This is a genomic window from Streptomyces sp. NPDC104814 (assembly GCF_055583185.1).
Genome location: NZ_JBVJOL010000001.1, coordinates 857691 through 912769, shown reverse-complemented (window position 1 = coordinate 912769; position 55079 = coordinate 857691). Strand labels below are relative to the sequence as shown.

The 55079-nt window shown below is 72.8% G+C and carries 56 protein-coding genes, 1 tRNA gene, 1 pseudogene and 1 riboswitch (2 of these 59 cut by a window edge); of the genes and pseudogenes, 19 read left to right on the top strand and 39 right to left on the bottom strand.

The genetic code is table 11. The features are described from left to right. The 3 genes from ACZ64A_RS03855 to ACZ64A_RS03845 form a co-directional block, all read right to left on the bottom strand. Positions 1-33: the 5' end (the start) of a sulfite exporter TauE/SafE family protein gene (locus ACZ64A_RS03855; protein ID WP_469808013.1), read on the bottom strand. Its footprint begins 741 nt before the window's first position; the window shows 33 of its 774 coding nt (coding positions 1-33); its start codon is at positions 31-33; the stop codon falls past the left edge of the window. Positions 34-80: 47 nt separating this feature from the next. After that, complete coding sequence (locus ACZ64A_RS03850) at positions 81-1592, bottom strand: long-chain-fatty-acid--CoA ligase (RefSeq protein ID WP_469808012.1); 1512 nt, start codon at positions 1590-1592, stop codon at positions 81-83. Positions 1593-1710: 118 nt separating this feature from the next. Then, positions 1711-2898, bottom strand: a complete 1188-nt coding sequence (locus ACZ64A_RS03845) for a thiolase family protein (protein WP_469808010.1) — start codon at positions 2896-2898, stop codon at positions 1711-1713. A gap of 135 nt (positions 2899-3033) precedes the next feature. Here ACZ64A_RS03845 and ACZ64A_RS03840 point away from each other — a divergent pair, with 135 nt between their 5' ends. The 4 genes from ACZ64A_RS03840 (at position 3034) to ACZ64A_RS03825 (ending at position 5593) form a co-directional block, all read left to right on the top strand. Continuing rightward, on the top strand, positions 3034-3858 hold the full coding sequence (locus tag ACZ64A_RS03840; RefSeq protein WP_469808009.1) for an alpha/beta hydrolase: 825 nt from the start codon (positions 3034-3036) through the stop codon (positions 3856-3858). 180 nt (positions 3859-4038) lie between these two features. Further along, the gene (locus tag ACZ64A_RS03835; RefSeq protein WP_469808007.1) at positions 4039-4518 is read left to right on the top strand and encodes a Dps family protein; all 480 of its coding nucleotides are present in this window, start codon (positions 4039-4041) and stop codon (positions 4516-4518) included. Positions 4519-4598: 80 nt separating this feature from the next. Next, entirely contained in the window at positions 4599-4931 is a 333-nt protein-coding gene (locus ACZ64A_RS03830) for a DUF3140 domain-containing protein (RefSeq protein ID WP_469808006.1), read from the top strand. Further along, on the top strand, positions 4928-5593 hold the full coding sequence (locus tag ACZ64A_RS03825) for an endonuclease (RefSeq protein WP_469808004.1): 666 nt from the start codon (positions 4928-4930) through the stop codon (positions 5591-5593). Before ACZ64A_RS03830 ends, ACZ64A_RS03825 begins: the two co-directional genes overlap by 4 nt. A 76-nt stretch (positions 5594-5669) precedes the next feature. Here ACZ64A_RS03825 and ACZ64A_RS03820 read toward each other — a convergent pair whose 3' ends face one another. Next, positions 5670-6914: an amidohydrolase gene (locus ACZ64A_RS03820; RefSeq protein ID WP_469808003.1), complete on the bottom strand. Its 1245-nt coding sequence runs from the start codon at positions 6912-6914 to the stop codon at positions 5670-5672. 206 nt (positions 6915-7120) lie between these two features. Here ACZ64A_RS03820 and ACZ64A_RS03815 point away from each other — a divergent pair, with 206 nt between their 5' ends. Beyond that, positions 7121-7741, top strand: a complete 621-nt coding sequence (locus tag ACZ64A_RS03815; protein ID WP_469808001.1) for a class I SAM-dependent methyltransferase — start codon at positions 7121-7123, stop codon at positions 7739-7741. 4 nt (positions 7742-7745) lie between these two features. Here the strand turns inward: ACZ64A_RS03815 and ACZ64A_RS03810 are convergent, their stop codons facing one another. Continuing rightward, the gene (locus ACZ64A_RS03810; protein ID WP_469807999.1) at positions 7746-8609 is read right to left on the bottom strand and encodes a Cof-type HAD-IIB family hydrolase; all 864 of its coding nucleotides are present in this window, start codon (positions 8607-8609) and stop codon (positions 7746-7748) included. 245 nt (positions 8610-8854) lie between these two features. On the opposite strand from ACZ64A_RS03810, the gene ACZ64A_RS03805 reads away from it, so the two are divergent. The 3 genes from ACZ64A_RS03805 to ACZ64A_RS03795 are packed head-to-tail and all read left to right on the top strand — an operon-like array spanning position 8855 to position 11934. Next, positions 8855-10258 carry a glutamine synthetase family protein gene (locus ACZ64A_RS03805; RefSeq protein ID WP_469807998.1) on the top strand — a complete coding sequence of 468 codons (1404 nt, stop codon included), beginning with the start codon at positions 8855-8857 and terminating at the stop codon, positions 10256-10258. A gap of 2 nt (positions 10259-10260) precedes the next feature. Continuing rightward, positions 10261-11382 carry an amidohydrolase family protein gene (locus ACZ64A_RS03800; protein WP_469809045.1) on the top strand — a complete coding sequence of 374 codons (1122 nt, stop codon included), beginning with the start codon at positions 10261-10263 and terminating at the stop codon, positions 11380-11382. 24 nt (positions 11383-11406) lie between these two features. Then, positions 11407-11934, top strand: coding sequence for an NUDIX hydrolase family protein (locus tag ACZ64A_RS03795; protein ID WP_469807997.1), 528 nt, complete (start codon positions 11407-11409; stop codon positions 11932-11934). Between the two features lie 11 nt (positions 11935-11945). On the opposite strand, the gene ACZ64A_RS03790 is transcribed toward ACZ64A_RS03795, so the two are convergent. From ACZ64A_RS03790 to ACZ64A_RS03775, 4 genes are all read right to left on the bottom strand, one after another. Beyond that, positions 11946-12968, bottom strand: coding sequence for an XdhC family protein (locus tag ACZ64A_RS03790; RefSeq protein WP_469807996.1), 1023 nt, complete (start codon positions 12966-12968; stop codon positions 11946-11948). Positions 12969-13049: 81 nt separating this feature from the next. Beyond that, positions 13050-13700, bottom strand: coding sequence for a class E sortase (locus ACZ64A_RS03785; RefSeq protein WP_469807995.1), 651 nt, complete (start codon positions 13698-13700; stop codon positions 13050-13052). A 72-nt stretch (positions 13701-13772) separates the two neighbouring features. Then, complete coding sequence (locus ACZ64A_RS03780; RefSeq protein ID WP_469807993.1) at positions 13773-13949, bottom strand: hypothetical protein; 177 nt, start codon at positions 13947-13949, stop codon at positions 13773-13775. Between the two features lie 301 nt (positions 13950-14250). Further along, positions 14251-14922 (bottom strand): TetR/AcrR family transcriptional regulator, encoded by a 672-nt coding sequence (locus ACZ64A_RS03775; protein WP_469807992.1) that lies wholly within the window; start codon positions 14920-14922, stop codon positions 14251-14253. Between the two features lie 146 nt (positions 14923-15068). Between ACZ64A_RS03775 and ACZ64A_RS03770 the strand changes: the two genes are divergently transcribed. Continuing rightward, on the top strand, positions 15069-16166 hold the full coding sequence (locus ACZ64A_RS03770; protein WP_469807990.1) for a glycosyltransferase family 2 protein: 1098 nt from the start codon (positions 15069-15071) through the stop codon (positions 16164-16166). 100 nt (positions 16167-16266) lie between these two features. On the opposite strand, the gene ACZ64A_RS03765 is transcribed toward ACZ64A_RS03770, so the two are convergent. Continuing rightward, positions 16267-16340, bottom strand: a tRNA-Pro gene (locus tag ACZ64A_RS03765). 244 nt (positions 16341-16584) lie between these two features. On the opposite strand from ACZ64A_RS03765, the gene ACZ64A_RS03760 reads away from it, so the two are divergent. Then, positions 16585-17292, top strand: coding sequence for a transketolase (locus ACZ64A_RS03760; RefSeq protein WP_469807989.1), 708 nt, complete (start codon positions 16585-16587; stop codon positions 17290-17292). A 37-nt stretch (positions 17293-17329) separates the two neighbouring features. Further along, positions 17330-18235 (top strand): transketolase family protein, encoded by a 906-nt coding sequence (locus ACZ64A_RS03755; protein ID WP_469807987.1) that lies wholly within the window; start codon positions 17330-17332, stop codon positions 18233-18235. A 137-nt stretch (positions 18236-18372) separates the two neighbouring features. Here the strand turns inward: ACZ64A_RS03755 and ACZ64A_RS03750 are convergent, their stop codons facing one another. From ACZ64A_RS03750 to ACZ64A_RS03695, 12 genes are all read right to left on the bottom strand, one after another. After that, positions 18373-19644: an MFS transporter gene (locus ACZ64A_RS03750; RefSeq protein WP_469809044.1), complete on the bottom strand. Its 1272-nt coding sequence runs from the start codon at positions 19642-19644 to the stop codon at positions 18373-18375. 209 nt (positions 19645-19853) lie between these two features. Next, positions 19854-20213: an MmcQ/YjbR family DNA-binding protein gene (locus ACZ64A_RS03745; RefSeq protein ID WP_469807986.1), complete on the bottom strand. Its 360-nt coding sequence runs from the start codon at positions 20211-20213 to the stop codon at positions 19854-19856. 30 nt (positions 20214-20243) lie between these two features. Next, on the bottom strand, positions 20244-20771 hold the full coding sequence (locus tag ACZ64A_RS03740; RefSeq protein WP_469807985.1) for a GNAT family N-acetyltransferase: 528 nt from the start codon (positions 20769-20771) through the stop codon (positions 20244-20246). Further along, positions 20768-21349 carry a helix-turn-helix domain-containing protein gene (locus ACZ64A_RS03735; protein ID WP_469807984.1) on the bottom strand — a complete coding sequence of 194 codons (582 nt, stop codon included), beginning with the start codon at positions 21347-21349 and terminating at the stop codon, positions 20768-20770. The genes ACZ64A_RS03740 and ACZ64A_RS03735 overlap by 4 nt, the downstream gene beginning before the upstream one ends. A gap of 76 nt (positions 21350-21425) precedes the next feature. Next, complete coding sequence (locus ACZ64A_RS03730; RefSeq protein ID WP_469807983.1) at positions 21426-22328, bottom strand: LysR family transcriptional regulator; 903 nt, start codon at positions 22326-22328, stop codon at positions 21426-21428. 326 nt (positions 22329-22654) lie between these two features. Continuing rightward, the gene (locus ACZ64A_RS03725; RefSeq protein ID WP_469807982.1) at positions 22655-23848 is read right to left on the bottom strand and encodes a glycine C-acetyltransferase; all 1194 of its coding nucleotides are present in this window, start codon (positions 23846-23848) and stop codon (positions 22655-22657) included. A 45-nt stretch (positions 23849-23893) separates the two neighbouring features. Next, positions 23894-24922 (bottom strand): L-threonine 3-dehydrogenase, encoded by a 1029-nt coding sequence (tdh, locus tag ACZ64A_RS03720; RefSeq protein ID WP_469807981.1) that lies wholly within the window; start codon positions 24920-24922, stop codon positions 23894-23896. Positions 24923-25159: 237 nt separating this feature from the next. Beyond that, positions 25160-25720, bottom strand: a complete 561-nt coding sequence (locus ACZ64A_RS03715; RefSeq protein ID WP_469807980.1) for a GAF domain-containing protein — start codon at positions 25718-25720, stop codon at positions 25160-25162. A 64-nt stretch (positions 25721-25784) separates the two neighbouring features. Then, positions 25785-26534: a GTP-binding protein gene (locus ACZ64A_RS03710; protein ID WP_469807979.1), complete on the bottom strand. Its 750-nt coding sequence runs from the start codon at positions 26532-26534 to the stop codon at positions 25785-25787. After that, positions 26512-26883, bottom strand: a complete 372-nt coding sequence (locus tag ACZ64A_RS03705; protein ID WP_469809043.1) for a DUF742 domain-containing protein — start codon at positions 26881-26883, stop codon at positions 26512-26514. Before ACZ64A_RS03705 ends, ACZ64A_RS03710 begins: the two co-directional genes overlap by 23 nt. Positions 26884-26885: 2 nt before the next feature. Then, on the bottom strand, positions 26886-27320 hold the full coding sequence (locus ACZ64A_RS03700) for a roadblock/LC7 domain-containing protein (RefSeq protein WP_469807978.1): 435 nt from the start codon (positions 27318-27320) through the stop codon (positions 26886-26888). Positions 27321-27370: 50 nt separating this feature from the next. Continuing rightward, positions 27371-29605, bottom strand: coding sequence for a sensor histidine kinase (locus ACZ64A_RS03695; protein WP_469807977.1), 2235 nt, complete (start codon positions 29603-29605; stop codon positions 27371-27373). Positions 29606-30429: 824 nt separating this feature from the next. Here ACZ64A_RS03695 and ACZ64A_RS03690 point away from each other — a divergent pair. Then, positions 30430-31581, top strand: a complete 1152-nt coding sequence (locus ACZ64A_RS03690; protein WP_469807976.1) for a M4 family metallopeptidase — start codon at positions 30430-30432, stop codon at positions 31579-31581. 103 nt (positions 31582-31684) lie between these two features. On the opposite strand, the gene ACZ64A_RS03685 is transcribed toward ACZ64A_RS03690, so the two are convergent. The 3 genes from ACZ64A_RS03685 to ACZ64A_RS03675 form a co-directional block, all read right to left on the bottom strand. Then, positions 31685-32911 (bottom strand): MBL fold metallo-hydrolase, encoded by a 1227-nt coding sequence (locus ACZ64A_RS03685; RefSeq protein WP_469807975.1) that lies wholly within the window; start codon positions 32909-32911, stop codon positions 31685-31687. A 278-nt stretch (positions 32912-33189) separates the two neighbouring features. Beyond that, entirely contained in the window at positions 33190-33615 is a 426-nt protein-coding gene (locus tag ACZ64A_RS03680) for an ATP-binding protein (RefSeq protein WP_469807973.1), read from the bottom strand. 106 nt (positions 33616-33721) lie between these two features. Continuing rightward, on the bottom strand, positions 33722-34570 hold the full coding sequence (locus ACZ64A_RS03675; protein WP_469809042.1) for an RNA polymerase sigma factor SigF: 849 nt from the start codon (positions 34568-34570) through the stop codon (positions 33722-33724). Positions 34571-34858: 288 nt separating this feature from the next. Between ACZ64A_RS03675 and ACZ64A_RS03670 the strand changes: the two genes are divergently transcribed. From ACZ64A_RS03670 to ACZ64A_RS03655, 4 genes and pseudogenes are all read left to right on the top strand, one after another. Beyond that, complete coding sequence (locus tag ACZ64A_RS03670; protein ID WP_469807972.1) at positions 34859-35005, top strand: hypothetical protein; 147 nt, start codon at positions 34859-34861, stop codon at positions 35003-35005. After that, complete coding sequence (locus ACZ64A_RS03665; protein WP_469807971.1) at positions 35002-35613, top strand: PRC-barrel domain-containing protein; 612 nt, start codon at positions 35002-35004, stop codon at positions 35611-35613. The genes ACZ64A_RS03670 and ACZ64A_RS03665 overlap by 4 nt, the downstream gene beginning before the upstream one ends. Continuing rightward, complete coding sequence (locus ACZ64A_RS03660; RefSeq protein WP_469807969.1) at positions 35610-36041, top strand: PRC-barrel domain-containing protein; 432 nt, start codon at positions 35610-35612, stop codon at positions 36039-36041. The genes ACZ64A_RS03665 and ACZ64A_RS03660 overlap by 4 nt, the downstream gene beginning before the upstream one ends. Before the next feature lie 218 nt (positions 36042-36259). Beyond that, positions 36260-36730, top strand: a pseudogene (locus tag ACZ64A_RS03655) (MarR family winged helix-turn-helix transcriptional regulator); the annotation flags it as partial. 159 nt (positions 36731-36889) lie between these two features. Here ACZ64A_RS03655 and ACZ64A_RS03650 read toward each other — a convergent pair. The 4 genes from ACZ64A_RS03650 to ACZ64A_RS03635 all read right to left on the bottom strand — a co-directional run bounded on the left by ACZ64A_RS03650 (position 36890) and on the right by ACZ64A_RS03635 (position 40933). Then, positions 36890-38101 carry a PP2C family protein-serine/threonine phosphatase gene (locus ACZ64A_RS03650; RefSeq protein ID WP_469807968.1) on the bottom strand — a complete coding sequence of 404 codons (1212 nt, stop codon included), beginning with the start codon at positions 38099-38101 and terminating at the stop codon, positions 36890-36892. A 100-nt stretch (positions 38102-38201) separates the two neighbouring features. Then, positions 38202-38696 (bottom strand): ATP-binding protein, encoded by a 495-nt coding sequence (locus ACZ64A_RS03645; protein ID WP_469807967.1) that lies wholly within the window; start codon positions 38694-38696, stop codon positions 38202-38204. A 36-nt stretch (positions 38697-38732) separates the two neighbouring features. Next, positions 38733-39632, bottom strand: a complete 900-nt coding sequence (locus ACZ64A_RS03640; RefSeq protein WP_469807966.1) for an STAS domain-containing protein — start codon at positions 39630-39632, stop codon at positions 38733-38735. 140 nt (positions 39633-39772) lie between these two features. Further along, positions 39773-40933 carry a PP2C family protein-serine/threonine phosphatase gene (locus ACZ64A_RS03635; protein ID WP_469807965.1) on the bottom strand — a complete coding sequence of 387 codons (1161 nt, stop codon included), beginning with the start codon at positions 40931-40933 and terminating at the stop codon, positions 39773-39775. Between the two features lie 204 nt (positions 40934-41137). Here ACZ64A_RS03635 and ACZ64A_RS03630 point away from each other — a divergent pair, with 204 nt between their 5' ends. Beyond that, entirely contained in the window at positions 41138-41620 is a 483-nt protein-coding gene (locus ACZ64A_RS03630) for a MarR family transcriptional regulator (protein ID WP_469807963.1), read from the top strand. 257 nt (positions 41621-41877) lie between these two features. Then, positions 41878-42498: a TetR/AcrR family transcriptional regulator gene (locus tag ACZ64A_RS03625; protein WP_469807962.1), complete on the top strand. Its 621-nt coding sequence runs from the start codon at positions 41878-41880 to the stop codon at positions 42496-42498. 151 nt (positions 42499-42649) lie between these two features. Here the strand turns inward: ACZ64A_RS03625 and ACZ64A_RS03620 are convergent, their stop codons facing one another. Together ACZ64A_RS03620 and ACZ64A_RS03615 are read right to left on the bottom strand one after the other, a co-directional pair. Continuing rightward, a complete protein-coding gene (locus ACZ64A_RS03620) occupies positions 42650-43435 on the bottom strand; it encodes an SGNH/GDSL hydrolase family protein (protein WP_469809041.1) in 786 nt (261 codons plus the stop codon). 248 nt (positions 43436-43683) lie between these two features. After that, a complete protein-coding gene (locus ACZ64A_RS03615) occupies positions 43684-44592 on the bottom strand; it encodes a M23 family metallopeptidase (RefSeq protein WP_469807960.1) in 909 nt (302 codons plus the stop codon). A gap of 5 nt (positions 44593-44597) precedes the next feature. Then, positions 44598-44753: riboswitch (cyclic di-AMP (ydaO/yuaA leader) on the bottom strand. Between the two features lie 467 nt (positions 44754-45220). Here ACZ64A_RS03615 and ACZ64A_RS03610 point away from each other — a divergent pair. Next, the gene (locus tag ACZ64A_RS03610) at positions 45221-46018 is read left to right on the top strand and encodes a tyrosine-protein phosphatase (RefSeq protein WP_469807959.1); all 798 of its coding nucleotides are present in this window, start codon (positions 45221-45223) and stop codon (positions 46016-46018) included. Between the two features lie 46 nt (positions 46019-46064). Here ACZ64A_RS03610 and ACZ64A_RS03605 read toward each other — a convergent pair whose 3' ends face one another. The 8 genes from ACZ64A_RS03605 to shc all read right to left on the bottom strand — a co-directional run. Next, entirely contained in the window at positions 46065-46187 is a 123-nt protein-coding gene (locus ACZ64A_RS03605) for a DUF6126 family protein (protein WP_469807958.1), read from the bottom strand. Further along, positions 46184-46804, bottom strand: coding sequence for a helix-turn-helix domain-containing protein (locus ACZ64A_RS03600; protein WP_469807957.1), 621 nt, complete (start codon positions 46802-46804; stop codon positions 46184-46186). The genes ACZ64A_RS03605 and ACZ64A_RS03600 overlap by 4 nt, the downstream gene beginning before the upstream one ends. 197 nt (positions 46805-47001) lie before the next feature. After that, the gene (locus ACZ64A_RS03595; RefSeq protein ID WP_469807955.1) at positions 47002-48387 is read right to left on the bottom strand and encodes an aspartate aminotransferase family protein; all 1386 of its coding nucleotides are present in this window, start codon (positions 48385-48387) and stop codon (positions 47002-47004) included. Further along, positions 48384-50285 carry a 1-deoxy-D-xylulose-5-phosphate synthase gene (gene dxs / locus ACZ64A_RS03590; protein WP_469807954.1) on the bottom strand — a complete coding sequence of 634 codons (1902 nt, stop codon included), beginning with the start codon at positions 50283-50285 and terminating at the stop codon, positions 48384-48386. Before dxs ends, ACZ64A_RS03595 begins: the two co-directional genes overlap by 4 nt. Before the next feature lie 31 nt (positions 50286-50316). Then, entirely contained in the window at positions 50317-51480 is a 1164-nt protein-coding gene (ispG, locus tag ACZ64A_RS03585) for a flavodoxin-dependent (E)-4-hydroxy-3-methylbut-2-enyl-diphosphate synthase (protein WP_469807952.1), read from the bottom strand. 4 nt (positions 51481-51484) lie between these two features. Then, positions 51485-52507, bottom strand: a complete 1023-nt coding sequence (gene hpnH, locus ACZ64A_RS03580; protein ID WP_361629194.1) for an adenosyl-hopene transferase HpnH — start codon at positions 52505-52507, stop codon at positions 51485-51487. A 5-nt stretch (positions 52508-52512) separates the two neighbouring features. Beyond that, positions 52513-53154, bottom strand: a complete 642-nt coding sequence (locus ACZ64A_RS03575) for a phosphorylase family protein (protein WP_469807951.1) — start codon at positions 53152-53154, stop codon at positions 52513-52515. Then, positions 53154-55079, bottom strand: the 3' portion of a protein-coding gene (shc, locus tag ACZ64A_RS03570; protein WP_469807949.1) for a squalene--hopene cyclase. Its footprint extends 99 nt past the window's final position; only the last 1926 of its 2025 coding nucleotides appear in the window; its start codon lies beyond the right edge, outside the window; the stop codon is at positions 53154-53156. The genes ACZ64A_RS03575 and shc overlap by 1 nt, the downstream gene beginning before the upstream one ends.

The following is a 55079-nucleotide window of genomic DNA, read 5'->3' as shown; positions in this document are numbered from 1 at the left end:
GCCGGATATGTGCCACAGCGTCATCGTGTCCATGCGAACACCGATGCTATGTCGTCGTTCGCCGGCCGCACCGGCGGGCCTCAGCCCCCGGCGTACTGCGTGCGCAGCTCCCGCTTGAGCACCTTCATGCTCGGGCCCAGCGGCAGCGCGTCGGCGAACTCCACCCGCCGCGGGTACTTGTGCCGGCCCAGGTGCTCCTTGGACCACGAGGTGAGCGCGGCGGCGTCCGGGGCGGTGCCGGGCGCCGGGACGACGACCGCACACACCTCCTCGCCGTGCAGGTCGTCCGGCAGGCCGATCACGGCGACCTGGGCGATGCCGGGGTGGCGCATCAGGACCTCCTCGACCTCGCGCGGGTAGACGTTGTAGCCGCCGCGGATGATGACGTCCTTCTTGCGGTCGACGATCCTCAGGAAGCCGTCCTCGTCCTTGGTGCCGAGGTCGCCGGTGCGGAACCAGCCGTCGACCACGGCCTCCGCGGTCGCCTCGGGGCGGCCGAGGTAGCCGGAGAAGACGTTGTGACCGCGGATGACGACCTCGCCCAGCTCACCGGGCGGCAGCAGTTCGATGCGGCCCTCGACCTCGGCGCGGGCGATCTCCACGTCGACGCCCCACAGGGGGTGCCCGATGGTGCCCGCCCGGGTGCCGAACCAGGGCTGGTTGACCGTCGCCGTCGGCGAGGTCTCCGACAGCCCGTACCCCTCGTAGATGCGCGCACCGAACGCCGCCTCGAAGCGCTCCAGCACCGCGACCGGCAGCGAGGCGCCGCCGGAGATGCACACCCGCAGCTCGGGCAGGGCCGGCGCGCCGGCTGCCGCGGCGGCGAGCGAGACGAACATGGTGGGCACGCCGTGGAAGGTGTTCACCTTCTCCGCCACCATCAGCTCGATCGCGCGTGCCGCGTCGAAGCGGGGCAGCAGGACGAGGGTGGCGCCCGCCCGCCAGGTGGAGTTCATGGACACCGTCTGCCCGAAGGCGTGGAAGAGCGGCAGCGCGCCGAGCGCGGTGTCGTCGGGGCGGATGTCGTTGGCGTCGAAGGCGTTGACGGTCGCGTTCATCACCAGGTTGAAGTGGCTGAGCACGGCGCCCTTGGGCACACCGGTGGTGCCGCTGGTGTAGAAGACGACGGCCGGGTCGTCGGCGTCCCGGGTGACGTACGACGTAAGCGGTTCGGCGTTCGCCGCCAGGGTGGCGAACTCCTCGCCGAGGGTGACGACCCGCACGCCGGTGGCCTCGGCGGCGGCGCGCCCGGTGTCCGCCTGCGCGGGGTGGACCAGCAGCAGCGTGGCGCCGCTGTCGCGCAGGACGTGCTCGACCTCGGGTGCGGACAGCAGCAGGTGCACGGGGACGACGACCCCGCCGGACGCGGCGACGGCGTAGTAGGCGAGCGGGAACTCGGCGGTGTTGGGTGCCATCAGGGCGACGCGGTCCCCCGGCGCCACGCCCAGCCCGGTCAGCGCGCCGGCCTGCGCCAGCGCCTGCCGCCACACCTCGGCGAAGGTCAGCCGCCGCTCGCCCTCGATCAGGGCGGTCTTCTCCGGACGGCGCCGGGCGTTCTCGGCGAGGATGACGGCCAGGGAGAGGGTTGCCATGGAGTGTCGCTCCGATTCCTTGCGGCTCTTGTTACCGGATCCCGTGCGGGGAGTCCTCGTGGTCCTGCTGCGCAGGGCTCGGTGCCGCTCGGCCGGCACCGGTCCCGTTGCGCTCGGCTCAGTGCCGTTCGACCAGCACCGCGCTGCCCTGGCCCACGCCCACGCACATCGTGGCGAGGCCGCGCTCGGCGCCCGTGCGGCGCATGCGGTGCAGCAGGGTGGTCAGGATGCGGGCGCCGGAGCAGCCGAGCGGGTGGCCCAGCGCGATGGCGCCACCGCTCGCGTTGACCAGGTCGGGGTCGATGCCGAGCTGGTCGACGCATGCGAGGGCCTGGGCGGCGAACGCCTCGTTGAACTCGGCCTCCTGCACGTCGCCGATGCTCCAGCCGGCCCGGGCGAGCACCTTGCGGGTGGCCGGGACCGGGCCGATGCCCATGACGTCGGGGTGGACGCCCGCGGAGCCTCCGGCGACGTACTGGCCCATGGATTCGAGCCCCAGCTCGTTCAGCGCCTCCTCGCTGGCCAGGATCAGCCCGGCCGCGCCGTCGTTCATCGGGGAGGCGTTGCCCGCGGTGACCGTGCCGCCGGAGCGGAAGACGGGCTTGAGGCGCGCGAGCTTGTCGTAGGAGGTGTCCTCGCGGACGCACTCGTCGGTGTCGACGACCGTGCCGTCCGGACGCTCGACGGGCAGGATCTCGTCGTGGAAGTGGCCCATTTTGCGTGCCTCGGCGGCGCGTTGGTGGCTGCGCAGCGCGAACTCGTCCTGCCGTTCCCGGCTGATGCCGTACCGTGCGGCGACCTCCTCGGCGGTCTCGCCCATGGCGAGCAGGCCGTGCAGGTCCTTCATCGCCGGGTTCACCAGCCGCCAGCCGAGCCGGGTGTCGTGGGTCTCGATGCGGTGCGGCAGGGCCTCGTCGGGGCGGGGCAGAACGAAGGGCGCGCGGCTCATCGACTCCGAGCCGCCCGCGATGACGAGCTCGGCCTCGCCCGCGGCGATCGTGCGGGCGGCGGTGGTGACCGCTTCGAGGCCGGAGGCGCACAGCCGGTTGACCGTGGCGCCGGGGACGCTCTCGGGCAGGCCGGCGAGCAGGGCGGCCATGCGGGCGACGTTGCGGTTGTCCTCACCGGCCTGGTTGGCGGCGCCCCAGTAGACGTCGTCGATCCGCGCGGGGTCGAGCGCCGGCACGTCGGCGATCAGGCCGCGGATCACCGCGGCGGCGAGGTCGTCGGGGCGGACGGAGGACAGCGCGCCGCGCAGCTTGCCGATGGGGGTGCGGCGGGCGGCCGCGAAGTGGACGGGACGCAACGGAAGGACTCCTGACCGACGGCGCTGTGGACCAGCGAGCTCTTAATTAGCACTGCTAGTTTTGGACTATAGACCGCGGGACCGCCCCCTGGGAAGATCCCCCCTTGCCAGCTGCACCCACCCGGCGGAGGACACATGGCCGAGTCCCGCGAGCACGTCCTGACCGGAACCCGCGGCACCATCGTCGCCCGCGAGTGGCCGAACCCGCACGCCCGGTACCTCGCCCTCGTCGTGCACGGCTACGGCGAGCACATCGGCCGCTACGGGGGCCTCGCGGACGTCCTGCTGGAGCACGGCGCGGCGGTGTACGGACCGGATCACACCGGGCACGGACGGTCGGCGGGCGAGCGGGCGGTGATCGAGGACTTCGAGGACGTCGTCACCGACGTGCACACGGTGGCCCGGCTGGCGCGGGCCGCGCACCCCGGACTGCCGGTGGCGCTGATCGGCCACTCCATGGGCGGCCTGATCGCCGCGCGCTACGCCCAGCGGTACGGTGACGACCTGGTCGCGCTGGTGCTGTCCGGGCCGGTGATCGGCGCGTGGGAGACACCCGAGCGGCTGCTCGCGCACGCCGAGCGGCACGGCGAGATCCCGGACGTGCCGGTCAGCCCGGCCGCGCTGTCCCGCGATCCGGCCGTGGGGGCGGCGTACGCGGCGGACCCGCTGGTGTGGCACGGGCCGATGAAGCGGCCGACGCTCGAGGCGTTCGTGCGCACGCTGCAGACCGTGGCGGAGGGCGGTGACGTGGGCCGGCTGCCGGTGCTGTGGCTGCACGGCGACGACGACCGGCTCGTCCCGCTGCCGGGCAGCCGGATCGGCGTCGAACGGCTCGCCGGGAACGGCGGGCCGGCCGAGCGGATCTACGGCGGTGCGCGGCACGAGGTGTTCCACGAGACCGACAAGGACGAGGTGTTCGCCGAGGTCACCGGGTTCGTGGACCGGGTGCTCACGTCCTGAGACGGCCCGGACCGCATCCCGGACGCACCGCCCGGGCCGCGGTTTGCCCTCCCGGGGCACGGGCACCCGCGCGCCCATGGGGTGGCCGCGGCACGCCGCCGACGGGACCGGACTCGCGGGAACGTGTGCGCCGGGCCGCTCCGCGCTCTCGAGAGAACGACGTGAGGAGGAGAAGCGCGCATGACCGTGGTGAAGAGCACGCTGCCCGAGGACGCCCGCCGGATCACCGGCCAGGCCCTGCAGGAGACCCTCGTGGACCTGCTCGGCCTGTCACTGGTGGCCAAGCAGGCGCACTGGAACGTGGTGGGGCCGCGGTTCCGCTCGATCCACCTTCAGCTGGACGAGGTGGTCACGGCCGCCCGCGATTTCGCCGACACCGTGGCGGAGCGTGCCGCGGCACTGGGCGTGACACCGGACGGCCGCCCCGAGACCGTCGCCGCCGCCTACGGGCTGCCCGGCGCGAAGGAGGGCTGGCTGCGCGACACGGAGGTCGTGGGGCTGATGGTGCGGTCCCTGGAGGAGGCCGTCACCCGGCTGCGGACCCGGATCGAGGCCACCGACAAGCCCGACCCGGTCACCCAGGACCTGCTCATCGGCATCACCGCCGAACTGGAGAAGCAGCGGTGGATGTTCGAGGCGGAGAACTTCCCGCGGGACTGACCGGGCGTGCGAACCCCGTACCACCGAACCCCGTACGACCGAACCCCGTACGACGTGCGACGCAACGAAAGGGGCAGCCGATGACCGACGCCCTCGAACTCGACGCGCTGTGGGAGGACTTCCACCGCGCGGTGAACATGACCTCCGCCGAACTGGCCGCCTGGCTGAAGGTGCGCGACGCCGCCGAGGACACCGAGCCCCTGCCGGAGGAGGCGGGGAGCCCGACCGGGCAGCACGTGCTGGCCATCCTGCAGAAGCGGCGCACCGACTTGACCCAGGACGATCTGCGGGTGATGCGGAAGGTCGTCGAGACCGTGGACGAGGAGGCCGACGTCGAGAACGAGCCGGAGGCCGCGGACACCCGCCGCCGGCACCGGCTGATGACGATCGGTCACGACCCGCTGAAACCATGAGCGACGACCGGCGCGCGCAGCGGGAGCTGCTGCGGGAGCTGGTGCGCGCCCAGGGCCGCACCTACGCCGAGCAGGCCGGTATCCGGCTGCGGGACACCCCGCAGCCGCTGTACCGGCTGCTGGTGCTGTCCGTGCTGCTCAGCGCCCGCATCCGGGCCTCGGTGGCGGTCGCGGCCGCGCGCGAGCTGGACGCGGCCGGGTTGCGCGATCCGCGCCGGATGGCCGAGGCGGACTGGCAGCAGCGGGTCGACGCGCTGGGGCGGGGCGGCTACCGGCGCTACGACGAGCGCACGGCGACCATGCTGGGCGACGGGGCCGAACTGGTCGTCTCGCGGTGGCGGGGGGACCTGCGGCGACTGCGCGAGGAGGCGGGCGGCGACAGGGACGAGCTGCGCCGGCTGTTGCAGGAGGTCCCGGGGGTGGGGCCGGCCGGTGCGGACATCTTCCTGCGGGAGGTGCAGCGGGTGTGGGAGGAGGCCGGGCCGCTGGTGGACGGCAAGGCGCTGCACGGCGCCGCGCGGCTCGGGCTGCCGGAGGATCCCGGTGAGCTGGTGCGGCTCGCCGGGGATACGGAGACGGCGGTGCTGGCCGCGGCACTGGTACGGGCCGCGCTGGACAAGGCGGTCGTGGAGGACGTACGGCGGCGGGTTCAGGGAGACTGACCCCCTTCCCCGCCCCTCGCCTGCCTGCGGCGGCCGGTGCCGACCGTGGCCTCCGGCCGCCGCTCGCGGGTGCCGGTCAGGCCGCCAGGCGGGTGAGGGCCGCCGCGACCAGGGTCTGGACGCCCGGCAACAGGACCGCCGGGTCGGGGGCGAACAGGGGGCTGTGGTTGCCGGGGACGTTGGCGAACTTCTCGGCGAGTTCCACGCCCGGGGCCGCCTCCCACACCGGGGCCGGTGTCGAGGTGACGTACCAGTAGTCGTACGGCACGCTCTCGGGTGCCAGCAGGGAGAAGTCCTCGCTGCCCATGGCCGGGCCGAAGTCGAAGACGGTGTGCTCGCCGAACAGGGCGCGGTGCACCGCGGCGATCTCGCCGTCCAGGGCGGCGTCGTTGACGGTGTTCGGGTAGCCCTGGTGCACGCTCACCTCGGGCGGGATCGGGCAGCCGGCCGCCGCGCACTCGCCCTCCACGATCCGCCGGACCGCCGTGAGGACGCGTTCGCGTACGGCGGTGTTCTGGGTGCGCAGGTTCAGGGCGAGCCGGGCCTCGTCGGGAATGATGTTGTGCTTGGTGCCGGCGTGGAAGCGGCCCACGGTCAGCACCGCCGACTCCTTCGCCGCCACCTCACGGGAGACCACACTCTGCAGCCGGGTGACGATGTACGCCGCCGTCACGACCGGATCGACGGTGGACTCGGGGCGTGAGCCGTGGCCGCCGACGCCGTGCACGACGACGTCGATGTCGTCCGCGGCGGACATGGTGAGGCCGGGGGTGTGCGGGTAGAACCCGGCCGGGCCCGGGGCGACGTGCTGGCCGAACAGCACGTCGGGGCGCGGGAAGCGTTCGTGCAGTCCGTCCGCGACCATCGCGCCCGCTCCCCCGCCGCTCTCCTCGGCTGGCTGGCCGATCACGACGAGCGTGCCGGACCAGGTGGCGCGGGCCGCCGCGAGGGCCTCGGCGGCCCCGGCCAGCCAGGTGACGTGCAGATCGTGACCGCAGGCGTGCATCACCCCGTCCGCGGTCGAGGCGTAGGGCAGCCCGGTCGCCTCCCGCACCGGCAGCGCGTCCATGTCGCCGCGCAGCCACACCACCGGCCCGTCGCCGTTGGCCAGCACCCCCACCACACCGGTGCGGGCGACGCCCTCGGTCACCGCGTATCCGGCCGCGCGCAGCCGTGCGGCGAGCCGGTCCGCGGTGCGGTGCTCCTGGAAGGCGAGCTCGGGATGGCGGTGCAGGTCGCGGTAGAAGTCCTCGAGCTCCGCGGCCTTCACCGCGTCGGTCACCTCACGCGTCAGTCGGGCCACCGCGGACGGATCGGTCATGCTGCTGCCTCCTTGTGATCGACTGCGGCGATTCTCGGCCGACGGGCCCGGCCGGCTCCAGTCCCCAGCGCTCTGCGGGCGGTTCCGCAAGTGACCGCGAGGTGAAAATATGAAAATGGCCGATTCAGTTCCGTGCGGGAGCGGGCTCTGCGTCATAGGTTGTGGCAGAGATCACCTGCGCGAACCCGAAAGGACGGCGGTCACCGATGTCCGGAGTCCAGGACGAAGCTCTTGGCTCAGCAACAGCATCCTCCGGTTACACCCAGCGGCTCGCCCGGCTGGAGACGGCCGGCGTCCGACGGCTGCTGCCGACCCAGGCCCCGTACCGCTGGAATCTGCGGCGTCTGCGCCTCGGCCGGGTTCTCGACGTGGGCTGCGGGCTCGGCCGCAACCTGCTGAACTGCGGACCCGACAGCGTCGGAGTCGACCACAACGCCCACTCCGTGGCCGTGTGCCGTGAGCGGGGGCTGACCGCGTACACGCCGGAGGAGCTGGCCGCGACACCCGGGTGCGGTCCCGGCTCGTTCGACAGCCTGCTGTGCGCGCACGTCCTGGAGCACATGGACGAGGAACTCGCCCAGAGCGTGCTGGAGCAGTACCTTCCGCTGGTCAAGCCGGGCGGGTCGGTCGTGCTCATCACGCCGCAGGAGGCCGGGTTCAAGACCGACGCCACGCATGTGCGCTTCGTCGGCTTCAAGGAGCTGGACCGGCACGCGAGGCAGGCGGGCATCTCCGTCGCGCGGACCTACTCCTTCCCCTTCCCCCGGGCCATCGGCCGGGTCTTCCCCTACAACGAGTTCGTGCTGGTCGGCCGGGTGGCCGGCTGAGCGGCTACGGCAGCCGCAGAACGCGGGCGATGGTGCGCAGGACGCCGTCGTCGTTGTTCGAGGGGGCCAGGTGCCGGGCGCGGCGGACGACGTCCGGGTGGGCGCCGGTCATCGCGAAGGACCACTCGGCGGCGTCCAGCATCTCCAGGTCGTTGAGGTAGTCGCCGAACGCCATGGTCTGGGCCGGGGTGATGCCCAGCTCACGCTGCAGCCGGCGGACGGCGGCGCCCTTGTCGGCGGTGCGGTTCATCACGTCCACCCAGTGCTCGCCGGAGACGACGACGCGGTGGGTGCCGGCGAACTGCGCCAGGCCGGGGGCGGCGCCGCGCTCGGCGGAGCCGAAGTCGTACACGGCGACCTTGATGAAGTCGTCGTCGACGGCGGTGACGTCCGGCACGACACGGTGCTCGGCGTAGTACTTGCGCACCTCGGCCAGGAACGCCTCGTCGGTGCGCTCGACGTACGCGGCCCGTTTGCCGCACAGCACGACGCCGGCGTCGACGCCGGCGGCGGCGAGACGGCGGGCCGCGCCGACGATGCGGACGGCGGCCTCCCGCTGGAGCGGGTCCGAGCTCAGTTCGACGCCGTCGCGCACCACGTAGGTGCCGTTCTCGGCGATGAACACCATGCCCTCGGCGACGTCCGCGAACTGCCTGGCGAGCGTGGCGTACTGGCGTCCGCTGGCCGGGCTGAACAGCACGCCCCGCTCGCGCAGCTGCTCCAGCGTGCGCCACAGGCCGGGCGGGACCTGCTTGTCGTCGTCCAGGAGCGTGCCGTCCATGTCGGTGACGATCAGCCGGATGTCGGCGGGGGTGTCACCGGAGCGGGGCTCGGGGGTGCTGACCAGGGGCGCGCTGCTGTAGGGCATGTCCTGCTCTCGATCGGGGGCGTCCTTTCCACCCTACGGGAGGTGCCCTCGCGCCCCTTGTCCCGATTCCCCGGACCCTCGCGCCCTTGTCCCGATTCCCCGGACCCAGTGCCCGGCCCGATCCCACGTCCCGGTTCCCTCGTCCCGACTCCCTCGTCCCGGTTCCCTTGTGCGGATCCGGGGGACAGCGTGATCACCGGGCGGCACAATGAGGCGGCGACGTCCGGTGCGACGAGGAGGATGCGATGACCACGCTTGCCGATCCCGTCCCCGGCGGACGCCCGGGCGACGTCGAACGGGCCACCGCGCTGGCCGGTGAGCTGTCCGGGCGGGGCGTGCACGGGGTGGTGCTGGCGTATGTCGACACCGCCGGTGTCACGCGGATCAAGACCGTTCCGGCCGCGAAGCTCGCCTCGGCGGCGGCGTGGGGCGTCGGGATGTCCCCGGTGTTCGACACCTTCCTGGCCGGTGACGGCATCGCCACCACCGATGTGCTCGGCTCCCCCGACGGCGATCTGCGCCTCTTCCCCGACCTGGACCGGATCACGGTGCTGGCCGGGCAGCCCGGATGGGCATGGGCGCCCGTCGACCGGATCACCCAGGACGGCGCGCCGCATCCCGGGTGCAGCCGGACCTTCCTGCGCCGCATCACCGCGGACGCGGCCCGCACACACGGGCTGTCCTTCCGCGCCGCGATCGAGATCGAGTGGTCGGTGGGCCTGGCGTCGGCGCCGGACGGGGAGTTCGCGCCCGCCGCCACCGGTCCCGCCTACGGCGCCGAGCGGCAGGTGGAACTGGGCGACTACCTCGCCGATCTGCTGGCCGCCTGTCACGCGCAGGGAGTGGACGTCGACCAGCTGCACCCCGAGTACGCCGCCGGGCAGTTCGAGATCTCCGTCGGCGCCCTGGACCCGGTCGCGGCGGCCGACCGCAGCCTGCTGGTGCGGCACACGATCCGCGCGGTGGCCCGGCGGCACGGGCTGCGGGTGTCGTTCGCGCCCGCCGTGCTCGCCGAGGGCGTCGGCAACGGCGGACACGTCCACCTCTCCGCCTGGCGGGCCGGGACGAATCTGCACACGGGCGGCGAGGGCCGGTACGCGATGACGGCCGACGGCGAGTCCTTCGCGGCGGGCCTCCTCGCCCATCTTCCCGGTCTGACGGCGGTGACCGCGCCGAGCCCCGCGAGCTATCTGCGGCTGAAACCGTCCCAGTGGGCGGGGGTGTACACCGCCTGGGGCCTGGAGACCCGCGAGTGCGCCCTGCGGATGGTCGCCGGCATGGCCGGCCGCCGCGCGTCGGACGCGAACGTCGAGGTCAAGCCCGTCGACCTGGCCGCCAACCCCTATCTCGCCCTGGGCTGTCTGCTCGCCGCCGGGCTGGACGGCCTGGCGTCGGGCGCCGTGCTGCCCGACGAGGTCACCGGGGACCCGGCGTCGCTGCCCGCCGAAGAGGCCGCGAAGCGGGACGTGCACCGGCTGCCGGTGTCCCTGACGGAAGCGGTGGACCGGTTCCGCGCGGACCCGGTGCTGCGCGACGCGCTCGGCCCGGTCCTCGCGGACGCGGTCGTCGCCGTACGCGAAGGAGAGGTCGCCGCCGTCGCCGGACTGGACGACGCGCAGGTCGCCGCTGCCTATCGGTGGCGGTACTGACCATGGGCGCCGTCGCCGACGCGCTCGCCGCGCTGCCGCTGGTGGACCACCACTGCCACGGCGTCGTCGCGGCCGACCTGGACCGGGCCGGCTTCGAGGCGCTGCTCACCGAGGGCGACCGCTGGCCGGGGACGTCGTCCTTCGACACACCCGTCGGCCTCGCCGTACGCCGGTACTGCGCTCCCCTGCTCGATCTGGAGCGGCACGCCCCGCCCGAGGAGTATCTGGCGCGCCGGGCCGAGCTGGGCGTGCGGGAGGTGAACCGGCGCTTCCTCGCCGCCGCGCACACGGAGGTGTACTGCGTCGACACCGGTTTCGCGCCACCCGGATCCGTCGGCCCCGCCGAGGCGGCCGGAACGGCGGTGGCGTACGAGGTGGTACGGCTGGAATCGGTCGCCGAGGCGGTGGCCGCGCGCGGGGTCGAGGCGGACGCGTACGCCGGCGCGTTCCGTGCGGCCGCCCAGGAGGCCGTACGGCGGCCGGGCGTGGTGGCGGTGAAGTCGGTCGCGGCCTACCGCACCGGTTTCGCGCTGGACCCGGCCCGCCCCACGGACGCGGAGGTCACCGCGGCGGCCGCGGCCTGGCGGGCGCACGGCGGCCGGCTCGCCGACCCGGTGCTGGTACGGCACCTGCTGTGGACGGCCGTCGACCTGGGGCTGCCGCTCCAGTTGCACGTCGGCTTCGGCGACAACGATCTGCGGCTGCACCGCTCGGATCCGGCGCTGCTGACGGACTGGCTGCATCTGACCGCCGGCACGATCCCCGTCCTGCTGCTGCACTGCTGGCCGTACCAGCGGCAGGCCGCGTATCTGGCCGCGGTGTTCGAGCAGGTCCACCTGGACGTCGGCCTCACCCTGCACCATGTCGGCCCGGCCCGTGCGCGTGCGGTGCTGGCCGAGGCCCTGGAGATCACGCCGTTCCACAAGCTGCTGTACAGCTCCGACGCCTGCGGTGTGGCCGAGTTCTACACGCTCGGGGCGCTGGCCTTCCGGCGGGGGCTGGCCGAGCTGCTGGAGGCGCGGGTGGCCGCCGACGAGATGGGTCTGCCGGACGCGCTGCGTATCGCCGAGTGGGCGGGAGCACACAACGCCCGCCAGGTCTACCGCCTTTCCGGTCCCTCCTGAAAGTATGATCAAACAATGTCTGACATGACCGAAACCACGCCCGGTTGGCTCTCCTCCGACGAGCTGGAGCAGGCGCGGGCGCGCATGCCGATCCTGTACGTGGAGGCCGTCCCCGTCCGGGTCGACGACAGCGGCGAAGTCACCAGCATCGGCCTGCTGCTGCGCATCGGGCCGGACGGAACGGTCAGCCGGACACTGGTCTCCGGCCGGGTCCTGCACCACGAGCGGGTCCGCGACGCCCTGCTGCGGCACCTGGAGAAGGACCTCGGGCCGGTGGCCCTGCCCCGCATCCCGGCCTCTCTGCAGCCCTTCACCGTGGCCGAGTACTTCCCCACGCAGGGCGTCTCGCCGTACCACGACCCGCGCCAGCACGCGGTGTCGCTCGCCTACATCGTGCCGGTGACCGGGGACTGCCGGCCGCGTCAGGACGCCCTGGACCTGGTCTGGTTCGACCCGCACGAGGCGGCCTCACCGGGCGTGCAGAGCGAGATGCCGGGCGGTCATGGCTTCCTGCTCCGCCAGGCCCTTGCGCATCTGGGCCTGCCGCACTGACACCGGGTCCCTCAGGTCTTCTCCGCGAGACTCGCGAGGACCTCGGCGCAGATCGCCAGGGCCGTCTCGGCCGGGGTGCGCGCGCCGAGGTCGAGGCCGATCGGGCCGTGAACGGCGCTCAGCCGCTCCTCGGTCACGCCCGCGTCCAGCAGGGCGGCGGTGCGCCGCTCCTGGGTGTGCCGGGAGCCGAGCGCGCCGACGTACGGGACACCCGAGGTCAGCGCGGTGTGCAGCACGGGCACGTCGACGTCGGGCTCGTGACTGAGGACGACCAGGCAGGCGGCGGCCGGGCGTGCGGCCAGCAGTGCGCGGGCCCGCTCCAGGTCCTCGGTGACGGTGGCGTCCCAGTCCAGCAGCCGGGCCTGCGCCTGGAGCAGCTCGGCCAGTTCGCCCGCGCCGACGATCACCAGGTGCACGACGGCCGGGCAGGTCTCGACCAGGACGACGCCGTCGCCGTCCGGCAGCGCCTCGCGGCCGGCCCGGTGCCGGCGCAACAGTGCGCGGGCCTGCGCGGCGGCGTCGGAACCGACGGGTGAGCCGGCGGCATCGGCGTCCGCAGCGGCGGGTGAGAGGGCCGCGTCGGCGGGCGGGGCGGCGGTGTCGGCTTGCGCGTCGGCGGGAACCACGCGGCTGACGGCCTCGTGGCGGGACGCGTCGAGGTGGGTGAGCAGCGCGGCGTCGGCGCCGTCGGCGAGCAGGTCCCACCAGCGGGCGGGCAGGGCGGACAGCGGCTGGAGCAGGATCTCGGCCTGGCCGCCGCAGGTCAGCCGCGCCTGATGGACCTCGTCGGCGTGGACGGACACCGTGCACACCCGGGCGGTGCGGCCGGCGGCGGTGAGCGCGGCGGCCTCGCCGGCGAGGAGCCGGTCGAAGGCGCCCCGGTACAGGGCGCCGTGGCAGCGGCCGTCCGCGTCGATCAGCAGCGCGTCGGCGGGCCGCTTGGGCCCGAACCCCCGCTCGCTGAGCGGCCGGGCGAGCACTCCGGGCCGCCCCTGCGCGATCCACTGGCGCGCCGTGTCCGCAAGCTCACGCATGACCGGGCCCTCCCTGTCGGCTCGCGGGCCAGGTTACCGGGGCGGCGAACGCGGCGGAGGAAGCGCCGGTGACGGGGGGCGTCAGTGACGGTCCAGTTCTCCCCAGACGATGAGGCGGTGCGTGTAGGCCCGGGTCAGCGGGTCGCGGTCCGCGCAGGTGGTGAGGGTGATGCGGGCCCGGTCGGGCGTGACGCCGGGCCTGTTGGGGACCGGCAGGACGACACCGACGTCGGTCGGCTCCACCGTCCTCGTGCCGGTGACCCGATAGGTGTACGTCCGCCCGTGCCACGCGACGACGAGTGCGTCGCCCCGCGCCAGCGTGTCGAGCCTCCGGAAGGGCTCGCCCCAGCCGGTCCGGTGACCGGCGACCGCGAAGTTGCCCATCTCGCCAGGCATCGCGGAGCCCGGATAGTGTCCCGGTCCCTCCGCGAGATCGTTCTGGGTGACGCCCTCGACGATCACCGGGTGGTACCCGGCGCCGAATCTCGGGATGCGCAGGACCGCGAGCGCGGTTCCGTCCCGGGGATCCGGCTGCGTCCGCGTCCGTGGTGTGCCGGTGGCGACGGCCGGCTCGTCGTGCCCGGCCGGGGGATGCGCGAGCTGTGCGCGCAGGTCGCGCTGGGCGCGGCCGTAGGCGAGGTCGTGCTGCCGGTTCTGGTACAGGGCGAGACCCCCCACCAGCAGCCCGGCGAGGATCAGACCGATACCGAACAGACGGATCAGTGTCCGCATGGTGCCTCGTCCCTGGGTGTGCGGCGGGGCCGCGGGCAGGCGGCCCCGCCTCGGGGGGTGGGCCGGCGATCGCTAGGTGTCGTCGTCGTGCGCTCGGCGCGGAACCAGCCGCAGCACGGCGAAGCCCGCCGAGACGAGGACGAACATCACGACCCAGAACCAGATGCTGTCGACCCCGCCGGTGACGGGCAGGACGCCTGCACCGACGCCGGCGGAAGCCGCGGTTCCTGCGCCTGTGTAATCCGCCATGAGGTGCTCCTTCCATACGCACAGCGTCCGACACCGCAGACGGGCGGCTGCACGCCAATGACAGGACGATCGGGGAAAGCAAAAGCACGCCGGAAGGACCCCCGGATCCGTGGATTTACGCGCGCTTTCGAAAGGGATGTGCCGGCGACACTCGGTCCCGCCGTGACGGCGCTTGTTTACGCCGTATCGACGCCTGTTTACGCCGTATACATACAACCTTCTCTCCGTGTGCCGCCGACGTCAACCCACAGCGGCGTCCAACCCGCAGCGGCTTCGGCTCCGGCCCTCACGGCGCCCCCCTTCAGCCCGAGTCATGGCTCTGGCCCGGCGGGCCGGCCGGCCCGACGAGGCGGTCGAGCAGCGCGTCGAGGCCGGCGGCGAGCCCGGCCGGTCCGGCCGGCTCGGCAGTCGTCGCGGCGCGGAGTTCGGGCAGTTCCTCCGGCGGCTCCATGAGGCACAGGTCCACCGCCGGATAGCCGTGGATCCAGGTGAGGCAGGCGCGGAAGACGCCGGGGACGCGGTGCTCGTCGAGCCCGGCCTCCCGCAGCAGGGCGAGCACCGCCGCGTGCCCCCTGAGAACGGCGGACGGCCGGCGCGCCGGCGGCGCTTCCAGCACCCGGGTGGTCAGCAGGGGCGCGGCCCGGGGGTGGGCCCGGCAGATCTCGTACGTCGTCCGGGCGATGCGGTGCAGACCGGCCCGCCAGGGCTCCGTCCCGTCCGCCGCGTCCGGCCGCCCCTCGGCGGCCCGGCGTTCCTCCTGTTCGCGGTACAGCTCCTCGATCAGCCCGTCGAGGAGCTCGTCCTTGCTCGCCGCGTGCCGGTAGAGCGCCATCGCCTCCACACCGAGCTCGGCACCCAGACGGCGCATGCTCAGCGCGGCGAGCCCCTCCCGGTCCACCAGTTCGAGGGCGCCGAGCAGCATGCGGTGCCGGCTCAGCCTGCCGTACCCGCCACCGCGTCCCGTGGCCGCCATGCCGCACCTCCACGACCCCTCGGCGCACCGTGCCTCGCATCGTGCCTCGCGTTGACTGCGGACCTCCCTCGTTCCATAGTGTACGTATACGCCGTAAACATACATTTCGAAACCCATCCGGTTCTGCTCGACGGAGGGCGGACGTCATGTCTCGCACCGAGGGTCACGGCACGGTCCATGGCGCCCCGCACCAGGTGGTGGTGGTCGTGCCGGCCTACAAGGAAGTCGACTCGCTGCCGCGCGTTCTGGACGCGCTCAGCCGGCAGACGCGTCCCGCGGACCGCGTGATCCTCACCCTCGACCCCTACCGGGACCAGCGGAGGACAGCCGAACTGGAGCGCATCGGCCGGCGCGCGGGCGCGGAGGTGCGGCACTCGGTCGGCAACCGGCACAAGAAGGCCGGCAACCTCAACGGGGCGCTGCGCGAGCTGCTGCCCACCCTCGCCGACGACGACGCGGTGCTGGTGCAGGACGCCGACACCTACCTCGATCCCCACTTCATCGAGGTGACGCACGCCGGACTCCGTGCGGGCTACGGCGCCGTGGGCGGCAATTTCCGCGGCCGCGAGGGCGGCGGACTGTGCGGCGCGTTCCAGCGCAACGAATACGTCCGGTACGCCCGGGACACCGCACGCAAGCGGGGAAAGGTGCTGTGCCTGACGGGCACCGCCTGCCTGTTCCGCGTGGCGGCACTGAGGGACGTCGTGGCCGCGCGGCGCGACGGACGGCTGCCGGCCGGGGACGGCGTCTACGACACGAAGGTGCTGACCGAGGACAACGAACTCACCCTCGCCCTCAAACACCGCGGGTGGCGCGTCGTCGCCCCGTCCCACGCCACCATGACGACGGAGGTCATGCCGACCTGGGGCGACCTCGCCCGGCAGAGACTGCGCTGGAAGCGGGGAGCGCTGGAGAACCTGTTCGACTACGGGCTCACGCGCCACACCTGCGAGGGATGGGCCAGACAGCTGGTCGCCCTGCTGGGGACGGCCGTGTCCGCCATCTACGTCGGAGCCGTCCTGTGGTACCTGACCACCGGAGCCGGCCTGCACATCGCCCCGTTCTGGCTGGCCCTCACCGGGTTCTACGCCATCGAGCGCGCGATCACCGTGAAAGCCCGGGGATGGAAGGTGGCGGCCACCTCGATGCTGGTCCTGCCCGAATGGTTCTACGACCTGTTCCTGCAGGGAGTGCACATCCGGGCCCTGGCGGAATCGGCGCTGCGCCGGGAACGCACCTGGTAGGCGGGGGCGTCGCCGGGGCGGCCATCGTTTGCCCGGGAAAGCAAAGAGAGGCCGCTTCGGCTTCTCGCCGAAACAGCCTCCGACTCGCGACTTCGCGAAGTCGGGACGACAGGATTTGAACCTGCGACCCCTTGACCCCCAGTCAAGTGCGCTACCAAGCTGCGCCACGTCCCGTTGCCCGTCTGACCTGGGGTTTCCCCCGGCCGTACGGACAGGGAAACAATACCGCACTCGCGTCGGTGGTCGCGCGCCCCTTTCCGGCGGGCCGCCACGGGAGCCGAAGCGGAAGCCGGAGCCGACGACGTAGCCGATGACGCGTCCGCCGAGGCGGCCTCCCGGGCGGCCTCCGGGGTGCCACCAGGGTGCCACCCGGGGGGGGCTTGACCTCAAGTCCGCTTGAGGTTGCACGCTCGTCGGCATGACGATCACCGAGGAAGAGGTGCGCGGGTACGGCTACGCCGACCTGCCCGCACTCATGCGGCTGATGACCGGCGACGAGAAGCACGGGCCGGCCGCCACGTCCACGCTGGACGCGCTGTGGGTTCTGTACGACCGGGTGCTGCGGGTCGCACCGGACCGGCTCGACGACCCGGCGCGGGACCGGTTCCTGCTGTCCAAGGGGCACGGGCCGATGGCGTACTACGCGGTGCTGGCCGCGAAGGGGTTCGTGCCGGTCGCGTGGCTGACCGGCTTCGGGTCGTACGACTCGCGGCTCGGGCACCACCCGGACCGGATGCTCGTGCCGGGCGCCGAGATCGGCAGCGGCTCGCTCGGGCACGGGCTGCCGATCGCGGTCGGCGCCGCGCTGGGGCTGCGCGCGCGGCGGCTGCCCGATCCGGCGGTGTGGGTGCTGATCGGGGACGCCGAACTGGACGAGGGCAGCAACCACGAGGCCATCGCGTTCGCCGGGCCGGCGGGGCTCGACCGGCTGCACACGGTCGTGATCGACAACGCTTCCGCCAGCCACGCCCGACCCGGTGGGATCGCGGCCCGCTTCGAGGCGGCGGGCTGGTCGGCGGTGACCGTGGACGGTCGCGACCACGACGCGCTGTACACCGCGTTCACCGCACCCCATCCGGGTCGCCCGCACGTCGTGGTCGCCCGTGTCGAGCCGAAGTACGCCTGATCCCGGTACCTCCGACCCCGAAGGAAGAGTTTTTCTCATGGAGACCATGCGCGAGCGGTTCGCCCCTGTGCTGACCCGGCTGCTGGACGAGGATCCCCGGGTCGCCGTCGTGCTCGCCGAGATCGGCAAGGACGGTTTCGCCGAGGCGACGCGCCGCCATCCGGACCGGGTGGTCAACGTCGGCATCCGCGAGCAGCTGCTGGTCGGCGCGGGCGCCGGGCTGGCCCTGACCGGGCTGCGGCCGGTGCTGCACACCTTCGCCAGTTTTCTGGTGGAGCGGCCCTTCGAGCAGGTGAAACTGGACCTCGGCCACCAGGGCCTCGGTGCCGTACTGGTCAGCGCGGCCGCCTCCTTCGACTGGCCGGCGGGCGGCTTCACCCACATGGCGCCGGGGGACGTGGCACTGCTCGACACCCTGGACGGCTGGACCGTGCACGTTCCCGGCCATCCCGACGAGGCCGAGACCCTGCTGCGGCACGCCGTCGCGGCGGGCGACGACAAGGTGTACGTGCGGCTGTCGGTGCAGGCCAACACCCAGGGGCGGCCCGTCGACGGGGAGCGGTTCCTGACCGTGCGGGAGGGCCGGGCGGGCGTCGTCGTCGCCGTGGGGCCGATGCTGGACGCCGTACTGGAGGCGACCGAGGGTCTGGACGTGACCGTGCTGTACGCGACGACCGTGCGGCCCTTCGACACGGCGGGCCTGCGCCGGGCGGCCGACGCGGCCCGGCCGGACGTCGTCCTGGTCGAGCCGTATCTGGCGGGCACCTCGACGGCCGCGGCGAACGACGCCCTGGCCGACCTGCCGCACCGGGTGCTGGGCCTCGGCGTGGGGCGGCGCGAGCTGCGGCGCTACGGGACCATCGAGGAGCACGTGGCCGCGCACGGCTTGGACGCCGCCTCGCTGCGGGAGCGGATCGCCGGGTTCGTGCGCTCGGCCGGGTGAGCCGGCCGTGCCCGTCCACACCGGCCCGGGGTGAGCCGGCCGTGCCCGTCCACACCGGCCCGGGGTGAGCCGGCGTCTTCCGTCCGCACCGGCGCGCGCGGGGGCAGCCGGTTCCGTCCGTGCCGGCGTGCGCCGGGTCAGCCGTGTTCCGTCCGCGCCGGCCGCGGTATCGACGTTCCGCCGCGCGGGGTCGCGTCGGCGCGGACCAGGTCGCGTATCGCGGGCACGGAAAGGAGCGCCAGGGCGACGACGACGCTGGCCGCCGCGGACACCAGGAGCACGTGGTCGGCGCCCAGCGCCGAGGCGGCGGGGCCGGCCAGGGCCTGGCCGACGGGCATCATCGCGAGGGAACCGGCGACGTCGTAGGCGTGGATGCGGTTGAGGACGTCGGCGGGGACCTGGGTCTGCACGCTGGTGGCCCACATGACGCCCCAGAACGACATCGCCGCCCCGGCGACCGCGGCCCCGGCCGCCATGGCGGGCACGCCGAGGCCCGCACCGACGCTCGCCGGGAAGGCGACGAAGCCGAACAGCGCGATCGCCCCTGCGCGCAGCATGCGGCGGGGGCGCAGCCGCAGCGCGAGCAGTCCACCGACGACGGTTCCCGCACCGAGGGCGGAGTTGACCAGGCCGTAGGCGCGCGGTCCGTGGTGCTGCACCACCTCGGTGGCGACCAGGGGCACGCTGGGCCCCCACACCGCGATCATGTACAGACACCAGACGGCGATCACGCCCCACAGCCACGTGCGCGACCGGAACTCGTGCCAGCCCTCGACGAGATCGGCGCGGAAGGCGCGGGCACCTCGCCGGACCGGGCGGTCGCCGTGCGCGAGCGGGGGCATCCGGATCAGCAGCAGGCACAGGGCGCTGACGGCGTAGGTGGCCGCGTGCGCCGCGAACACACCGCCCGGGGAGGCGAATCCGACGAGCAGACCGGCGAGGGCGGGGCCGGCGAGCTGCGCGGCGGACTCGGCGATGCGTATGGCGCCGTTGGCGCCCTGGATGTCGGCGGCGAGACGGGGCACCGTACTGGCCACGCCGGGCTGGAAGACGGCGCCCGCGACACCGTTGGCGAACGCGATCGCGCAGATCTCCCACAGCACCACGTGGTCGGCGAAGAACAGGGCGGCGGCCAGGGACTGCGTGCCCAGCCGGACCAGGTCGGCGCCGATCATCAGCTTGCGGGTGGAGAAGCGGTCGGCGACGACCCCGCCGAAGACGACGAGCCCGGCGAACGCGGCGGCGGTCGCGGCCATGGCGAGACCGACCGCGCCCGCTCCGTACCCGCGTTCGAGCAGCCCCGCGGCGAGGGCCACCGGCAGCATGGTGTCGCCGAGCCGGGCCACGGCCCGCGCCGTGAAGAACAGCCCGAAGTCCCGGGACCACACTCCCGCACCGCCGCTCACCACCGTGGCCGCGCTGTTCCCGGCCCCTCCCGCGCCGCCCCTCGGCGCGCTCCCGCTGTCACCCAATTGAGGCCCTCCCTCCCGGTGTCCCCCGGCAGCCGGAGCCCCCTCCGCTCCGGCTGCCTTCACTGCCGTCTGCCGGCACTACCCGTCACTGCCGTCGGATCATGCCACTCGGCACTGACAACGCCACGGGTTTTTCCACCCCGCGGTCATTCGGGGGCCGGCTGCCCCAACTCCGGGTAGGACTCCAGCAGTCGGGACGGTGCCGCCTGGCGCCAGGAGTCGGCGAGGATGTCGCGCAGCTCCTGCTCGTCCTCCAGCGCCCGGAGCCGGACCCGGATCCAGGCGAACTGCGCCTCGTGCCCGGCGATCCAGAACTTCCCCGGCTCGGCCAGCACGAGTTCGTCGCGCTCCTCCTTCGGGCAGCGCACCGCCATGGAGGTCTCGTCCTCGGGCAGCGTGGCGAACATCTTCCCCGCGACCCGGAACGTGGGCATGCTCCAGGCGATCTTCTCCGTCGTGTCCGGCAGGGACAGCGCGACACGGCGTACGTCTTCGGCATCCGACATGGCAGGAACCGTAACCGCCGCCACTGACACTCACCCGCCGGGGCCGACCGCCCCGACCTGCTTGTAGTACAGGGTCGTCGGCCTCAGGACGCCTTCGGGGCTCGCCGCGTAGTCGGGGATCGTCCCGGCGCGCGTCCACCCGGCCGAGCGGTACAGGGACTCGGCGGGGCTGCCGGTCTCGGTGTCCAGGTGCAGCAGCGTGATCCCGGACGCGACGGCCGCCTCCTCGGCGCCGGCCAGCAGGGCGCGGCCGAGTCCGCCGCCGCGCGCACCGGGGTGGACCATCAGCTTGACGATCTCCGCGCGGTGGCGGCTGTTGGGCTTGTCGGGCAGGGCGAGGCTCACGGTGCCGACCGGCCGGCCCGCGTCGTACGCCACCCACACCATGAGCCGTCCGGCGGCCACGGCCTGCGCGCGCTCGCGCCACCAGGCGACGGCCTCGGCCGGTGTCAGGGGCGCGAGGAAGCCGACGGAGGCACCGCCGGCCACGGTGTCGACCAGCAGTTCCGCCAACTCCGCCGAGGCGGCCAGGACTTCGGGGGCCTCGAGACGTTTCACGGCCGCACCACCGCCAGCAGATAGCGCACGCCGGTGTCGTCGTCCGCGCACCGGAACCGCGTCGCCCCCCACACCCGCATCCGCAGGCAGTCCCCGGTGACGAGGCGGTGCGTGACGTCCTGCACGGTGACCTCCAGGGCGCCCTCCAGCACCCAGATGTGCTGTTCCAGGCCGGCCACGGGCGGACGGTCGTAGGCGAGGTCGGCGCCCGGGGCGAGGCGGCCCTCGACGAGTTCGCCGCGCAGCCCGGTGTGCGGCGGCGACACGGAACGCCGGACGAAGCCGGAGTCACGGTCCTCCCACACCGGTTGGTCGGCGGCCCGCAGCAGCGGGGCCGGTTCCGCCTCGACCTCGCTGAGCAGCTGGGACATGGTCCGGCCGTAGACGTTGCACAGCCGGTTCAGCAGGGCGGCGGTGGGGCTGGTCTCGGCGCGCTCCGCCCGCGACAGTGTCGACCGGCTGACCCCGCTGCGCTCCGCCAGCTCCCCCAGCGACCAGCCCTGCTCGGCCCGCAGCTCGGCCAGGCGCCCGGCGAGACGGAGGTCGATCGACTCCGGAGGACTCTCCTCGGTTCTCATATCCGGGACGCTATCCCGGATATGAGACGACGGTGTTACGGAAGCCTCACCGGCGCGTTGGTGCGGACGACCGGTGTCAGCTGGCGGCCGCCGCGGACAGCGCGTCCAGGACCGGGCGGATCAGCGGGTGTTCCTCCGCGCCCCGGCGCACGGCGGCGAAGACCCGGCGGGTCGGCGGCGCGCCGTCGACGGGGCGGACGACGACACCGGTGAGGTCCATGCCACGCAAGGCGGAACGCGGTACGAGGGCCACTCCGGCGTCGGCCGCGGCGAGGGCGACGACCGCGCGGAAGTCGTCGGAGGAGTGCTCCAGCCGGGGCTGGAAGCCGGCGTGCTCGCAGGCCAGGACGACCACGTCGTGGCAGGGGTTGCCGGGGTAGGGGCCGATCCAGGGGTCCTTGGCCAGGTCGGCCAGGGGAACCTCGACGGCGTCGGCGAGGCGGTGGCTGACCGGGACGACCGCGTCGAACGGCTCGGCGTAGAGCGGCATGTGGGTGAGGCGGGGGTCGTCGGCGGGCGGGGCGCCGCGGTACTCGACGGCGACCGCCACGTCCACCTGCCGGTCCAGCACCATCGGCAGACTGGCGTCGCCCTCGGCGTCCTGGACGCGGATGCGGATACCGGGGGCCGTCCCGGCGAGCCGGGCCACCGCGGGCGCGACGACCAGCGCGATGCCGGTGGCGAAGGCGGCGACGGTGACCGTGCCGGCCTCCCCGGAGCTGTAGGCGGCCAGTTCCGCCTCGGCCCGCTCCAGCTGGGCCAGGACGGCGTTGGTGTGGCTGAGCAGGATCTCACCGGCCGGGGTGAGCCGTACGCCCTTGGCGCCGCGCTCGACCAGACGGTGACCGGTCTCCTGCTCCAGCGCGGTGAGCTGCTGGGAGACCGCCGAAGGGGTGAGGTACAACGCGGCGGCAGCCGCCGTCACCGTGCGGTGGTCGGCCACCGCACGGAGGATGTGGAGCCGCCGCGCTTCGATCACGGAATCGATTCTCTCAGGTCGCCAGGACAACCCGGACCCACACCGCACAAACCGGAAGGCGACCGACCTGCCCCTCACCGACCCGACCGGGCCGGCTCCCGACCGGCCGATCTGGAGCCGACGCCCGGCTGGATCGGGAGCCGACGACCGGCGGGTCGGGGGGCAATGACCGACGGGGCAGAGCCACGCCCTCCCGGCCCGGGCCGGACCGGCCAGTCCTGAGCCGGACCGGCCGGCTCAGGACCGGACCGGCCGGCTCAGGACCGGGCCGGCGTTCCCGTCAGGACCGGGCCGGTCAGGTCGGGGCCCGGACCGGTCCAGCCCGGTCAGGCGTTCAGTTCTGCGCGGGCCGCCACGAACGCGTCCACGGCCCGGTTCACGTCCTCCGTCGAGTGCGCGGCGGACAGCTGCACGCGGATGCGGGCCGCGCCCTGCGGGACGACCGGGTAGGAGAAGCCGATCACGTACACGCCGCGCTCCAGCAGCAGCTCGGCCATCCGGCCGGCGACGGCCGCGTCACCGATCATCACGGGGGCGATGGCGTGGTCGCCGGGGAGGATGTCGAAGCCCTCCTCGGTCATCCGGCGGCGGAACAGCGCGGTGTTCTCGTTGAGCCGGACCCGCAGGTCGTCGGCCGCCTCCAGCAGGTCGAGGACCTTCAGCGAGGCCGCCGCGATCACCGGGGCGAGGGTGTTGGAGAACAGGTACGGCCGCGAGCGCTGGCGCAGCAGGGCGACGATCTCGGCGCGGGCGGCGACGTAACCGCCGGAGGCGCCGCCGAGCGCCTTGCCCAGGGTGCCGGTGATGATGTCGACCCGGTCCATCACCCCGTGCAGCTCGGGGGTGCCGCGGCCGGTGGGGCCGACGAAGCCGACGGCGTGCGAGTCGTCGACCATGACCATCGCGTCGTAGCGGTCCGCCAGGTCGCAGATCTCCGCCAGCGGTGCCACATAGCCGTCCATGGAGAAGACGCCGTCGGTGACGATCAGGCGGCGGCGCGCGCCGGACGCCTCCTTCAGCTGGCGCTCCAGGTCCTCCAGGTCCCGGTTGGCGTAGCGGAAGCGGCGGGCCTTGGACAGGCGGATGCCGTCGATGATGGAGGCGTGGTTGAGGGCGTCGGAGATGACGGCGTCCTCCTCGCCGAGCAGCGTCTCGAAGACACCGCCGTTGGCGTCGAAGCAGGAGGAGTACAGGATCGTGTCCTCCTGGCCGAGGAAGGCCGACAGCCGCGCCTCCAGCTCCTTGTGGACCTCCTGGGTGCCGCAGATGAAGCGCACCGAGGCCATGCCGTAGCCCCAGCGGTCCAGGGCCGCGTGGGCGGCGGCGACGACCTCGGGGTGGTCGGCGAGGCCGAGGTAGTTGTTGGCGCAGAAGTTGAGGACCTCGCCGGGGCGGCCGCCGGCGGTGACGTTGACGGTCGCGGACTGTGGGGTGTCGATGACCCGCTCGGGCTTGTGCAGCCCGGCGGCGCGGATCTCGTCGAGGGTGGCACGCAGGTCGTCGCGCACGGATTCGAACATCGTCAAGCTCCTAGGAGTGCTCGCGGGGAAGAGGCCGGGGCGGGGTCACGCGGTCCAGTCGAGGATGACCTTGCCGCCCTTGCCGCTCGCGGCGTCCGCGAACGCCGCCTCGAAGTCGCGGTAGCCGTAGCGGCCGGTGATCACGGGGGCGAGGTCGAGGCCGCCCTCCAGCAGCACCGACATCGCGTACCAGGTCTCGAACATCTCCCGGCCGTAGATGCCCTTGATGGTGATCATCGAGGTGACGATCCGGGCCCAGTCCACCGGGAACTCCTCGGCGGGCAGGCCGAGCATGGCGATACGGCCGCCGTGCGTCATGTTGCCGATCATGTCGCGCAGCGCCTCGGGCCGGCCGGACATCTCCAGGCCGATGTCGAAGCCCTCGCGCAGGCCCAGCTCGCGCTGCCCGTCGGCGATCTGCTCCCGCGCCACGTTCAGGGCGAGGCTCACACCGATCTTCCGCGCCAGCTCCAGCCGCTCGTCACTGACGTCGGTGATGACGACGTGGCGGGCCCCGGCGTGCTTGGCGACGGCGGCGGCCATCAGGCCGATCGGGCCGGCGCCGGTGATGAGGACGTCCTCGTTGACGAGCGGGAAGGACAGCGCGGTGTGCACGGCGTTGCCGAAGGGGTCGAAGATCGCGGCGACGTCGAGGTCGACGGGGACGCGGTGCACCCAGACATTGGTCGCGGGCAGCGCGACGTACTCCGCGAACGCGCCGTCGCGGCCGACGCCCAGACCGACGGTGGCGCGGCACAGGTGGCGGCGGCCGGCCAGGCAGTTGCGGCACTTGCCGCACACCAGGTGGCCCTCGCCGCTGACCCGGTCGCCGACGGCGATGTCACCGACGTCACGGCCGGTCTCGACGACCTCGCCGACGAACTCGTGCCCGACCACCAGCGGGGTGGTGATGGCCTGCTGCGCCCAGCCGTCCCAGGCCCGGATGTGCAGGTCGGTGCCGCAGATGCCGGTGCGCAGCACCTTGATCAGGACGTCCCCGGGGCCGATGGCCGGCTCCGGTACGTCCGTGAGCCACAGTCCGGGCTCCGCCTTCTCCTTGACCAGCGCCTTCACGCTACGGCTCCTGTGGTGCTCGGGCCCGGGCGCGGGCAGGCCGAAGAAGCCCGCGTGCGGGAAGAGGGATGGGAATGCGTTCAGCAATCTGCCGTATAGCGCACGCCGGGGTCCATCGAGCTTTTCTTAAGCGGCGTCTCAGCTTTCCTTCACGCCTTCGGTCCAGTCGTCACACCGGCCCGCGCTCCTTCGGCGGCCGGCCGTCCCACCGGCCCGCGCCCGCCTGGCGGCCGGCCGTCACACCAGCCCGTGTTCCAGTCGCCCCGCGAGGTCGGCGGCCGCGGACTTGATCGTCTCCAGGCCGGCCTTGCCCCAGGTCCGGGGCGCGCGGTCGGCGACGCACACGGTGCCGAGGACCGTTCCGGTGGAGTCGATGAGCGGGGCGCCGAGGTAGGAGCGGATGCCGTACTCGTCGACGACCGGGTTGCCGGCGAATCGCGGGTAGTCGGCGACGTCCTCCAGGGCCAGGGCGCGGCGGCGCACGGCGACATGCGGGCAGTAGCCGTGGTCGCGCGGCAGGACCCGGCCGAGGGCGGGGCGCGGCGGCTCGCCCGGCACGGGGGGCGGCGGGGGCGGCGCGTGCAGTCCGGCGAAGAACTGGGCGTCCGCGCCGAGGAAGTTGACCATTCCGAACGGCGCGCCGGTGAGGTCGGCGAGGTGGCCGGCGTAGGAGTCGAGGGCGGGCTCGGGCCGGTCCCCGAGGCCGAGCAGGTGCAGCCGGCGGGCCCGGGCGGGGGCGTCGCGGTCCTCGGGGGTGAGCAGCAGCCGGCCGACGGGGCTCGGCGGCTCGTACCTCATGGCCGTTCTCCAGCGGTGCGGGGGTGGTTCGGGGGAGGGTCTTCGGGCGTCACGTTCTCTCCTGTCAGGCGCCGCGGGTGGAGGCGGGGGCGACGGGGGCGTAGGCGATGAGGTGCCGCACGAGGGTGAGCAGGGTCTGTACGCCGGAGGCGGAGATCCGGGCGTCGCAGCGCACGACGGGGATCTCCGGGGCCAGGTCGATGGCGGCGCGGATCTCCTCCGGGTCGTAGCGGTGGGCGCCGTCGAACTCGTTGACGGCGACGATGAAGCCGAGGCCGCGCTCCTCGAAGAAGTCGACGGCGGCGAAGCACTCCTGCAGCCGCCGGGTGTCGGCGAGGACGACCGCGCCGAGGGCGCCCTCGCACAGTTCGTCCCACATGAACCAGAACCGCTCCTGTCCGGGGGTGCCGAACAGGTACAGCACGTGCTCGGAGTCGAGGGTGATGCGGCCGAAGTCCATGGCGACCGTGGTCTCCATCTTGTTCTCGATGCCCTCGAGACTGTCGGTGGCCGCGCCGACGGTGGTGAGCAGTTCCTCGGTGCTGAGCGGGGCGATCTCGCTGACCGCGCCCACGAAGGTGGTCTTGCCGACGCCGAACCCGCCCGCGACGAGGATCTTCAGCGCGGTCGGGAAGGGGTCGGTTCCGGTGTCGTCGTCGTGCGCCGGGTACGGGGGCGTGCCGGCGCGGGGCCCGGAGGGGCCGCCGCCCTGGGCGGAGAGGCCGCCGGGGTACGCGGAGAGCCTGCCGTGGCCGGAGCGGTCGCCGTGGCCGGAGCGGTCGCAGGACGTCTCAGAGCTGTCGTCGTAGTCCATCGAGCACTGCCTCCAGTAGGGCCCGGTCGGTGGGTTGGTGGTGGTACGCCGGGGGCTTGGTGGTGAGCGCCCCGGTGTCGACAAGGTCGGACAACAGCACCTTGGTGACCACCGCCGGCAGCTTCAGGTGGGCGGCGATCTCGGCCACCGAGACGGGTGCCCGGCACAGGTCGAGTGCCTGTGCGTGTTCGGGGCCGAGATAGCCGAGGGGGGTCGCCCCGGTGGCCATCACCTGTGACATCAGATCGAGTGCGACGCTGGGGCGGGTGCGGCCGTTGCTCACCGTGAAGGGGCGCACCAGCCGGCCCGCCGCGTCGTCGAGCCAGGGTCCCTCCCCTGCCGCGGCCACGCTCAAGGCCGCATCACCGGGCGTTCGGCGGACTGCTGGCGGGGGGCGGTGACCAGGTAGGGGCGGACGCTCTTGACGAGCATGGCCATCTCGTAGCCGAGCACGGCGGCGTCCGCGTCGCGGCCGGCGAGCACGGCGAGGCAGGTGCCGGAGCCGGCGGTGGTGACGAAGAGCAGGGTCGCGTCGAGTTCGACGACGACCTGCCGGACGTCACCGCCGTCGCCGAAGCGCACTCCGGCGCTGCGTCCGAGGGAGTAGAGGCCGGAGGCGAGGGCGGCCATGTGGTCGGCGCTGTCCACGTCGAGCCCGTGCAGGGACTTCACGAGCCCGTCGCAGGAGAGCAGGACGGCGCTGCGGGTGTGGGGAACGCGCTGGACGAGGCCGCTCAACAGCCAGTCGAGGTCGGTTGCCTGGGCGGTCGGCGCATCGCTCGCCATGGTGGATCGACTCCTTGGGGTACGGGGTGGGGCGGGAGCGGTGGGGGTGGTCATCCGGCCGGTGCGCTCCCGTCGTGCCGGGTGGTGAGACGGTCGGGCGCGGGGGCGGCGGGGTGGTCCGGCGCGGAAGCCGGTCTGCCGTCGCGGGCGCCGGGTGCGTCGAGCGGCGCGGGCAGGTGCACGGCGCGCAGCCCGGAGTACGGGGTGTGCGGGACCTGCGGGGCGTGCCGGGCGTGCTCGGGCGGGAGGTGCAGGGTGGTGGGCCCGGTGGCCGGTTCCGGGCGGGGCGCGGCGGCCGGGTCGAGGCTCTGCTGGGCCTCGGCGAGCGTGATGCCGCGCCGGAAGGCGGCCATCAGGTCCGGGTCGGGTCCGGCGGCGTCGTCCTCGGGGCGGGGCACGGGGCCGCCGCGCAGTTGCGGGACGATGTGCTCCTGGGCGCGGCGCCGGGGCAGCCCGGGTCTGCCCATGGTGCCGCGGACGGCGCCGGCCCGCGGGAGCGGCGGGGCGCCCGCGATGTCCTCCACGGCCGCCCGGTCCTCGGGCCGGATGCCGGGCACGGCCGCGGCCGGGGTGGGCCGCTCCTGCTGCCGCCCCCGCACGGGCAGCGGCGGAACGCTGTCCCCGTAGGCGCCGCTCCCGGGAGCGACGGCAGGCTGTGCGCCGGCGGGGTGTGCGGCGCGTTCGGCCTGCGGGGAGGCGGCCTGCTCTGGCAGCGGTGGCGCGGTCGCCTCGGAATGCGCCGCGTCCGGCCGCCCGGCGCCGGTGTGCCGGTCGCCCTCCCGCGGCCGTACGACCGGCACGGCGCCGTCGTCGCCGTCCGGGGCCGTGGCGTGGAGCGCGGACGCGGGATGCGGCTGGTGCGGTGGCACGGCGTAGAGCCCGGTGGGCGGCGCCTGCGGCGGCGGTACGACGACGGGGTGCGGGCCGGTACCGGAGTCGTGCGGCCGGCTCCCGGCCGGGGGGACGGCACCGAGGCCGGAGTCGTGCGGCCGGCCACCGGCCGCAGGGACGGCACCGGCGCCGGGCTCGTGCCGTCCGGTCGCGGCCGCCGGGACGGCACCGGGACCGCTCTCGGAGTCGGCGCCGAGCAGGGCCTGCGGGACGACGAGGACGGCCTGGACCCCGCCGTAGATGTTGGTCTGCAACCGGACCCGGATGCCGTGCCGCCGTGCGAGCTGGGAGACCACGTACAGCCCGATGCGGCCGTCGGCGAGCAGCCGGGCGACGTTGACCTGGTCGGGATCGGCGAGCAGCTGGTTCATCCGCTGCTGCTCCTCCATGGGCATGCCGAGGCCACGGTCCTCGACCTCGACGGCGAGGCCGGAGGTGACGAGGTTGGCGCGCAGCAGGACCTGGGTGTGCGGGGCGGAGAACACGCCGGCGTTCTCGACGAGTTCGGCGAGCAGGTGGATGACGTCGGCGACGGCGTGGCCGCGCAGGGTGCCCTCGATCGGCGGGACCAGTTTGACCCGGGAGTACTGCTCGACCTCGGCGATCGCCGAGCGCAGCACCTCGGTCATGGAGACGGGGTGGCTCCACTGCCGGCGGGAGACGGCGCCGCCGAGCACGGCGAGGTTCTCGGCGTGGCGGCGGATGCGGGTGGCGAGGTGGTCGACGTGGAAGAGGCTCTTGAGCAGGTCGGGATCCTCGATCTCGTTCTCGAGCTCGTCGAGGATGGAGATCTCCCGGTGCACCAGGGACTGCAGCCGCCGGGCGAGGTTCTCGAAGACCTCCAGTTTCTGCTCGCTGCCGGTCTGGCTGGACAGCTGGGCGGCCTGGACCACGGCGGTGACGGCGGCGTCGTGCGCGCGGGTCAGGTCGGCGGCGAGCAGGTCGAGGTCGTCGGCGTCGGCGCCCGGTGCGTGGCGTTGCGGGGGTGCGGGCGGGGCCTCACCGCGGCGCAGCGCCTCGACCAGGGCGCGCAGGTCGGCCTCGCCGCGCGCGCTGCGGCGGCGCAGGACGCCGACCCGGTCGCCGACGGAGCGGGCCGTGCGGTCGGCGGCGACGGCGGCGATGACGATGCCGGCGAGGGCGACGGCGGCAGCGCCGGCCAGCACGGCCCACAGGGTGGCGCCGGGGCGTGGCGCGGAGGTGCGGACGGTGAACAGCACGGCCGCGCAGGCGCTCAGTGCGACGGCGGTCGGCGGGAGCACGGCGAGGCGCAGCAGCTGCGGCCGTATGTGGGCCTCGGGGACGGAGGGGTGGGTGCGGACTGCCGGTCGCCCGTGCCGCCCGCCGCCCTCACGGCGGTCTGCGCGTGCGGCCGGTGCGCGGAGGTGAGACATCGGTGTCCTCGTACTGGGGGCCTGGTCCGTCGGGCTGCTCTCGCCCGACGGACACTCACAGTAGTCGGCAACGCATCATGTGCGGTGGGCAGTTGACAAAGTCCCACGCACGGCATCCCGCTCTGGTATGACGCTTCGTACGACAGACCGATAACCCTGCTCGGACAACGAACAGTGGCGATCATTCTTCGATCAGGGCTGTTCAGGAGTGGTCGTGGACCAAAGTGAGGGGCGGGAGGCACCTCACCTTCCGACCCCTGCCCTCGTCCGCTTCCGGTTCGGCCGGCACCCGGCGGAGACCACTCGGGACCGGTCCGCGCCCCGTACAGCTCTCCCCTTTACATCACCCTGCGTCACCAGCCGCGCTGACGTGACATCAGAGCGCTCCGCGCACATGGGCAGAGGACATCCTCGGCCGTCAACACCACCGGGTGTGCCCGGAGTTCCCTGGGCGCCCCGCTCGCGAAGTCCGTTGAAGGCGGAACTGTTTGACGGGAATGACGGCCTCGCCACGAGGTGCACGCCGAGGGCATCGAGCGGATACTCGAAGTAGGCGCGTTCACGGGTGCCGTCCGGCTTGTCGGACGTGATCGCAGGGTCACGGCGCCACCGCCCCTCCCATGATCAACGCGCCTCGGCGCTCCGCGACCGCAGTGGTCCTGCCGGTCGGGACGGGCACGGTCGTTCCGCGATACCACGAACGATCCACGTACGCACACCAGAGGAGCGAGGCGCACCGCCGCTTCCTCTTGCACGCGAGGTTTCCCATGACCAGGACCCACCACCTCCATTGCATCATTCCCCCGCACCTCCTCGAAAAGCTCATGCGAAGTGACGACAGCGAGGTGCACCAGGCGGCGTTGGCCACCATGCTGACCACCGCCTCCCTGCGCGGCGAGCGCACGGTCCGGGCGTCCCTCGCCGGTACCGCCGCCCTCGGCGGCGGCCGCAGGACCGTCTTCGACTGCCGGCACGGCAGCTCTCTGCCCCTCGCCGTCCACGCCCGCTCGGAGGACGGGCCGGCCTCCGGGGACGCATCCGTCAACCGTGCGTTCGACGGACTCGGCGCGACGCGCGACTTCTACCAGGCGCTGTTCCACCGCAACTCGATCGACGGCCGGGGGATGCGCCTGGACGGATACGTCCACTTCAGCTCGCACTTCAACAACGCGTTCTGGGACGGCCGCCAGATGGTGTTCGGCGACGGTGACGGAAAGATATTCACCGACTTCACCGGATCCCTCGACGTCATCGCCCACGAGCTGACGCACGGAGTCACCGAGAACACCGCCGGTCTCGAATACCACAACCAGTCCGGGGCCCTGAACGAGTCCATCTCCGATGTCTTCGGCACGCTGGTCAAGCAGTGGTCGAGGAAGCAGACGGTCGAGGAGGCCGACTGGCTGATCGGGCCCGAGATCTTCACTCCGGGCATCGAAGCCGACGCCCTGCGCTCCATGAAGGCACCCGGGCAGGCTTACGACAACGCCCTGTTCGGCAAGGACCCCCAGCCCGACCACATGAGCCGATACGTCAACCTGCCGGACAGCGAGGCCGGTGACTCCGGCGGCGTGCACATCAACTCGGGCATTCCGAACAAGGCGTTCTACGAGACGGCGGTCGGCATCGGCGGGTTCGCCTGGGAGGCTCCCGGTCTCATCTGGTACGAGTCGCTCAAGGCCTCGAGCCCGGACACGCAGTTCCAGGACTTCGCGGACACCACGTACCAGAAGGCCGGGGAGCTGTTCGGGGCCGGCGGCACCGAGCAACTGGCCGTGCTGGCCGCCTGGCAGGAGGTGGGCATTCAGATCAGCGGCGTCCCGGCGGGGGTCGCCCGGGCGCAGGGCCTCGCGTCCGGCCGCAACGGCGGTGCCGGCCGTGAGGACGGCATGGCCTCCCTGACCAAACAGGTCGGGGCGCTGGCTGCCCAGGTGGGAGGACTGGCCAAGGACCTGGCCGCGCTGAAGGGCAGGTGATCGCCGGCGAACGACCGCGGGCGGGCCGGCCCCGGCCCGCCCGGAACGGCGAGGGAGGGCTGCCCTCAGGAGCGCGTGCTCGGCGCCGGGGCCTCGTCCGTCGTCACCGGTCGCCCGCCAGGTCGAGATCGCCGTGGCGGGAGTCGTCCGGAATCGCGTCGCCCGGCCCGGGCCGGCGCCACGCATCGACGCCGGGGTGCGCCACTGCCCGCCACCACGGCTCGACCGGCACGTCACCCGTGGGTTCGAACGGCTCGCCCGGACGCGGGAGCGCCACCAGCTGGCCGGCCTCGGCGGCAGCGTGGCTCGTCCACTCCCCCGGTTCGGCCCAGGCGTGCGGGGCGAGGTTGAAGGTGCCCCAGTGGATCGGCAGCAGCGCGCCGTGCGGCTCGCCGCCCTGGAGGTCGAGGTGGGCGCGCACGCCCTCCTCGGGGGTCATGTGGATGTCCGGCCAGAACTCGCTGTACGCGCCGATCTGGATCATCGTCGCGTCGAACGGGCCGTGGGCGGCGCCGATCTCCTGGAAGCCGTCGAAGTAGCCGGTGTCGCCGCTGTGGAAGATGCGGTGCGACTCGCCCGCGACGACCCAGGACGCCCAGAGCGTGTGCTGGGTGTTGCGCAGGCCGCGGCCGCAGAAGTGACGGGCCGGGGTCGCGGTCAGGGTGAGGGAGCCGATCTTGGTGTCCTCGTGCCAGTCCAGCTCGCGCAGCCGGCTCTCCGCGACGCCCCAGCGCTCCAGATGGGCGCCGACGCCGAGCGGCACGGCGAACAGCGTGTCGGTGCCGGCCAGCGCCTTGATCGTGGGCATGTCGAGGTGGTCGTAGTGATCGTGGGAGATGACGACGACGTCGACCGGACCGAGCGCGGCGAGCGGCAGCGGCGCCGGGTGCAGCCGTCTGGGACCGGCGAAGGGGAACGGCGAGCAGCGCTCACCCCACACGGGGTCGAAGAGCACCCGTCGGCCGTCGATCTCGGCGAGCACGCTGGAGTGGCCCATCCAGGTCAGCCGCAGCCCCGTGGCCGGCGGCCGGGCGAGGTCGGCGAGCGTGGTGGCGTGCACCGGGACCGTGCCGGTCGGGGAGCGCCGGGGGCGGAACTCGTTGTCGAAGTAGACCTTCGCGAAGTCCATCGCGGAGCCGGACGGACGGGTGCGGGCGGTGCCGCCCGGGTTCACGAACACCCCGTCCTTGAAGTGGGGCGATCGCCGGATGCGCGCCAGTCGCTCACCGGCCGGGTCGGCACCGAAGGCCGCCGGTCTCAGCGCACGCAGCCCGGCGCTCGTGGGACGCAAGCCGGTCACGGCACCTCCAGAAGAGTCGGGACGTTCCATTATGGTCCGCCCCACCGGGAACGACCGGCCCGGCGACCCAGGGGCCCTGGAGGATTCGGCCCGGAATATGGTGCCGGTGTCAGCTCCGCCGACCGGTCGGCGAGAAGGGCGGCGAGGCCGGTCCACCGTCCGGCCTCGCCGCCCTTGCGAAGGGGAAACGCACGTCGCGGCCCGGCTTCGCCTTCCGAGCCGCAACAACCATGCGTCCTCCGGGTGCCACGTACAGTGCCGCCCAAACCACACCGAGTCAGGATCGGGCGGGCCGCGACCCGAACGCCTCAGCCGGCGGCCGGCCGGGGCATCAGTACGCACACGGCCTTGCCGGTCGGGACGGGGATCACCGTCACCCGCTCGGCCAGGCGGCGGACCATGGACCAGCCGAACCCCCCGGCCTTGCCGCTCAGGTCGGGAACGCGCGCGCACGGAGGCGTGGGGTCGGAGTCGAGCACCGTCACCTCGACCGCGTCCGGCCGGGCGTCCAGGCTCAGCACGCACGTCGCGCTGCGCGCGTGCCGCACCACGTTGGTGACCAGCTCCGACACCACCAGTTCCACGTCATCGGCCGCGCGGCCCTCGAGCGGGGGGACCAGCTGGCGCAGGTAGCGCCGGCACAGGCGCCGGGCCCTGACGGGGGTCTCCGGGTCGCTGTCGAGGACCGTCTGCCGCGGCGGGCCGACTCCGGTTCCCGGACGATGGCGGATCACGCGTTGCCTCCCTGACTGGCCGGTACGTATCTGTTCACCACGTGCCGGTGCGCCTGCCCGGTCCTGGCGCCGCCATTCCCCCTACGGTGACCGCACCGGCCCCGGTTCAGCGAGTGGTGAGCATGCCCTCGCGCAGACGCTTCAAGGTCCGGGACAGCAGCCGTGAGACATGCATCTGGGAGCATCCCAGGTGCTCGCCGATCTGGGCCTGGGTGAGTTCCTCGACGAACCTCATGTGCAGGATCTGCCGGTCGCGCTCGCCGAGGTCGGCGATCAGGGGCGCCAGGGCGTGGAAGTCCTCCACCAGTCCCATGGCGGGATCCTCCGCGCCGATGAAGTCGGACAGCACCATCTCACCGTCCGGCTCGCCGCCGATGGTGGCGTCCAGCGAGGAGGAGTTGTAGCCGTTGGAGGCCATGCGCGCCTCGATGACCTCCTCCTCCGACAGGCTCATCAGCTCGGCCAGCTCCCGCACGGTCGGGGTACGGCCCAGCCGGGAGCGCAGCTCTTCGGTGGCCCGGGCGAGCTCGACGCGGGCCTCCTGCAGGCGGCGGGGCACGTGGACGGCCCAGGAGGTGTCCCGGAAGAAGCGCTTGATCTCACCGACGATGTAGGGGATCGCGAAGGAGGTGAACTCCACCTCACGGGACAGCTCGAAGCGGTCGATCGCCTTGATCAGGCCGATCGTGCCGACCTGGACGATGTCCTCCATCTCCTCCGCGCCGCGGCTGCGGAACCGGCCCGCCGCGTAGCGCACGAGGGAGGTGTTCATCTCGATCAGGGTGTTGCGCGCGTACTGGTACTGGGGAGTGCCCTCCTCCAGCACCGCAAGCCGCTCGAGGAACGCCTTCGTCAGCTGCCGGGCGTCCTTCGGCGCGACCGTCCGGGGGTCGGTCACCTCCGGCAGGCCGGCCGTCCTGCCGTCCGCCTCCGTGCGTGACGCCGTCGCTGTCATCATCCCTCTCCCCTTCTCGTGACCTCCCCGACCGAAGCAGCCAGTGAGGCGCGCTTACCCCGGTCCACGCCGGGCATGCCCGCGCTCTCCGATCACCTGCGCTGCCGACAGCTCCGGCGGTCGGGGCGGCTGCGGCGACGGCGTCACCCGTCCGCTTCCCCGCGGGCGGCCAACTGCCGGGTGCGACAGCGTGGGTTGAGGTCCTCCGGCGCGGGCAACCGCAGTAACGCGGCGTGGTTGTGGGAACAGCGTGCGCCACGGAAGGTGACGACTCGAAGGAGGCCGACAATGACGTGGTGGGGTTGGACGCTTCTCCTCGTCGCGCTGGTGCTGCTGCTCGTCGTGGGAGCCGTCGCCCTGCAGGCGCACCGCCGCTCCGGCACGGTCCTGGTGGTGCGGCGCGAACGGCGGCCCCGTCGGGGAGGTGCCCGGTGAGCACGCTCCTGCTGGCCTCCGAGCTGACCGGGCGGGTCGTGGTGACATTGGGCGGCGAAGCCCTGGCGAAGGTCAAGGACACCGTCTTCGACGCTCCGGCGGGCCGGATCATCGGGTTCACGCTGAGCGGGCGCGGCCTGCTGGCGGGGCCGTTGCGGCAGAGTCTGCCGTTCGCCGGCGTCCATGCCGTCGGGCCGTCCGCCGTGATGGTCCGCGAGGAGACGGCCCTGGTGGAACGGCGGGCGGTCATCGGGTCCGGCGAGGCCGCGCGCGGCGATGTGCTGGGCGCGCCGGTTCTCACGGAGCAGGGCGCGCAGGTGGGGACGGTCCTCGACCTCGTCGTCGCGAGCGGTGCAGGCGGCCGGGTGGTGGGTTTCGAGATCGCCGCCCACGCGGATCTGAAGCGGCGCCGGCGCAAGGTGTTCGTGCCGCGTGGCGAGACGCTCGCCGTGTCCGGACAGGCGCTGGTCGTCCCGACGTCGGCGCGTCACTTCATCGCCGACGACCTGCCGGACTTCGCGGCCCAGGTCGAGGCCTTCCACCTGCGGACCCGGCAGGGTTCCGCGGATACCGTCGCCCCGGGCGAGGACGCAGGAGGACGCCGATGATGCTCTTTTCGCAGACGCGCGGACTGCCGGTGCTGACCGCCGTCGAGGCCGCCTCCCTCGGCAAGGTGGAGGCGGTGTCGGTCGACGCGGCGACGGGCATGGTCTCGTACCTGCGTCTGTCCGGTGCTCCCGGCCAGAGCGACGCGGTGTCCTGGAGTGCGGTCGAGGCGGTGGGTCCGGATGCCGTCATCGTGCGTTCGCGGGTGGCCGCCGACCGTACGACGCCGGATGTGCCGGAGCATCACGAGGTCGTCGGGCGCCGGGTGTTGACGGATCAGGGGGTCGAGCACGGCACGGTCAAGGACGTGGCGTTCGACCCGGCCTCGGGACGTGTGCTCACCCTGTTCACGGCTCTGGGCGACATCCCCGGCGAGCGGCTGATCGGCGCGGGCTCGTACGCCGTGGTGGTGCGGGCGGACGGCAGGTGATCACCGGGCCGCCGCGGACGAAGGGCACGCTCCAGGGCGGTGCCGGTGCGACCGGGCCGGCACCGCCCTAAGCCGTGAACGCCGGCGCCGGATCGCCGTACGATCCGCCGGACGGGCGAAGAGGCGGACGGTAGTACCGCTTGCCGCTCGCCTCTTCGGGTACAGCGTGGGGATGGGGGGCGTACCCGGTCCTGGAGCTTACGGAAAGTGATGTGTTGGTGACCCGTCTCGGCAGCCCCGGAGGCGACCAAGCGAGGGGATCACGCGACGGCGTCGAGGCGGTCGCGCTGGAGATCGCCGATGCCGTGGACAGTCTCACCGACCTCTGGTCGGCGGCCGCCCAGCAGGCCGCCCTGCGCTTGTCCCTGCATCAGCTGAGGGCGTTGCGCGCCGTGGACGCGGCTCCGGATGTGAACCTGACGGCCTTGGCCGAGCAGCTGGGGATAGGGCTGCCCACGGCGAGCCGGCTGTGCGACCGGCTGGAGGCCGCCGGCCTCCTCGAACGTACGGCCCATCCGCACAAGCGGCGGGAGGTCCGGCTGCGGCTCACCGGCCAGGGGAACCGGGTGCTGGACGACGTGGCATCCCGGCGGGCGCAGGCCCTGGGCGCCGCCCTGGCAGCGATGGCACCCGAGGAGCGCGCGGCCCTCAGCCACGGCATGCGCGCCTTCCTGGCGGCCCTGGAAGCAGGTGAGCAGGACGCCGGTGACCGGGACGCCGGTGAGCAGGACGGCGGGGAGCAGGACGCCGGTGGGCGGCAAACCGGTGCGCGGCGGGCCGGTGCGCACGAAGCCGCACGGAAACCCGGGGCGTCGCCGTCGCCCCCCGCGCAGCGATGACGAGCGTGCTCACCCGGCCGGGTGCGGGTCCCTTACCTCGTTCGTGGCGGTACGCCCGGTCCAGTCGAGGCAGACCACCGCGGCATCGGCCATGAGGTCCCTGCCCCCGAAGTGCTCCCACAGCGCGGAGACGACGGCACGCGCGGTCTCGTGCGGGGGCGTCTGCCGCGTCGCGCTGAGGACCTGGCGCAGCGCGTGCTCGCCGAAGAGGTCGCCGAGCGCGGAGCGGGTGTTGTGGACGCCGGTGCTGACGGCGACGAGCCGGTCGCCCGGTTCCACGCGGAAGGTCTGCTCGTCGTACGGGGTCTCCTCGAACATGCCGAGGGGCAGCTGCGCCTCCAGGTCGACCTGCCGGATGGTGCCCTCGCGCAGGAGGTAGAGGACGGGTGATCCCGCGTCCACGGCACGGACCAGGCCGGTCGTCAGGTCGAAGTGCAGCAGGAGGGTGGAGGCGTACGCCTTGCCGCCGTAGTGGGCGTAGAGGGCCTGGTCCGCGAGGCAGGCCTGGTCGGCGAGGGAGATGCCGGCCCGGCGGGCGTTGCGCAGGGCGCTCACCGCGAGGCTGGTCAGCAGGGACGCGTCGATGCCCTGCCCCATGCCGTCGGTGACGGTCAGGGTCAGGTGATCGGCCCCGGTGGACCAGTCGAAGTTGTCGCCGCCGATGGCGTAGGCGGGTTCGAGGTGCGCGCCGATGACGTACTCGTCGCGGGCGCAGCCACGGCCCGGCAGGAGCTGCCACTGCATTTCGGCGGCGAGCGTGAGGCGACGGGTGCGCCGGGCCAGAAGGTACAGGTCGGTGTCCCGGCCCGCCGTGACCACCTCGTGGCCGAGCGCCGTGGCGAAGTCGCCCAGCCGCAGCACGGTGACCGGATCCGCGGCCGCCGCGGGCAGCCGGACGGTGAGCACTCCCAGTCGGTCGCCGCGCACGGTGATGGGCAGGTGCACCACGTGGACGGCCGGATCGGGGACCACCTCCACCACCGGGCTCTGGCTGATGAAGGCACGGCCGGCGGGGCCGTCGTGGGCGGGTACGGGCTCCCCTGTGTGCGGCAGATGGGTGACCGGTTGCAGGACCCGCAGACCGTAGTCGGCCAGGAAGAGGGTGGTCTCCGATGCGCCGACCTCCTCGGCGAGGAGGCGCTGGGCCGTGGCGACGAGTGCGTGCGGCGGAACCGCCCGCAACCGGCTCTCCACGGACGGAACGGACTCGGAGGCATCCATGGCGTTCACCTTCTCCCCTTGCGGTCTCCACGCTATCGCGACGCGGGAACCGCCATACGGTGCTTCGGGAACCGCCATACGGTGCTTCGCCGCGCACGCGTCACATCGCGTCGCCGGCCGCAACGCGACGTCGAGCCCCGCCCCGGGCGCAGGCGGCCTCGGTGGCGGACGGCGGTCCGGAGGCCCGGAGCGCGATGGTGACGGTGGTGCCTTGTCCGGGCCGGCTCTCGATGCCGAAGTCCTGCACGAGACGCTGGGCCCCGCTCGGTCCGAGACCGAGGCCGCCGCCCGTGGCGCAGCCGTCGGTCATCGCCTGCTCGATGTCGCGGATGCCCGGCCCTTCGTCGGTGAAGGACAGCCGCAGGCCGTGGGACTGTCCGTTGTCCGGCGCCGTCGGCTCCATGTGGCCGCCCCCGCCGTGGATGAGGGTGTTGCGGGCCGGTTCGCCGGCGGCGGTGATCAGCTTGGTCTGCTGGACCAGGCTCGGACCGAGGTCGGCCGCGGCCTGCCGGACCGGTTGCCGCACCCAGGCCAGGTCGGCGTCCGAACCGATCGGGACGGTCGTCGTGGCGATGGGCCGGCGTGCATCAGGCACCCCAATCCCGGGCCGCGGGGCCGGCGGGGCACGAGGTCACCGGCGGCTCGGCAGGGCGGGTGCCCGGGGGGACACTTCGACGCCCTGCTTGCTCAGTGCGTACGCCAGGGCGTCGGCCAGGCTGCCGCGCGTGATGATCGTGCCCAGGTCGATGCCGAGGTGGACCATGGTCTGCGCGATCGCGGGGCGGATGCCGGAGACGATGCACTCGGCCCCCATGAGCCGGGCGGCGGCGACGGTCTTCATCAGATGCTGGGCGACGAGGGAGTCGACCGTGGGTACGCCGGTGATGTCGAGGATCGCGAAGTCGGCCTGCTGGTCGACGATCGCCTCCAGCAGGTTCTCCATGACGACCTGGCTGCGGGCGCTGTCGAGGGTGCCGATCAGGGGCACGGCGACGATGCCGTCCCAGAGCCCGATGACGGGGGTGGCCACCTCGAGGAGTTGCTGGCGCTGCCGCTCGATGAGTTCCTCACCGGCGCTGAGCGTCGTCTCCATGACCACCAGCCGCAGCGTGCCCATCAGCAGCGCCAGCGCCAGGGCGCAGTCCTGAGGGTCGGCCCCCGAGTCGTCGGGGAACTCACCGCTCAGCAGCTCGGCGGCCGACACCCGCAGGGCGGCGACCTCGTCGGCGATCTGCGCCGTTGTCGATCCGCTGCGGGTGCGGGACGCCGCCGTGCGCCCCAACTGGTCGCGGGCCGCCTGGAAGCCGGGCGCCGTGATGTCCTCCAGCCGGCCGGTGGCGGCGACGGCCGCCAGGGCGGCCACCACGGCCTTGCACGCCTCCACCGCCTCGTCGCGCGAGACGGTGAACACCGTGCGGAACAGGGCCGCGTCCGCCCAGCGCTGGGCGAGCTGCTCCCGTCGCTGTTCCAGGAAGACAGTCAGTCTCCGCGCCGTCGTCTCTTGGGCCGCGTCCTGCTCCGACACCCGCATCTTCTCCTTCGGTACGGGGGCCCACGCCCCTGATCGGCTCAGCCACCGCCGATCATTGCCGCATGGCAAACATTAGCGCCGGGCGGGTGACGCGAACAACACGCCCTCCGCGGACCGGATGTCGCGGGCGGTGCCACCGGTCACCGCCCCCGCCAGTCGAGGCAGACCACCAGGGCGTCGTCGTCCGGGGCGGGCCGGCCGCGGTGGCCGGTCAGCTCCCGCAGGATGGCGCGCGGGACCTCGGCGGCGGGCAGCAGGCGGGTGGCCTGGATCGCCCGGGCCAGCGCGGTGTCACCGTAGGACTCGCCCTTGGGCGAGGCGACGTCGTACACCCCGTCGCTGACGAAGATCAGACGGTCGCCGGGCTCGACCTGGAACTCCTGGACGACGTAGTCGGTCTCCTCGAACATGCCGAGGGGCAGCTGCGCCTCGAAGCGGACGCGTTCCACCACGCCGCCGCGCAGCCGCAGCAGCTGCGGGGAGCCGGCGTCCACCACCCGGGCACGACCGGTGGCGAGTTCGAAGTCGAGCATCAGCACCGACAGATAGCAGCGGCCCTGATAGTGCGCGTAGACCGCCTGGTCGGCGAGTGCCGCCTGGTCGGCGAGGGAGATGCCGGCCCGCCGTGCGTTGCGCAGCGCGTTGATCGCCAGGTTGGTCAGCAGGGAGGCCTCGATCCCCTCCCCCATGCCGTTGGTGACGTAGAGCAGGAGGTGGTCCGCGGTCAGGGACCAGTCGAAGTTGTCGCCGAAGATCGCGTACGCGGGCTCCAGTTGGGCGCCCAGTTCGTACTCCGGGCGCGCGCAGGCACGTCCGGGCAGCAGCTGCCACTGCATCTCGGCGGCCAGGGTGAGCCGGTCCTTGCGGCGCGCCTGCAGATACACGTCGGTGTCCCGCTCGGCCACGATCACCTCGTGTGCGAGCACCTCGGCGATCTCCGCGAGTTCCGCGAGGCACTCTTCGACATGAGCGCCGTCCGGCAGGGTGACCGACAGCACGCCGAGCCGGTCACCGCGCACGGTGACCGGCAGGTGGACCCGCGCCAGGCCCTCGCCGAGCGTCTCCACGAAGGGCTGCTGGGCTCCGAACGCCCGGCCGGCCGGGCTGTTGTGGACCGATACCGGCTCCAGGGTGTGCGGCAGCACCGACACCGGCTGCAGCACGGTGAGGCTGTAGTCGGCCATCAGCAGCTCGACGGACTCCGCCGCGTACTGCTCCAGCAGTACACGACGGACGGCGTCGAGCAGCTCGTGCGGAGCCGCCGTACGTACAGCGCGTTCAGCGACCACAAATCTCTTCACGATGGTAAGAACACCAATCCTTTGCCGGTGTATCACCGGACATCACTCGGGGACTTCGGTCGTCCGATCCGTCTACCCGGTTGCCGGGCCATCAGTAGCGGACCCGCTCGTCCAGGGGATGTCCCGCCACTCACACCGGGCTCGCGGCGTGAGCGGCGAGACGCCCCCTAGTACGCTGACTGCCGTCCCAGCGCCGACGAGAGTGTGACCGTGACGTCCTTCCGCGCCCGCCCGCAGCCCGACGAAGTCGCGCGCGTGACCGCCACGGCCGCGGAACTGCTGGAGGTGGTCTGGGGCCGGGCCTCCACCGCGCCCGCCTCCGCGTCACAGCTGCGTGTGCTGCTCGTCCTCGAGCACCACGAGGGCATCAATCTGCGCACCCTCGCCGACTCCCTGGCCTCTACGCCTCCCTCGACCAGCCGGCTCTGCGACCGGCTGCAGGCCGCCGGTTTCGTCGACCGAGAGACCAGCCGCGCCGACCGGCGCGAGGTGCGCCTGCACCTGAGCAGCCGCGGCCGCGCCTTCCTCGCCGACCTGCGCGCGCGAAGGCAACAGGAGCTGCAGGCCGTCCTCGACGTGATGCCCGCGGCGAAGCGCGCCGCCCTCCTGGAGGGCCTGGAGGCCTTCTGCGACGCCGCCTCGGCGCAGATGCGCCCCGAGGCCGACGCCGGCAGCCGGTCCGCCTGAGAAGCCAAGCGCGGGGCCCGGGGCCACCGGCACCCTCGGGTGCGGGGCGTCGGCGCACGGAGCAGTGCCCGCCCACCGCAACATTCCCAGACCCTTCCCGCGCACGGACGACACCGCTACTTTGTTGCCCCACCAATATTATTGTCAAACGGCAACAATCACGCGGTCGTCGCCGGGGCTCCAGCGCGGCCGTGCCCCAGGACGGGGGCGGGCATTCGCGGTGCCCGGCCCCGTGCGCTGCACTAGGGTGATCAGCCGTGGCGAGAGTGCGGTTGAGCGTGGCGGAGCGGCGGGAGGAGATCCTGCGGGCCGCCGTGGAGCAGATCGAGGAGCGGGGCGTGGCGGCGGTGCGGATCGCCGACGTCGCCCAGGCGCTCGGCGTGAGCAACGCGCTGGTGCTGTACCACTTCTCCACCAAGGAGAAGCTGGTCGCGGCGGCCTTCGCCTACGCCGCCGAGGCCGACCTCGGCCGTCTGCAGGAGCTGCTCGGCCGCCGTACCACCGCGCTGCGCCGGCTGCGCGCGGCGGTGCGCTGGTACGCGCCGACGGGGCAGGCCAAGGGCTGGCGGCTGTGGATCGAGGGCTGGTCGGCGGCCCTGCGCGAGCCGCCGCTGCGCGAGGTGGGCCGCGCCCTGGACCGGCAGTGGAAGGCGGCGCTCGCCGAGGTGATCGCGCAGGGGGTGGCCGCGGGCGAGTTCACCTGTCCCGATCCGGCCGCCGCCGCGCTGCGGCTGACGGCTCTGCTGGACGGGCTGGCGGTGCAGCTCACCGCGTACGGCGGCACGGTCTCGCGTATCCGGGCGCAGGAGTGGGTCGACGAGGCGCTGGCCCGCGAACTGGGGCTGACCCGGGAGGCGTTGACCGCAGGAGGACGGTGAGCAGAACCCGGGGAGCGTACCCCGGGGGTTCGCAGCGGCGTCCCGGGCCCGGCGTGAACCGACTGCACGCACCGGGCTGTACGGGCCGTTCCCGGCCTGACGGCGGGCGAGGGGCGGTCGCACCCGTGGCAGCCGCCCCTCTCCGCGCGGCTCAGGCGACGGCCGCGATCCGCATCTTGATGTCGTCCGGGGACAGCGTGCCCTTGGCGGTCACATGGTCGCCGGAGGACTCGCCGCGCAGCCGCCGCCCGATCCACGGCACCAGGTACTCGCGCGCCCAGTGGACGTCGTCGCGCCGGACCTCGAGCGTGCCGCGCGGCGGCAGCGGCGGCCAGGGCTGCTCGGGGTCGGCCGGGATCCTCAGGCCGAGCGCCTGGCCGGCCCGCAGCGCCACCCGCGTGTGCCCCTCGGGCGACAGGTGCAGCCGGTCGCCGTCCCAGGCCCGCCGGTCCTGCACCGACTTCAGCGACCACAGGTCGAGCACCGGGCATCCGTAGCGGTCGGCGATGGCCCGAACGTGCCCGTTGTAGGTGGCGATCTTGCCGCGCAGGTGCTTGAGGAGCGGGACGCCCCGGGTGTCGAAGCCGGTCGTCACCATGACCGTGCCGGCCACGGCGGCGAGCTGCGCGACCGCCCTCTCGAACCGCTCGGCGACCTCGTCGGGGTCGGTGCCGGGCCGGATGATGTCATTGCCGCCGGCACAGAACGACACGAGGTCGGGGGCGAGTTCGACGGCCCTCGGGACCTGGTCGGCCACGATCTGGTCGAGGAGTTTGCCGCGCACCGCGAGGTTCGTGTAGGTGAAGTCTCCCTCGGGCCGCCGGTCGGCGAGGAGTACGGCGAAACGGTCGGCCCAGCCCACGAACTGCCCGTCGGGGCCCGGGTCTCCGACGCCTTCGGTGAAGCTGTCCCCCAGCGCCACGTACGACCCGATCACTGCTCTGCTGTCACTCTTCGAATCGTCTGCCACAGCCGTCCATGATTCACCCTTGAATGTGACCTACGCGACCGTAGGCAGGGGTTGACGGACGGTGAGATAAGCCACTCCACGTGTCCGGCCGTGTCGGGAATAACCGCCCCGGCCATGTGCCCGGCCGGTCCGGGCACACCGAAGGCCGGACACCCGTGGATCGGGGTCCGGCCTCGGTGGCGTGTCAGGCGGGTGGCCGCCGGGGCGGCGCGGGGTCAGCCGACGGTGACGCCGTGGGCGCGCAGGTAGGCGACCGGGTCGACGTCGGAGCCGTAGTTCGGCGTGGTGCGGATCTCGAAGTGCAGGTGCGGGCCGGTCACGTTGCCGGTCGCGCCGGACAGGCCGAGCTGCTGACCCGCGGTCACGCTCTGGCCGGCCGAGACGGAGATCTGCGAGAGGTGCGCGTACTGGGCGTAGTAGCCGTCGTTCAGCTTGACGACGACCTGGTTGCCGTAGGCGCCGCCCCAGCCGGCGGAGACGACGGTGCCCGCGCCGACGGCCTTGACGGTGGTACCGGTCGGGACGACGAAGTCGACGCCCGTGTGGTACCCGCTGGCCCACATGCTGCCGGGCGTGTGGTACGCGGTGCCGATGGTGGCGCCGGTGACCGGGAGGGTGAAGCCGGAGGCGGTGCTCGCGGGCTGGGCGGGCTTGGCGGCCTCGGCCTTCGCGGGCTCGGCGGCCTTCGCGGCGGACTTGTGCGCGGGCGCCTCGCTCTTGTGCGACGGGGCGGCGTGGTGCGACGCGACGGCCTTCTTGCCGAGGGTCAGCTTCAGACCGGGGTGGATGAGCGACGGGTCGCTGCCGACGGCCTCACGGTTGTCGTCGTAAAGCTTCTTCCAGCCGCCGGCGACGTGCTGCTCGTTCGCGATCCTCGACAGGTAGTCGCCGGACTTGACGGTGTAGACGCGCACGCCGGACTGCGGCGCCTTCTTCGCCTCGGACGGCAGGCTCTGGACGGCCTTGCCGGACACCGACTGGGCGGCGGTCTGCGGCGTGGCCGCGTGCGCACCGGCGGCGCCCATGAGCGGCAGCGCGAGCGCGGCGCCACCGGTACCGGCGACGGCGAGCGTACGGGCGAAACGCTGGGACTTCGGACGACGGTGCTTACCCTTTGCGGGCATGGCGCTTTTCCTCTCCGGCGCCTGCGAGGTGAGCTGTCGGGTTCGGGCTGGAGATGCCCGGCCGCGCTGGGCGCGGCTTCACCCCATAGCCGTTCCGGGAACCGGAACAGGCGGTCGTACCTGTGGGTCCCCCGCTCCTGCCGTGCGTCGGGTGGGTGGGTGCGGTGCACCGGACGGCGGCAGGATTCGGCGTCCGTCCGGATTTCGTGGGGAACGTAAGCGAGCAGGACGCACGGGGACAAGCGAAAGGTTGCGTGAACGGGCGCTTCTCGTGATCCAATGCCGGAATACGCCGTCACGCTGTGTGAATTGGATCTGCTGTCGGTTCGTCAATTCACCAGGAAATACTCAATCATTACGTGGACATGACGTACGACGGACGGTCACGGTTATGACCCTCCTCACGCGGCCACCTTCCAGGGATCCTCAATTCATTGCGAGTTGGAACGAAGGCGCCAATTCGGGCAGAAGGCCCAGATGTGACGTGGGCGGATATCCATCCCATTCGAGTGCCGTCTCCGGGGAGGCGGGGACAACCGGTTGCCCCGGGAATCCATGTCGTATCGTCGAAGGGCAGCCCGTCGGCCATTCGAGCCGTGTCGGCGGGCACGAGCGGGAGGAGCCCTTCGTGACGCAGCAGGTGCCGTCGACCGAACCCGAGCTGACCGGAGTGCGCAACTTCCGAGACGTGGGCGGCCTGCCCACGGTCGACGGGCGGCGGGTGCGGCACGGCGTGCTGTTCCGCAGCGGCCACCTCGCCCACGCGACGCCCGAGGACACGGTGTACCTCTCCTCCCTGGGGCTGCACACGATCTTCGACTTCCGCAACGCGGCCGACCAGAAGCTGGAGGGCCCGGACGTCGAGCTGCCGGGCGTGCGCAACGTCAACCTGCCGCTGTCGGACCCGGCGGACGGCGCCGAGTTCTGGAAGATGGTGCGCGACGGCGATCTCGACCAGCTGCGCGGCATCCTCGCCGACGGCAAGGGCGCGAACCGGATGATCGCCTCCTACCGCACGATCATCAAGGAGCGCACCGGCGAGCACTCCCGGGTGCTGCACGCGCTCGCCGAGGACAGCGTCCCGGCCCTGATGCACTGCGCCGCGGGCAAGGACCGCGCGGGGCTGTCGATAGCGGTCACCCTGCTCGCCCTGGGCGTGGAGAAGGACGCCATCGTCGAGGACTACCTGAAGTCCAACGAGAAGCACCGCCGGTACAAGGTGCGCCGCAGCGGCTCGGCGGAGTCGGCCTACACCCCCGAGGTGATGGAACTGCTCAGCCCGCTCTTCGACGCGCGCGCCGAGTACCTGACGGCGGCCATGGAGACCATCGAGGAGACCTGGGGCGGCGTCGACGCCTACCTGGAGCAGGGGCTCGGGCTCACCCCCGCGGGCCGGGAGCGGCTGCGGGCACGCCTGCTCGACTGACGGCGGGACGGCGCGGCGGCGCCGGCGGCGCCGGCGGCGGGGGGACCTATCGGTTGGCGCCCAGCTCGAACAGCAGCCAGATGAACCCGGCCAGGACGTGTCCGACGGCGATGTAGATGATGAGCCGGATCCACAGGGTCCGGGGGAACTTCTCCTCGAAGTTGCTCATCGTGCCTCTCCAGGGTGGGCGGGCCCCAGGCACAGCGTGGCCGTGGGGCTCTGCAGCAGGGTGTGGACGAACAGGAGCTCCAGACCGCCGGGGTCCTCGGCGGCGATCCGGTGCGGGGTCAGCGAGTCGAAGTGCGCGCTGTCCCCCGGGCCGAGCCGGTGGGTGGTGTCCCCGAGGCGCAGCCTGAGCCGTCCGGCGAGGACGTACAGCCACTCCTCGCCGGGGTGCACGCGCACGATGTCCCCCTGCGCGCCGTACGGCACCTGCACCCGCAGGGCCTGCATACCGCGGCCGGGCGCGCCGGCCTGCCGGTACGTCCAGCCGCCGGCCGCCGTCGGCTCCATGTCCGCGCCGCGCACCACGGCGTCCCGCTCGGCGACGTTCTCGCCGAGCAGCTCCGAGACGGTCGTACTGTAGATACGGGCCAGCGCGAGCAGCATCGGCAGGGATGGCTGGCGCTGTCCGGTCTCCAGACGGGACAGATGGGCCGGGGACAGACCGGCCTCGCGGGCGGCGGCCTCCAGGGTGAGGCCGGCGCGGCGGCGCAGGGACCGCAGCTGCGGGGCCACCGCGGGCAGGTCGCCGGCCGGTTCCGCAGGGGACTCGGAGGAGCTCATGCCTCCCATTGAGCCGCGGATTTGCCTCTGCGGCAAATCTCTTGCCTCAGAGGCAAAGCGGCCGCCGCCGACCGGTCCGCCACCCGCTGACCGCTCGCGGAGCGCCTGGCCCACGCCCGAGCCGCCCACGGACCGCCCCGCCGGACCCGCGCCGGCCGCCGCCCTGTCCGCGAGCCCGCCCGGGCCGTCGGTCGCCGCTACCGGTTCGTCACCGCCTGTTTGATCAGGGTCTTGCCGAAGTCCCACATCAGCCCGTTGCCGCTGTGCGCGTCGTCCATCACGGCCGTGAAGGCGTCGATGAAGCGGTCGACGTCCGCCTCGTCGATGATCAGCGGCGGGATCAGCTTGATCACCTCCAGGTGGTCGCCGGAGACCTGGGTGAGGATCCGGTGCCGCTGGAGCAGCGGTACGACGACCATCTGCGCGAACAGACCCTTGCGGGCGGCCTGGAGCATCGTCCAGCGGCTGCGCAGCTTCAGCGAGGCGGGCCGGCCGAACTCGATGCCGATCATCAGCCCGCGGCCGCGGACGTCGGCGAGCAGTTCGTACTTCTCGGTCAGCGCGGCGAGCCGCGACTTCAGCAGCTCCCCCGTCCGGCGCACCCCGGCGACGATCTGCTCCTGCTCCATGACCGACAGCACGGCGAGGCCGCACGCCATCGCCTGGGCGCCCGAGCCGAAGCTCGCCGAGTGCACCAGGACCCGGTCCATGGACGAGTAGACCTTCTTGAAGATCCACTCCTTGCCCAGGGTGGCGCCGACCGGCACATACCCGCCGGAGAGCGCCTTGGCCACGCAGACCAGGTCGGGTTCGACGCCGTCCTCGTGCTGGTAGGCGTAGAAGTCACCGGTGCGGCCGAGGCCGGTCTGCACCTCGTCGGCGATGAGCAGCGCCTTGTGCCGGCGCAGCAGCTCCTGCGCGGCGCGGAGATAGCCGGGCGGGGCCTCGTGCACGCCCTTGCCCTGGATCGGCTCCACGATCAGGGCGGCCACGTCGCCCTTGCTCAGCTCCCGTGCGAGCGCGTCGAGGTCGCCGAGCGGGACCGCCGTGTCGGGCAGCAGCGGGGCGAAGCCGTCCCGGAACCCGGACTCGCCGTTGACCGACAGCGAGCCGGTGGTCAGCCCGTGGAAGGCGTGGTCGCAGTACAGGACGCGCGGCTTGCCGGTGGCGTACCGGGCGAACTTCAGGGCGGTTTCGACGGCCTCGGTGCCGCTGTTGCCGAAGAACACCCGGTCCAGGTGCGGGCTGTGCGCGAGCAGCCGTTCGGCGAGCAGGCCGGGCAGGGGCTGGCAGTCGAAGCGGGTGAGGTCGGCGAGGTCGAGGTCGAGGACGTCGTGCAGCGCCTTGCGGACGACGGGGTGGTGGCGGCCGAGGCCCATCACCCCGAACCCGGCGAGCATGTCCAGGTAGTCGTTGCCCTCGGCGTCGAAGAAGTGGGCGCCCTCGGCACGCTCGTAGACCTTGTCGAAGCCGATGGTGCGCAGCATGCGCGGGAGCTGCGGATTGAGATACCTGGCGTGCAGCTCGTAGCGTTCCCCGCCCCGCTCGGCGAGCAGGGCGCCGAGGTCGAACTCGGTGGTCATTCACTCTCCTTGGCTGTGCCGTCGAGGTCCATGACGGCCAGACTCGCGCTGATCCGGCCCGCCACCTCGACGGGCGTGAGGCCGATGTCGGCCAGCACCTCGCCGCGCTTGGCGTGGGCGAGGAACTGCTCCGGGATGCCGAAGCGCCGTACCGGCACGTTGACGTCGGCGTCACCGAGGGCGAGGGCCACCGCGCTGCCGACGCCCGCCGCGCGGCTGTTGTCCTCGACTACGGCGACCAGCCGGTGTTCGGCCGCGAGGGCGGGCAGCGCCGCGTCGACCGGCTTCACCCAGCGTGGGTCCACGACCGTGCAGCCGATGCCCCGGGCGTGCAGCAGTTCGGCGGCCTGCAGGCACACCGGCGCCATCACGCCGACCGCGACGAGGAGGACCTGCGGGCTCTCCGCCGAGCGGTGCAGCACGTCGAGGCCGCCCACGCGGTCGATCGCCGGGATCGACGGCCCGACGGACTCCTTCGGGAAGCGGACCAGGGTCGGCGCGTCGTCCACGGCGACGGCCTCGCGCAGCTGGGCGCGCAGCTGGTCGGCGTCGCGCGGCGCGGCGATCCTGAGGCCGGGCACGACCTGGAGGACGGACATGTCCCACATGCCGTTGTGGGAGGGACCGTCGACCCCGGTGACGCCGGCCCGGTCGAGGACGAAGGTCACCCCGCAGCGGTGCAGCGCGACGTCCATCAGCAGCTGGTCGAAGGCGCGGTTGAGGAAGGTGGCGTAGACGGCGACGACGGGGTGCAGTCCGCCGGTGGCCAGGCCCGCCGCGGAGACGGCCGCGTGCTGTTCGGCGATGCCGACGTCCCACACCCGGTCCGGGAAGCGGGCGGCGAACTTGCCGAGGCCGACCGGGTGCAGCATGGCCGCCGTGATCGCGACGACGTCGTCCCGTTCCTCGCCGATCCTGACGATCTCGTCGCCGAACACGGAGGTCCACGACGGCCCGTCGGCGGGGACGAGCGGCGCGCAGGTGAGCGGGTCGATGACGCCGACGGTGTGGAAGTGGTCCTCCTCGTTGCGCAGGGCGGGTTCGTAGCCGCGCCCCTTGACCGTGAGGCAGTGCACCAGCACCGGGCCGTGGAAGCGCTTGGCGCGCCTGAGGGCCGACTCGACGGCCCTGATGTCGTGGCCGTCGATGGGGCCGACGTACTTCAGGCCGAGGTCTTCGAACATGCCCTGCGGGGCGAAGGCGTCCTTGAAGCCCTTCTTCGCGCCGTGCAGGGACTCGTAGACGGTATTGCCGACGACGGGGGTGCGCAGCAGCACCTCCTTGCCCCAGGCGAGGACCTTCTCGTAGGAGTCGGTGGTGCGCAGGGTCGCCAGGTGGTTGGCGAGACCGCCGATGGTGGGCGCGTAGGACCGCTCGTTGTCGTTGACGACGATGATCAGCGGCCGGTCCCTGGCCGCCGCGATGTTGTTCAGCGCCTCCCAGGCCATGCCGCCGGTCAGCGCGCCGTCACCGATCACCGCGACGACGTGGCCCTTCTCCCCCTGCACCTGGCGCGCCTTGGCGAGGCCGTCGGCCCAGCCGAGCGCGGTGGAGGCATGGCTGTTCTCGATGACGTCGTGCTCGGACTCCTCGCGCGAGGGGTAGCCGGACAGGCCGCCCTTGCCGCGCAGCTTGGAGAAGTCCTGACGGCCCGTCAGCAGCTTGTGGACGTAGGACTGGTGGCCGGTGTCCCACAGGATGCGGTCGGCCGGTGACTCGAAGACCCGGTGCAGGGCGATGGTCAGCTCCACCACGCCCAGATTGGGCCCGAGGTGCCCGCCGGTGCGGGTGACCGCCTGCACCAGGAACTCGCGTATCTCTTCGGACAGTGCGCCCAGTTCCGCCTCGGACAGCGCCTTCAGGTCGCGTGGTTGCCGGATGTTCTCCAGGATCGTCACGCTCGGGCCCCCTCTCGGTCCGTGCCGTATGTCAACTCACCGTCACTGCCGGTGTCCCGGTGGCGGGTGCGGAGCCCTCCCGCTCCATCTGCTCGGCGATCTTCATCGCCTCCTCGATCAGGGTCTCGACGATCTTCGATTCGGGTACGGTCCTGACGACCTCGCCCTTGACGAAGATCTGGCCCTTGCCGTTGCCGGAGGCGACGCCGAGGTCGGCCTCTCGCGCCTCGCCGGGGCCGTTGACCACGCATCCCATCACGGCCACCCGCAGGGGCACTTCCATGCCCTCCAGACCGGCCGTGACCTCGTCGGCGAGCTTGTAGACGTCGACCTGCGCGCGGCCGCAGGACGGACACGAGACGATCTCCAGCCGGCGCTCCCGCAGGCCGAGGGACTGCAGGATCTGGATGCCGACCTTGACCTCCTCGGCCGGCGGCGCGGACAGCGACACCCGGATGGTGTCGCCGATGCCCTGGGAGAGCAGGGCGCCGAAGGCCACGGCCGACTTGATCGTGCCCTGGAAGGCGGGGCCGGCCTCGGTGACGCCGAGGTGAAGGGGGTAGTCGCAGCTCTCGGCGAGCTGGCGGTAGGCCTCGATCATGACGACCGGGTCGTTGTGCTTGACCGAGATCTTGATGTCGCGGAAGTCGTGCTCCTCGAAGAGGGACGCCTCCCACAGGGCCGATTCCACCAGCGCTTCCGGGGTCGCCTTGCCGTACTTCTGGAGCAGGCGCCGGTCCAGCGAGCCGGCGTTGACCCCGATACGGATCGGGGTGCCGTGGTCCTTCGCGGCTCGCGCGATCTCCTTGACCTTGTCGTCGAACTGCTTGATGTTGCCCGGGTTGACACGCACGGCCGCGCAGCCGGCCTCGATCGCGGCGAAGACGTACTTCGGCTGGAAGTGAATGTCGGCGATCACCGGGATCTGCGACTTGCGGGCGATGGTGGCGAGCGCGTCGGCGTCGTCCTGGGTGGGGCAGGCCACCCGCACGATCTGGCAGCCGGACGCCGTGAGCTCGGCGATCTGCTGGAGCGTGGCACCGATGTCGGACGTACGGGTCGTCGTCATCGACTGCACCGACACCGGGGCCCCGCCCCCGACCGGCACCGGCCCGACGTGGATCTGCCGCGACAGGCGTCGCGCGGCGAGCGGCCGGGCCGGTACCTCCGGGACCCCCAGGGAGACGGCGGTCATCGCCTCACTCCCGGTTCCCGGAGACGGTCTCGCGCATGGCGCGCAGGGACTCCTTGAGCGATCCCATGGTGGCCAGCACCGCGGTGGGCTCGTAACCGCAGTGCGCCATGCAGTTCGCGCAGCGCGGGTCCTTGCCGCGGCCGTACTTGTCCCAGTCGGTGTCCTCGATCAGTTCGCGGTACGTCGGGACGTACCCGTCGCTCATCAGGTAGCAGGGGCGCTGCCAGCCGAAGAGCGAGTAGTTCGGGATCGCCCAGGCGGTGCACGGGAAGTCGACCTTGCCCTCGAGGAAGTCGAGGAACAGCGGCGAGTGGTTGAGCCGCCAGCGCCTGCGGTTGCCGCCCGCGAAGGCCTTCTTGAACAGCTCGCGGGTCTGCTCGACGCCGAGGAAGTGCTCCTGGTCCGGGGCCTTCTCGTAGGCGTACGCGGGCGAGATCATCATCTCGTCGACCTGGAGGTCGTCGTTGAGGAAGTTCAGCACCTCGATGATGGTCTGCGGGGTGTCGGTGTTGAAGAAGGTGGAGTTGGTGGTCACCCGGAAGCCGCGCCGCTTGGCCTCCTTGATGGCCTCCACCGCCTCGTCGAACACACCCTCCTTCGCCACGGACTCGTCGTGCCGCTCGCGCAGCCCGTCGATGTGCACGGCGAACGCGAAGTACGGGGACGGCGTGAACTTGTCCATCTTCTTGCGCAGCAGCATCGCGTTGGTGCACAGGAAGACGTACTTCCGCTTGGCCACCAGCTGGCGCACGATCTCGTCGATCTGGGGGTGCATCAGGGGCTCACCGCCCGCGATGGACACCATCGGCGCACCCGACTCCAGTACGGCGCCCACGGCCTGCGCGACCGGCATGCGCTGCTTGAGCACGCCCGCGGGATGCTGGATCTTGCCGCAGCCCTCGCACTTGAGGTTGCAGGCGAAGAGCGGTTCCAGCTCGACGATCAGCGGGAACTTGTCCCGCTTGCGCAGCTTCTGTTCGGCCAGGTATGTAGCGACCTTGATGGACTGGCGCAGCGGCATGGCCATCTGGCTCACCTCCGGGGGAGCAGCACATTGCGGTGCCATTCGAAGAAAGTAGGCAATACGGATCGAAGAACGCGGAAAGCCGATATTCCACCGCGCAGCGTGCCGATCCGGACGAGCTCATGTTCTGGAGCGTCCACGACCACCCGGACGGCCGCAACCGGGCGCTCACCGGCCCGGACGGCGCTGAAGAGGGTGGCCGCCGACTCCATGTCCACGGCGATCGCGCCACCGGCGGCGAGCGCGGACCGTTCGGCGCCGCGTACGACGTGGTCGGAGCCGGTGAGCGGACCGGTGTGGACGGTCCGCCCGGGCAGGGTGCGGGAGAGTTCCTTCACGAGGAGTTCCGTGCCGACGCACGGCACGGCCGAGCGCGGGTCCCGGGTCTCCTCGGCGACGACCAGGTCACCGGGGTGCATCCCGGGGGCGAGCCCGGCGCAGAAGCCGGTGGCGAGGACGGCCGCGTCGGTCAGCGCCGGGTCGGTCAGGGCCCGCTCGACCGCGCGCTCGGCCGCCTTGGGCCCCATGCCGGTACGCAGCACGGTGACCGGCCCGCCCGCCCCGCTCTTGTCGCCGGCGCGCAGGGCGAGGTGCTCGATGCCGAGCGCGCAGGCGATCAGCAGCGGGGCGGGGGCGGGCTGGGTGCTCATCAGGTCCCCTTGGCCTCGGCGCGGGCCCGGTGTGCGGGGAGCCGGTCGGCGAAGGGGTCGCCGTGGACGTACCGGCCGAGCGCGGTGAGCGGGAAGACCTGCCGGTACAGGTGGTAGTTGATGGAGAAGTCCCAGGGGAACCCGGTGCCGGTGAAGTAGGGCTCGTCCCAGGAGCCGTCCTCCCGCTGGGTCGAGGCGAGCCACTCGACGCCGCGCTCGACGGCCTTGGACTCCCGCTCCCCCGCCGCGAGCAGCGCCATCAGCGCCCACGCCGTCTGCGAGGCGGTGGAGGCGCCCTTGCCGCTCCATTTCCTGCTGTCCTGGTAGGAGCGCAGGTCCTCGCCCCAGCCGCCGTCGTCGTTCTGCACGGACTCCAGCCAGGCCACGGCCCGCCGGATCGCGGGGTGCGAGCCGGGGATGCCGGCCGCGGTGAGCGCGGGGACGACGGACCCGGTGCCGTAGACGTAGTTGACGCCCCAGCGGCCGAACCACGAGCCGTCCGGCTCCTGTTCGGCCAGCAGCCACTCGATGCCGCGGCGGGTGCGCGGGTCGTGGGCGAGGCCCTCGACGGCCAGCATCTCCACCACGTGCGCGGTGACGTCCGCCGAGGGCGGGTCGATGACCTCGCCGAAGTCGCAGAACGGCAGCCGGTTCGGGAAGGGGCTGGTGTTGTCGACGTCGAAGGCGCCCCAGGCGCCGTTCTTCGACTGCATGCCGAGGTTCCAGCGCACCCCGCGGGAGATGGCCTTCTCGACGCGCTCCGGGTCGTGGTGCGCGACCCGGCGCAGCGCGAGGACGACCTCTGCGGTGTCATCGATGTCGGGGTAGTTGTCGTTGTGGAACTCGAACGCCCAGCCGCCGGGCGGGAGTCCGGGCCGCTTCACCGACCAGTCGCCGGGGCGCACGATCTGCTCGCCCAGCATCCAGTCGGCGGCCTTGACCAGTTGCGGGTGGTCGGCGGGCAGCCCGGCGTCGGCGAGCGCGATGGTGGCGAGGCACGTGTCCCACACGGGCGACTGGCACGCCTCGATCATCCGGGCGCCGTCCTCGCGCCACACGGCGAAACGGTCCAGCGACTCCAGGCCCGCGCGCATGACGGGGTGCTGGAGGTCGTAGCCGAGCAGGTGCAGGGCGATGACCGAGTACACGGCCGGGGGCTGGATGCCGCCCCAGCAGCCGTCGTTCTCCTGGCGCTCGATGATCCAGCGGGCGGCGGTGTCCATCGCGGCCTTGCGCAGCCGCTTCGGGACGACTCTGCGCAGGGCGTGCAGACCCTTGTCCAGGCGCTGGAAGGCGCCGTCCCAACTGGCCACGGGGGCAAGGGGCTTGACCGGGTTGGGCTGGGCCGGATCGGTATGCAGTTCGTCCAGCGCGAAGGGCGCGGGGCGGACGGGGCGCTTGGCGGAGACGACGGTGAGCGGCACGATCGTCTGGCGGGCCCAGCAGCCGAAGTCGTAGATGTTGAGCGGGAGCCAGTGCGGGAACCAGATCAGCTCCGGCGGGAGTTCGGGCAGGTCCTCCCACTTCCACCAGCCGAACAGGGCCAGCCAGATCCGGGTGAAGACCCGGGCCGCGGCGATCCCGCCGCGCTCGCGGATCCAGGCGGACGCCCTGGCCATGTGCGGGGCGTCGACCGCGTCGCCGGCCAGCCGCAGGGCGACGTAGGCCTCGACGGTGGCGGACAGATCGCCGGGGCCGCCGTAGAAGGTGGCCCAGGTGCCGTCCTCGCGCTGCTCGCCGCGGATGAACAGGGCGGCGGCGCGGGTGGTCTCCTCGTCGCGGATGCCCAGGAACTGGCGGAGCAGCAGGTCCTCGGCGTCCATCGTGACGTTCGTCTCGAGGTCGCCCTTCCACCAGCCCTCGGCGTCCTGCGTCGAGAGCAGGAAGTCGGTGGCGCGCCGCACGGCGCGGGTGGCGGCTTCGTG

Bases quoted from the DNA above. Each gene is read 5' to 3' on its own strand.
- ACZ64A_RS03850 (WP_469808012.1), bottom strand. From the start codon at position 1,592: ATGGCAACCCTCTCCCTGGCCGTCATCCTCGCCGAGAACGCCCGGCGC.
- ACZ64A_RS03840 (WP_469808009.1), top strand. From the start codon at position 3,034: ATGGCCGAGTCCCGCGAGCACGTCCTGACCGGAACCCGCGGCACCATC.
- ACZ64A_RS03835 (WP_469808007.1), top strand. From the start codon at position 4,039: ATGACCGTGGTGAAGAGCACGCTGCCCGAGGACGCCCGCCGGATCACC.
- ACZ64A_RS03830 (WP_469808006.1), top strand. From the start codon at position 4,599: ATGACCGACGCCCTCGAACTCGACGCGCTGTGGGAGGACTTCCACCGC.
- ACZ64A_RS03825 (WP_469808004.1), top strand. From the start codon at position 4,928: ATGAGCGACGACCGGCGCGCGCAGCGGGAGCTGCTGCGGGAGCTGGTG.
- ACZ64A_RS03820 (WP_469808003.1), bottom strand. From the start codon at position 6,914: ATGACCGATCCGTCCGCGGTGGCCCGACTGACGCGTGAGGTGACCGAC.
- ACZ64A_RS03815 (WP_469808001.1), top strand. From the start codon at position 7,121: ATGTCCGGAGTCCAGGACGAAGCTCTTGGCTCAGCAACAGCATCCTCC.
- ACZ64A_RS03810 (WP_469807999.1), bottom strand. From the start codon at position 8,609: ATGCCCTACAGCAGCGCGCCCCTGGTCAGCACCCCCGAGCCCCGCTCC.
- ACZ64A_RS03805 (WP_469807998.1), top strand. From the start codon at position 8,855: ATGACCACGCTTGCCGATCCCGTCCCCGGCGGACGCCCGGGCGACGTC.
- ACZ64A_RS03800 (WP_469809045.1), top strand. From the start codon at position 10,261: ATGGGCGCCGTCGCCGACGCGCTCGCCGCGCTGCCGCTGGTGGACCAC.
- ACZ64A_RS03795 (WP_469807997.1), top strand. From the start codon at position 11,407: ATGACCGAAACCACGCCCGGTTGGCTCTCCTCCGACGAGCTGGAGCAG.
- ACZ64A_RS03790 (WP_469807996.1), bottom strand. From the start codon at position 12,968: ATGCGTGAGCTTGCGGACACGGCGCGCCAGTGGATCGCGCAGGGGCGG.
- ACZ64A_RS03785 (WP_469807995.1), bottom strand. From the start codon at position 13,700: ATGCGGACACTGATCCGTCTGTTCGGTATCGGTCTGATCCTCGCCGGG.
- ACZ64A_RS03780 (WP_469807993.1), bottom strand. From the start codon at position 13,949: ATGGCGGATTACACAGGCGCAGGAACCGCGGCTTCCGCCGGCGTCGGT.
- ACZ64A_RS03775 (WP_469807992.1), bottom strand. From the start codon at position 14,922: ATGGCGGCCACGGGACGCGGTGGCGGGTACGGCAGGCTGAGCCGGCAC.
- ACZ64A_RS03770 (WP_469807990.1), top strand. From the start codon at position 15,069: ATGTCTCGCACCGAGGGTCACGGCACGGTCCATGGCGCCCCGCACCAG.
- ACZ64A_RS03760 (WP_469807989.1), top strand. From the start codon at position 16,585: ATGACGATCACCGAGGAAGAGGTGCGCGGGTACGGCTACGCCGACCTG.
- ACZ64A_RS03755 (WP_469807987.1), top strand. From the start codon at position 17,330: ATGGAGACCATGCGCGAGCGGTTCGCCCCTGTGCTGACCCGGCTGCTG.
- ACZ64A_RS03745 (WP_469807986.1), bottom strand. From the start codon at position 20,213: ATGTCGGATGCCGAAGACGTACGCCGTGTCGCGCTGTCCCTGCCGGAC.
- ACZ64A_RS03735 (WP_469807984.1), bottom strand. From the start codon at position 21,349: ATGAGAACCGAGGAGAGTCCTCCGGAGTCGATCGACCTCCGTCTCGCC.
- ACZ64A_RS03725 (WP_469807982.1), bottom strand. From the start codon at position 23,848: ATGTTCGAATCCGTGCGCGACGACCTGCGTGCCACCCTCGACGAGATC.
- ACZ64A_RS03715 (WP_469807980.1), bottom strand. From the start codon at position 25,720: ATGAGGTACGAGCCGCCGAGCCCCGTCGGCCGGCTGCTGCTCACCCCC.
- ACZ64A_RS03710 (WP_469807979.1), bottom strand. From the start codon at position 26,534: ATGGACTACGACGACAGCTCTGAGACGTCCTGCGACCGCTCCGGCCAC.
- ACZ64A_RS03700 (WP_469807978.1), bottom strand. From the start codon at position 27,320: ATGGCGAGCGATGCGCCGACCGCCCAGGCAACCGACCTCGACTGGCTG.
- ACZ64A_RS03695 (WP_469807977.1), bottom strand. From the start codon at position 29,605: ATGTCTCACCTCCGCGCACCGGCCGCACGCGCAGACCGCCGTGAGGGC.
- ACZ64A_RS03690 (WP_469807976.1), top strand. From the start codon at position 30,430: ATGCGAAGTGACGACAGCGAGGTGCACCAGGCGGCGTTGGCCACCATG.
- ACZ64A_RS03685 (WP_469807975.1), bottom strand. From the start codon at position 32,911: ATGGAACGTCCCGACTCTTCTGGAGGTGCCGTGACCGGCTTGCGTCCC.
- ACZ64A_RS03675 (WP_469809042.1), bottom strand. From the start codon at position 34,570: ATGACAGCGACGGCGTCACGCACGGAGGCGGACGGCAGGACGGCCGGC.
- ACZ64A_RS03670 (WP_469807972.1), top strand. From the start codon at position 34,859: ATGACGTGGTGGGGTTGGACGCTTCTCCTCGTCGCGCTGGTGCTGCTG.
- ACZ64A_RS03660 (WP_469807969.1), top strand. From the start codon at position 35,610: ATGATGCTCTTTTCGCAGACGCGCGGACTGCCGGTGCTGACCGCCGTC.
- ACZ64A_RS03650 (WP_469807968.1), bottom strand. From the start codon at position 38,101: ATGGATGCCTCCGAGTCCGTTCCGTCCGTGGAGAGCCGGTTGCGGGCG.
- ACZ64A_RS03640 (WP_469807966.1), bottom strand. From the start codon at position 39,632: ATGCGGGTGTCGGAGCAGGACGCGGCCCAAGAGACGACGGCGCGGAGA.
- ACZ64A_RS03615 (WP_469807960.1), bottom strand. From the start codon at position 44,592: ATGCCCGCAAAGGGTAAGCACCGTCGTCCGAAGTCCCAGCGTTTCGCC.
- ACZ64A_RS03605 (WP_469807958.1), bottom strand. From the start codon at position 46,187: ATGAGCAACTTCGAGGAGAAGTTCCCCCGGACCCTGTGGATCCGGCTC.
- ACZ64A_RS03600 (WP_469807957.1), bottom strand. From the start codon at position 46,804: ATGAGCTCCTCCGAGTCCCCTGCGGAACCGGCCGGCGACCTGCCCGCG.
- ACZ64A_RS03595 (WP_469807955.1), bottom strand. From the start codon at position 48,387: ATGACCACCGAGTTCGACCTCGGCGCCCTGCTCGCCGAGCGGGGCGGG.
- ispG (WP_469807952.1), bottom strand. From the start codon at position 51,480: ATGACCGCCGTCTCCCTGGGGGTCCCGGAGGTACCGGCCCGGCCGCTC.
- hpnH (WP_361629194.1), bottom strand. From the start codon at position 52,507: ATGGCCATGCCGCTGCGCCAGTCCATCAAGGTCGCTACATACCTGGCC.
- ACZ64A_RS03575 (WP_469807951.1), bottom strand. From the start codon at position 53,154: ATGAGCACCCAGCCCGCCCCCGCCCCGCTGCTGATCGCCTGCGCGCTC.